This is a genomic window from Caldicoprobacter algeriensis (assembly GCF_023838525.1).
Classification (GTDB): Bacteria; Bacillota; Clostridia; order Caldicoprobacterales; family Caldicoprobacteraceae; genus Caldicoprobacter; species Caldicoprobacter algeriensis.
The window spans coordinates 1-57,671 of the sequence record NZ_JAHUQD010000013.1; the positions used below are offsets into that span (position 1 = coordinate 1).

General features: G+C 40.8%; 38 protein-coding genes, 1 pseudogene and 2 CRISPR repeat arrays (1 of these 41 running past the window's edge). Of the genes and pseudogenes, 3 read left to right on the forward strand and 36 right to left on the reverse strand.

Annotated elements, in window-relative coordinates; genetic code table 11:
* Positions 1 to 380: 380 nt before the first annotated feature.
* Complete coding sequence (locus KVG29_RS08460; RefSeq protein WP_252227832.1) at positions 381 to 734, forward strand: helix-turn-helix domain-containing protein; 354 nt, start codon at positions 381 to 383, stop codon at positions 732 to 734.
* A gap of 173 nt (positions 735 to 907) precedes the next feature.
* On the opposite strand, the pseudogene KVG29_RS08465 reads toward KVG29_RS08460, so the two are convergent.
* The 12 genes and pseudogenes from KVG29_RS08465 to KVG29_RS08520 form a co-directional block, all read right to left on the reverse strand.
* Positions 908 to 2,036 (reverse strand): annotated as a pseudogene (locus KVG29_RS08465) (RNA-guided endonuclease TnpB family protein).
* Positions 2,020 to 2,436, reverse strand: a complete 417-nt coding sequence (gene tnpA, locus KVG29_RS08470; RefSeq protein ID WP_252227912.1) for an IS200/IS605 family transposase — start codon at positions 2,434 to 2,436, stop codon at positions 2,020 to 2,022. Before tnpA ends, KVG29_RS08465 begins: the two are co-directional and overlap by 17 nt.
* Positions 2,437 to 2,594: 158 nt before the next feature.
* Complete coding sequence (gene rpsR / locus KVG29_RS08475; RefSeq protein WP_252227834.1) at positions 2,595 to 2,840, reverse strand: 30S ribosomal protein S18; 246 nt, start codon at positions 2,838 to 2,840, stop codon at positions 2,595 to 2,597.
* Between the two features lie 21 nt (positions 2,841 to 2,861).
* Positions 2,862 to 3,320, reverse strand: coding sequence for a single-stranded DNA-binding protein (locus KVG29_RS08480; protein ID WP_252227836.1), 459 nt, complete (start codon positions 3,318 to 3,320; stop codon positions 2,862 to 2,864).
* 19 nt (positions 3,321 to 3,339) lie between these two features.
* Positions 3,340 to 3,627, reverse strand: coding sequence for a 30S ribosomal protein S6 (gene rpsF / locus KVG29_RS08485; RefSeq protein ID WP_025748564.1), 288 nt, complete (start codon positions 3,625 to 3,627; stop codon positions 3,340 to 3,342).
* Between the two features lie 163 nt (positions 3,628 to 3,790).
* A complete protein-coding gene (locus tag KVG29_RS08490) occupies positions 3,791 to 4,714 on the reverse strand; it encodes an ABC transporter permease (protein ID WP_252227838.1) in 924 nt (307 codons plus the stop codon).
* A gap of 113 nt (positions 4,715 to 4,827) precedes the next feature.
* Entirely contained in the window at positions 4,828 to 5,676 is an 849-nt protein-coding gene (locus KVG29_RS08495; RefSeq protein ID WP_252227842.1) for an ABC transporter permease, read from the reverse strand.
* A gap of 257 nt (positions 5,677 to 5,933) precedes the next feature.
* Positions 5,934 to 7,508: an ABC transporter substrate-binding protein gene (locus tag KVG29_RS08500; RefSeq protein ID WP_252227845.1), complete on the reverse strand. Its 1,575-nt coding sequence runs from the start codon at positions 7,506 to 7,508 to the stop codon at positions 5,934 to 5,936.
* Between the two features lie 84 nt (positions 7,509 to 7,592).
* On the reverse strand, positions 7,593 to 8,558 hold the full coding sequence (locus tag KVG29_RS08505; protein WP_252227848.1) for an ABC transporter ATP-binding protein: 966 nt from the start codon (positions 8,556 to 8,558) through the stop codon (positions 7,593 to 7,595).
* Positions 8,559 to 8,754: 196 nt separating this feature from the next.
* Positions 8,755 to 9,729 carry an ABC transporter ATP-binding protein gene (locus KVG29_RS08510; protein ID WP_420840545.1) on the reverse strand — a complete coding sequence of 325 codons (975 nt, stop codon included), beginning with the start codon at positions 9,727 to 9,729 and terminating at the stop codon, positions 8,755 to 8,757.
* Between the two features lie 517 nt (positions 9,730 to 10,246).
* The gene (locus tag KVG29_RS08515) at positions 10,247 to 10,834 is read right to left on the reverse strand and encodes a chromate transporter (protein ID WP_252227852.1); all 588 of its coding nucleotides are present in this window, start codon (positions 10,832 to 10,834) and stop codon (positions 10,247 to 10,249) included.
* A gap of 3 nt (positions 10,835 to 10,837) precedes the next feature.
* Positions 10,838 to 11,401: a chromate transporter gene (locus KVG29_RS08520; RefSeq protein WP_252227853.1), complete on the reverse strand. Its 564-nt coding sequence runs from the start codon at positions 11,399 to 11,401 to the stop codon at positions 10,838 to 10,840.
* Positions 11,402 to 11,713: 312 nt separating this feature from the next.
* Between KVG29_RS08520 and KVG29_RS08525 the strand changes: the two genes are divergently transcribed.
* Positions 11,714 to 12,985: a sn-glycerol-1-phosphate dehydrogenase gene (locus KVG29_RS08525; RefSeq protein ID WP_252227854.1), complete on the forward strand. Its 1,272-nt coding sequence runs from the start codon at positions 11,714 to 11,716 to the stop codon at positions 12,983 to 12,985.
* 202 nt (positions 12,986 to 13,187) lie between these two features.
* Here the strand turns inward: KVG29_RS08525 and KVG29_RS08530 are convergent, their stop codons facing one another.
* The 12 genes from KVG29_RS08530 to KVG29_RS08585 form a co-directional block, all read right to left on the reverse strand.
* Positions 13,188 to 14,144 (reverse strand): aldo/keto reductase, encoded by a 957-nt coding sequence (locus tag KVG29_RS08530; RefSeq protein WP_252227855.1) that lies wholly within the window; start codon positions 14,142 to 14,144, stop codon positions 13,188 to 13,190.
* A 78-nt stretch (positions 14,145 to 14,222) separates the two neighbouring features.
* Positions 14,223 to 14,822, reverse strand: a complete 600-nt coding sequence (locus tag KVG29_RS08535; RefSeq protein ID WP_252227856.1) for a hypothetical protein — start codon at positions 14,820 to 14,822, stop codon at positions 14,223 to 14,225.
* A 103-nt stretch (positions 14,823 to 14,925) separates the two neighbouring features.
* Positions 14,926 to 15,720, reverse strand: coding sequence for an RAMP superfamily CRISPR-associated protein (locus KVG29_RS08540; RefSeq protein WP_252227857.1), 795 nt, complete (start codon positions 15,718 to 15,720; stop codon positions 14,926 to 14,928).
* Positions 15,721 to 15,733: 13 nt separating this feature from the next.
* Positions 15,734 to 16,567: a type III CRISPR-associated RAMP protein Csx7 gene (csx7, locus tag KVG29_RS08545; protein ID WP_252227858.1), complete on the reverse strand. Its 834-nt coding sequence runs from the start codon at positions 16,565 to 16,567 to the stop codon at positions 15,734 to 15,736.
* The gene (gene csx7 / locus KVG29_RS08550; RefSeq protein ID WP_252227859.1) at positions 16,560 to 17,330 is read right to left on the reverse strand and encodes a type III CRISPR-associated RAMP protein Csx7; all 771 of its coding nucleotides are present in this window, start codon (positions 17,328 to 17,330) and stop codon (positions 16,560 to 16,562) included. Before csx7 (KVG29_RS08550) ends, csx7 (KVG29_RS08545) begins: the two co-directional genes overlap by 8 nt.
* A 15-nt stretch (positions 17,331 to 17,345) precedes the next feature.
* Complete coding sequence (locus KVG29_RS08555; RefSeq protein ID WP_252227860.1) at positions 17,346 to 17,684, reverse strand: hypothetical protein; 339 nt, start codon at positions 17,682 to 17,684, stop codon at positions 17,346 to 17,348.
* The gene (locus tag KVG29_RS08560; protein WP_252227861.1) at positions 17,685 to 18,848 is read right to left on the reverse strand and encodes an RAMP superfamily CRISPR-associated protein; all 1,164 of its coding nucleotides are present in this window, start codon (positions 18,846 to 18,848) and stop codon (positions 17,685 to 17,687) included. It lies immediately after the preceding gene.
* The gene (locus KVG29_RS08565; RefSeq protein ID WP_252227862.1) at positions 18,848 to 19,411 is read right to left on the reverse strand and encodes an RAMP superfamily CRISPR-associated protein; all 564 of its coding nucleotides are present in this window, start codon (positions 19,409 to 19,411) and stop codon (positions 18,848 to 18,850) included. Before KVG29_RS08565 ends, KVG29_RS08560 begins: the two co-directional genes overlap by 1 nt.
* Positions 19,401 to 21,236 carry a Cas10/Cmr2 second palm domain-containing protein gene (locus tag KVG29_RS08570; protein ID WP_252227863.1) on the reverse strand — a complete coding sequence of 612 codons (1,836 nt, stop codon included), beginning with the start codon at positions 21,234 to 21,236 and terminating at the stop codon, positions 19,401 to 19,403. Before KVG29_RS08570 ends, KVG29_RS08565 begins: the two co-directional genes overlap by 11 nt.
* 34 nt (positions 21,237 to 21,270) lie before the next feature.
* Positions 21,271 to 22,992, reverse strand: coding sequence for a CRISPR-associated protein Csx20 (gene csx20, locus KVG29_RS08575; protein WP_252227864.1), 1,722 nt, complete (start codon positions 22,990 to 22,992; stop codon positions 21,271 to 21,273).
* Between the two features lie 56 nt (positions 22,993 to 23,048).
* Positions 23,049 to 24,287 carry a TIGR02221 family CRISPR-associated protein gene (gene csx2 / locus KVG29_RS08580; RefSeq protein WP_252227865.1) on the reverse strand — a complete coding sequence of 413 codons (1,239 nt, stop codon included), beginning with the start codon at positions 24,285 to 24,287 and terminating at the stop codon, positions 23,049 to 23,051.
* Positions 24,288 to 24,386: 99 nt separating this feature from the next.
* Positions 24,387 to 24,968, reverse strand: a complete 582-nt coding sequence (locus KVG29_RS08585) for a hypothetical protein (RefSeq protein WP_252227866.1) — start codon at positions 24,966 to 24,968, stop codon at positions 24,387 to 24,389.
* Between the two features lie 154 nt (positions 24,969 to 25,122).
* On the opposite strand from KVG29_RS08585, the gene KVG29_RS08590 reads away from it, so the two are divergent.
* Positions 25,123 to 26,238: an IS701 family transposase gene (locus KVG29_RS08590; protein WP_338084637.1), complete on the forward strand. Its 1,116-nt coding sequence runs from the start codon at positions 25,123 to 25,125 to the stop codon at positions 26,236 to 26,238.
* 83 nt (positions 26,239 to 26,321) lie between these two features.
* Positions 26,322 to 27,684: a CRISPR direct-repeat array (repeat unit 30 nt; unit sequence GTTTCAATCCCTTATAGGTAGGCTAAAAAC).
* Between the two features lie 104 nt (positions 27,685 to 27,788).
* Positions 27,789 to 46,295: a CRISPR direct-repeat array (repeat unit 30 nt; unit sequence GTTTCAATCCCTTATAGGTAGGCTAAAAAC).
* Between the two features lie 192 nt (positions 46,296 to 46,487).
* Here the strand turns inward: KVG29_RS08590 and cas2 are convergent.
* The 12 genes from cas2 to KVG29_RS08650 form a co-directional block, all read right to left on the reverse strand.
* Positions 46,488 to 46,751 (reverse strand): CRISPR-associated endonuclease Cas2, encoded by a 264-nt coding sequence (gene cas2, locus KVG29_RS08595; protein WP_252227868.1) that lies wholly within the window; start codon positions 46,749 to 46,751, stop codon positions 46,488 to 46,490.
* A gap of 206 nt (positions 46,752 to 46,957) precedes the next feature.
* On the reverse strand, positions 46,958 to 47,950 hold the full coding sequence (gene cas1b, locus KVG29_RS08600; protein ID WP_252227869.1) for a type I-B CRISPR-associated endonuclease Cas1b: 993 nt from the start codon (positions 47,948 to 47,950) through the stop codon (positions 46,958 to 46,960).
* A 14-nt stretch (positions 47,951 to 47,964) separates the two neighbouring features.
* A complete protein-coding gene (cas4, locus tag KVG29_RS08605; protein ID WP_252227870.1) occupies positions 47,965 to 48,459 on the reverse strand; it encodes a CRISPR-associated protein Cas4 in 495 nt (164 codons plus the stop codon).
* Positions 48,453 to 50,822, reverse strand: coding sequence for a CRISPR-associated helicase Cas3' (cas3, locus tag KVG29_RS08610; RefSeq protein WP_252227871.1), 2,370 nt, complete (start codon positions 50,820 to 50,822; stop codon positions 48,453 to 48,455). The genes cas4 and cas3 overlap by 7 nt, the downstream gene beginning before the upstream one ends.
* Positions 50,797 to 51,513, reverse strand: a complete 717-nt coding sequence (gene cas5b / locus KVG29_RS08615) for a type I-B CRISPR-associated protein Cas5b (protein ID WP_252227872.1) — start codon at positions 51,511 to 51,513, stop codon at positions 50,797 to 50,799. Before cas5b ends, cas3 begins: the two co-directional genes overlap by 26 nt.
* Before the next feature lie 12 nt (positions 51,514 to 51,525).
* A complete protein-coding gene (gene cas7b / locus KVG29_RS08620; protein WP_252227873.1) occupies positions 51,526 to 52,434 on the reverse strand; it encodes a type I-B CRISPR-associated protein Cas7/Csh2 in 909 nt (302 codons plus the stop codon).
* A gap of 27 nt (positions 52,435 to 52,461) precedes the next feature.
* Positions 52,462 to 54,243 (reverse strand): TIGR02556 family CRISPR-associated protein, encoded by a 1,782-nt coding sequence (locus KVG29_RS08625; RefSeq protein WP_252227875.1) that lies wholly within the window; start codon positions 54,241 to 54,243, stop codon positions 52,462 to 52,464.
* Between the two features lie 347 nt (positions 54,244 to 54,590).
* Positions 54,591 to 55,346: a CRISPR-associated endoribonuclease Cas6 gene (gene cas6, locus KVG29_RS08630; RefSeq protein WP_252227877.1), complete on the reverse strand. Its 756-nt coding sequence runs from the start codon at positions 55,344 to 55,346 to the stop codon at positions 54,591 to 54,593.
* Positions 55,347 to 55,956: 610 nt separating this feature from the next.
* Entirely contained in the window at positions 55,957 to 56,145 is a 189-nt protein-coding gene (locus KVG29_RS08635) for a ferredoxin (RefSeq protein WP_252227878.1), read from the reverse strand.
* 202 nt (positions 56,146 to 56,347) lie between these two features.
* Entirely contained in the window at positions 56,348 to 56,674 is a 327-nt protein-coding gene (locus KVG29_RS08640) for a cupin domain-containing protein (protein WP_252227880.1), read from the reverse strand.
* 79 nt (positions 56,675 to 56,753) lie between these two features.
* A complete protein-coding gene (locus tag KVG29_RS08645) occupies positions 56,754 to 57,434 on the reverse strand; it encodes a 4Fe-4S binding protein (protein ID WP_252227882.1) in 681 nt (226 codons plus the stop codon).
* A gap of 114 nt (positions 57,435 to 57,548) precedes the next feature.
* Positions 57,549 to 57,671, reverse strand: partial view of a nitroreductase family protein gene (locus KVG29_RS08650; RefSeq protein ID WP_252227884.1) — the 3' end only. The gene runs 408 nt beyond the window's last position; 123 of the gene's 531 nt are visible here — the last part of the coding sequence; its start codon lies off the right edge, out of view; the stop codon is at positions 57,549 to 57,551.

Consider the following 57,671-nt stretch of genomic DNA (forward strand, 5'->3'; position numbering starts at 1 on the left):
AATAGATCCACTCCCTAGCATTTATTTCCCTCCGATTCTTTGTAGGATTAATCAGAGGGATAATTCGCCAGGGGGTGGGTCAATTCCTTTTCGTTGCTCCTGGGTCAATTATACACCGGCGGTGACAAATTGAACTTCTTGGATTTGAGACTCGAATTGAAGTCTATTTTTTGACGTGTACTTTCCTACCATGTAGAGTTCGTATTATAGTTACTTTTTGATGCGTACTTACCAGCTCCATTATGTTTTAAGATATGTTAAACATTTTTATCTTCTATGTATATTTTAGAGAACAATTTGTTCATAGTCAAGTACTTTTTGTTCCAAATTCTGATTACGCAAATCGTTTATGCTATAATCCAAGCAGGTGGTGAAATTAAATGATAGGGAAAAGAATACGAGAACTCAGAGATATGAAACAATTGAGCAGGAAAGACCTAGCAAAAGTTCTTGGGGTAACCGAGAGAACAATAGGTTTCTATGAATCAGAAGAAAGAAATCCGCCTATTGATATATTAAACAAGCTTGCAGACATATTTGATGTATCTGTAGATTATCTATTGGGGAGAACCAACATCCCAAATTTAAATAGACATTATCACAAAACTCAAACATCTGATATGTACTTCACCCTGGAGGAACTAGAAGAATTTATACTAAGCAAACGTAAACATCGACAACAGAGTACAGATAATAACAATCATACCCCAAAAAAGAATGGCAATAAAGAATGACAGCAAGATGCTGTCATTCTATTTTTTTATCAAATTTCTTTTCCAGGTGAACTACCACTCACCTATGGAGGTGGTGGCTTCCTGTTTCATTGACCAGACTTGCTGCGAAAGAAAAAAAACTTCTCCTTTCGCAGTAGAGGCCCAATCTCCACAGGCGTAAATTCGGGTAGTCCCTACCCTATCTCTTTTATCAAAACTGCACCATATCCCCTCAAATTCTTCGCCGCATTCTCGTCTCTGTCATGTACACTTCCACATACAGGGCATTCCCATACCCGCTCCCATAGTTTAAGTCCAACATAATAATGTCCACATCTGCTGCATACCTTAGACGACGGGAATGTCCTTTCTGCAACCACTAACAACCTGTTATACCACTTCGCCTTGTAACATAAATAATCCAAAAACTTCGACCACGAGCTGTCCAATATATACTTCGCAAACTTTGTCCTTGCAAGCCCTTTTATGTTCAAATCCTCAACCACCACGACTTGGTTATCGTCTATGATGGCCTTGGACAATTTATGCAAAAAATCTTCCCTGCTATTCTTTACATGTTCATGCTCCCTAGCAAGCCTCTTTATCGCTTTCTCCCTGTTCCTTGAACCTTTCTCCTTCCTTGACAACTGCCTCTGCAACCTCTTAAGCCTCTTCTCAGCTTTGATAAGATACTTTGGATACTCAACCTTGAATACCCCTACGTCATTTGCAATTGTTGCAAAGTGCTGTAAGCCTAAATCTATTCCACAAACCAAATTACTGGGCTCCTTTATTTCGTTCCTCGGATCCTGTACCTCCACAAGTATACTTACGTAGTACCTTCCTGATTTCGTCTTAACTACTGTAACTGATTTTATCCTCCCTTCAAATCCCCTGTGTAATACCGCTTTTATCCCCTCTTTTATCTTCGGAAGATAAATAAATCCTTCCTCAAAATCCACCCTTATCGTCTCGTTCCCATTTGGAAGTATCTGATTCTTCGTTGTATATGACTGCTTATCTTTCTTCTTCTTGAACTTCGGCATTCCAAAATGCTTTGGATTCTTGAAATAATCTCTAAAAGCTTTTTCTTGATTTAATTGCACGTTGGCAAGGGCAAGGCTATCTACTTCCTTCAAAAAAGGATATTCCTTATTTATATTTCGCCGGTGTTACCCTCGGTATTTTTTTGCCCTGCTCCAAAGCTTCAAGCTTCTCTTCCAGCATCTTGTTCCAAACAAACCTGCAGCATCCAAAAATCTTTTCAAAAAATTCCTTTTGCTTATCTGAAGGATATATCCGACACTTATATGCTTTTAACATAGCTTTTTTCTCCTTGACTTTCAATGTATCTTCTAATTACCTCAACTGGAGCTCCACCGCTTGTCAATAAACAATAGCTTCTTGACCAAAAATATTCCTTCCACAATTTCTCTCTAATTTCAGGAAATTCTTTCTTTATCAGCCTTGACGAAGCACTCTTATAGGCATTTATAAATCTTGAAAGTTGAGTTGTAGGAGTTGCTTTGAATAGGACATGAACATGATCTTTGTCGTAATTCCATTCAACTAAAGTTATGTTGTAGTTTAGTTGAATATACTCAAAGATTTCTCTTAGCCTTCTCGAGATTCTTTCATCTATAACATTTCTTCTGTATTTTGTCACCAAAATCAAGTGATAATATAAAAGAAATACTGAATGTTTATTTGAGTCTAATTTCATTGACATCACCAAATATATTATATACCGAAACTGAGTTTCTATCAACCACAATTCATCTCCATCTTATAGAAGATGGAGACTTCTTACGGCAAAGGTGTTAAAAACAAAAAAGACCGTACCCCATCTCTCAATAGATGAGGACGATCTTTTTTGCATCTTTACTCCACAGTGAAAGGCAACAGCGCCAGGTTGCGCGCTCTTTTAATGGCCACCGTCAACTGCCTTTGATGTTTAGCGCAGTTCCCGGAAATCCTGCGCGGAAGGATTTTACCTCGCTCGGTCATATATTTCCTAAGCCTTTGAATATCCTTGTAGTCTACCTTCTCAATTTTATCTAGACAAAAGCTACAAACTCTCTTCTTATTGCGCCTTCCTCTAGCAGGCTTTACCGCATTCTCAACCATCCACCTTTACCTCCTTCCACTTTAGAATGGAAGCTCATCCTCTTCTCCTTCAATGTATTGGAAACCAGCAGGGGCATCCTCGTACTCTTGCTGCCCTCCGTATTCTTGCTGCGAATGCGACAGGTCATCAAACGGCACCGCACTCCTATCCATCCCAGAACTATCGCGATCCAGAAATACCACTTCATCTGCTACCACTTCAGTCACATAGCGCCGCTGTCCATCGCGCCCCTCGTAGTTGCGGGTCTGAATCCTTCCCGAGACGGCTACCAATCTGCCCTTACTGAGATATTTAGCGCATGTTTCGGCCAAACCCCGCCATACCACAATAGGAATAAAGTCAGCTTCACGCTCCCCTTGCTGGTTGATAAAATTCCTGTTTACCGCCAGGAAAAAAGTCGTTACCGCAACGCCGCTAGGGAGGTACCGAATCTCCGGGTCCTTGGTTAAACGCCCAATCAACACAACCTTGTTTAACAATTTTTACACCCACTTTCTACTATTCGTCCTCCCGGACAATCAAATAGCGGATGACCTCATCTGTGATCTTATACACGCGTTCCAGTTCCTGTGGGACAGAAGGCCCTGCAGTAAAATTCATGAGCACATAATAACCCTCTCTGAAATGGTTGATGGGATAGGCCAGCTTTCTCTTGCCCCACTCGTCCACCTTTTCCACCTGTCCGCCCTGTTCAGCGATGAGATTTGAAAATTTCTGGACAGTCTGTTTAATGGCCTCTTCTTCCAGATCAGGGCGGAGCACATACATGGTCTCGTACTTCCTTATCCTCATCCGTCTTCACCTCCTTTTGGACTTTGGCCCTGCCTCAAAGCAGAGCAAGGATGCAGCATGTATACTGCTTTTCCAATTTTTCATCATTTGCATTATATCACCGTCCGGGGCTAAATGCAACAAAAAAGTTTATCTCCTCCGCATTGTAAAAAATTTACTATGAATTGGGATCCAGAACATCCCTCAGGGCATCGCCAAAAAGGTTAAAACCCAGTACTACCAGCATGATCATAAGCCCTGGAAAAAACGAGATCCACGGCGCCTGATCAAGCAGCCCCTTACCGCTGTCTAAAATAACCCCCCAGCTGGGCTCAGGCGGTTGAGCCCCCAATCCCAAAAAACTTAAGGAAGCTTCTATCACAATGGCCTTGGGCAATTCCAAAGTCGCCATAAAAATCACAGGTGCCAATGCATTGGGAAGCATGTGCCTGAATATTATTCTGGCATCGCTCATGCCAAGGATGCGCGCGGCTTGAACAAATTCCCGCTCCCTTAAAGAGAGGAACTGGCCCCTTACCACTCTGCAGTATCCTGCCCAGCTTGCAAGTGCAATGGCTATTATCACGTTTTCAACCCCTGTCCCCAGGGCAGCAATAAAGGCTATGGCCAAAAGTGTAGTGGGGAACGACCAGGCAATATCGGTTATAGAAGTGATGATATAATCCACAACTCCCCCGTAATATCCGGCCAAGGCCCCCAGCACCGTACCTATCACCAGCGAAATTCCCACCGCCACAAATGCCACCCTTAGCGATATTCGCGCTCCGTAAACTATTCTGCTGAATATATCCCTGCCAAACTCGTCTGTACCAAACAGATGCTCAGCGGAAGGAGGCTGCAGCACAACCGAAATATCAGGCTTATCATACTCGTACGGTGCCAGCCAGGGTGCGAATACCGCCGTACAGACAAACAACAAGATGATCATCGCTCCAAATACAGCTCCTTTATGCTTGAAAAGCTTTGCAACGAAATCGGCAAAGGGCTTCCGTACTTTTTCCTCTCTCACTTCCAAAGCCTGCTGCTCAATCCATTCATTTTCAATGTACACTCCTCCATTTCTGCTCTGAGGCGCAATCATCCCTCATATCACCTTCTTTCGGCAAGATTAACTGTATCTTATCCTGGGGTCCACAATGGCATACAGTATATCTGCCAAAATGTTGGCCAGAATTATTGAGGAAGTCAGCACTATCATAGAGCCCTGGACAACGAGCCCTGGACAACGGGATAGTCCCGCGCCAGTATAGAATCTACCATCAATCGGCCTATCCCTGGAATGCTGAATATGATCTCAAGGGCAACCGACCCGCCAATGATCCATCCCAGCCTAAGACCCATAAGCGTGATAACTGGAATCAGGGCGTTTTTGAGCGCATGCCTATAAATCACCACTTTTTCCAAAAGCCCCTTGCTCCTGGCGGTTCTCACGTAATCCTGCTTCAAAACCTCCAGCATGCTTGACCTTACCATCCTTGCTGTTATGGCCGTATTGGTCAATCCAATGGCAAAGCTGGGAAGTATGAGGTGCCGTATGGTCCCGTAGCCCGAAATGGGGAACCATCTTAACTTATAAGCGAAAAAGTACATGAGCAGCATGCCAAGCCAGAATGTGGGAATGGCTGTCCCCAGCAGAGTGCCTGACATACACAAATAATCCACCATGGTATTCTTCTTTACTGCAGCTATCACCCCTGCCGGAATGGCAATTAAGAAGGTTATCAAAAACCCCAGCAGGCCGATCTCCAGCGTGACAGGCAGTCTTTCTTTAATCATCTCTATTACCGGCCGCTCCTGTAGAATGGAAACGCCTAAATCACCTTCAATCACGCTCTTTATAAACCTCAAATACTGTATAATGAACGGCTGATCTAGACCGTACTTCCGCCTTATGCTCTCATAAACCTCGGGCGTTACGTTGGGCCCAGCAATTTGGGACACCGGATCCCCTGGGGCAAAGTAAAATATCGAAAAAACGATGATAGTCATGACTGTGACTACTGGTATCATCAAAACTATTCTTTTTACAATGTATTTCAGCATAATCTACACTCCCCGGATTTTTTGTTTGATAACAAGCATTAATAGCAATATCATCAGCTGATAGAGCGACTTACTGTACTTTTACACCTTTTCTGCCTCCAACCCGTATTGGGTCTTCACAGTTTGCCTGTCACTATATAAATAAACCAGTAATCCTTTGAGGTCATCAATGTTCATCAAACCATGCCTACTTTTTGATACTTACGAAAGATATGGATTTGGCGAGAATTTGTAGTATGCATTCTCACCAAATCCCCTTACTCTACCTCGATGTCAAATCCATCGTTGTACTGCAGCATCCAAGGATGATATTTGAAGTTTTTCACTTCCTTGCGCACCACGATTATCTGCATGGGCACGTAAATGGGCGCCCACACAGCTTGCTCGATCAAGTAACGCTGTACCTCCTTGTACGCCTTGGCCCTTTCAGCCCAGGTCGGCCTTCTAGCCGCATACATGATGAGCTCATCAGTTTTTGGGTCCCTCCATCTCGAATGGTTTGGATATGGGAAGCGCTCCGAAAGCAAGAACCAGTCAAGTATATCTGCATTTGGCCAGCTGTACTCCCTTATAAACAGTTCCTGTTTGCCTTCCTTAAGCATATCGGTATAGCTAGCAGAGTCGTACAGCTGAATCTTGGTTTCTATACCCACTTCTTTAAGCTGCCGCTGGATAATCTCAGCCAGCTTGCTGCTCTTGGATGAATTGTCGGCCGAAAGGGTTGCCTTGAATCCATTAGGATAACCTGCTTCGGCCAACAGTTGCCTGGCCTTTTCAGGATTATACTCATAAGCCAGTCCACGGCTTTCCTCAAGGTACTCGTCTTTGAGGGCAGGGGGTAGATACCCATACGCCACCTCTCCAATCCCCCTGAACACAAACTTTATAATCTCTTCTCTGTTCAACGCATGATTTATAGCCCTGCGAACCCTCACGTCGTTAAAGGGTTCCTTGTCAGTAGCATAGGCAAGATATCCCAGCTTTGTGGCCGGTTCCTTGTAAACTGTAATATCAGGATTTTTTCCCAGCTTTTCCACATAGGTTTCGGGAACATTCCTGAGTATGTGAATGCCTCCCGTCTCAAGCTCCATGATCCTGGAACTTTCATCGGGTATAACTTTCAAGATTATCTTGTCGATGAGGGCCGGTCCCCTGTTGGACATCCACTCGGGGCCCCAGTTGTAATCCTCGTTTTTGACTAGGACCGTCCTGTCTCCCGGAATCCACTCCTCCAGCTTATAAGGCCCTGTACCTATCACGATCTTTTTACCATAATCGTCGCCGTATTTCTCATACGCATTGGCAGGATGTATGCCGGCAGCGGTGTTGGAGAGATTGAACAAAAGATTGGGAAACGGATAATTCAGGATTATTCTCACCGTGTGGTCGTCAACAACCTCAACTTCCTTTATGGCTTCTAGATCAGCTCTGAAAGGCGAACCCGTTGCAGGGTCTTTTATGGTATCAATAGTCCATTTAACGTCATGGGCCGTAAAATCCGAGCCGTCGTGGAACTTTACGCCCTTTCTCAGATAAAAGGTCCATACCAAACCGTCTTCCGATACCTCCCATCGCTCGGCCAATCCCGGCCGATAGCCAAACTCATAGTCTCTGCTGACAAGCCTGTCATGTATATAAATTAGGGCATCGGAATACCACGCCGTCTTTATAGTATCCAGAAGCTCGGCATCCCTGTCAAATCCAATGACCAGGACCTTCTCGGAAGCTTTGGTATCAGCCTTCTTGGAACACCCTGCCACAGCGCTCAGCAAAAACACGCCCAATAAAAGCAACGCCGCAATTTTCCTCAATGCCTTTTTCACTCTGCTCATCCCTCCTTATTGATTTTTGTGTTATAGAAATTTTTTGTGCTTCCACTCAGTGTGGTTTTGGCAACACTCTACACAAAACGTCTTTTAATAGAGATGACAGGCCACAAAATGCTGGTTGCCTACCAGCTTTATTGGCGGTTCAACCTCACTGCACTGTTTTGTAGCATATTTGCATCTGGTGCTGAACCTGCATCCCGTCGGGGGATTGACCGGATTGGGCACTTCTCCCTCCAGCACCAGCTTTTTTCTCTTTTGACCAGGCTTCAGAACGGGTATGACCGAGAGCAGGGCTTTCGAGTAGGGATGCAGTGGTTCTCTGAACAAATCTTCTGCAGGCGCCATCTCCACAATCTTGCCAAGATACATCACCGCCACACGGTCGCTGATGTGCCTGACCACCCGCAAGTCATGGGATATGAACAAGTAGGCCAGCTTTAAGCGGGCCTTAAGGTCCATGAGGAGGTTTATGATCTGGGCCTGAATGGACACATCAAGGGCTGATACCGGCTCATCGCATATCAGCAGTTTGGGATTGACGGCCAGAGCCCGTGCAATTACCACCCTTTGCCGCTGTCCCCCACTGAATTCGTGAGGATACTTCTCCATATCTTCTTTTCTAAGCCCCACCATATCAAACAGCTCTTCAACCCTCTCTCTTCGCTTAACACCATCTTTCATCCCGTGAACAAGGAGAACCTCATCCACAGCATCACCTACTGCCCTTCTCGGGTTCAAAGATGTAAAGGGATCCTGAAATATGAGCTGCATATGCTTGTATACCTGCCTGAGCTGCTTTTTGTTAAAGCGCGTTATATTTTGCCCTTCGAAAAATATCTCCCCTTCTGTAGGCTCCAGCAACCGCATAATAGTGCGCCCTGTGGTGGATTTACCGCATCCACTTTCTCCAACCAAGCCCAACGTCTCCCCATACCCTATATGAAAATCAACCCCATCCACCGCTCTCACGTATTCCATGGCCTTGCCCAGCAAGCCCTTTTTAAACGGAAAATATTTTTTCAAACCTTTTACTTCTAAAATATTTGCAGTCACGACCATACCTCCATATTTCGCTTAACTTCTCTTCATTTAGCGCAAATAGCCGGTTTTCTCAAGCACAAGCACTTAAAGTAATGTTCTTTATAAAGCAATTAGATTTCTTGTTTAATCTCTAGAGTAGCACCTCTGCCTTCTCTTTATCTATTCTATAGCTTTCTATAGCTGCACATCTGCGCATGGTGCCAAAACTTTACGCGTAATTCCAGCAACGCACAAGGCTGGAACCCACCTGCATCAAGGGCGGCTCATCGACCATGCACTCAGCCCTTACATATTCACATCTGCTTTTAAATCTGCAGCCCACCTTTATCTCATCGGGCAACGGAACCACCCCTTTTATCTCCTTAAGCCTTTGGCCTCTGGGCAAATCTATGTCTGGAATAGCCTCGAGCAAGCCTTGCGTATAGGGATGTTTTGGGTTGTTAAAAATGGAGTGTACGTCTGCCTGCTCGAGGATCCTGCCTGCATACATTACAGCAACCTTGTCGGCTATCTCGGCTACAACCCCCAGGTCATGGGTTATCATGATGACCGATGCCCCAAACCTCTCTTTCAGCTCGTTTATCAGCTCTAGTATCTGCGCCTCAATGGTCACATCCAACGCCGTTGTGGGCTCGTCTGCAATAAGCAGCTCGGGATTGCATGCCAGCGCCATTGCAATCATAACCCTCTGCCTCATACCGCCGCTCAGCTGATGGGGATATTGCTTTATCCGCTTTTCGGGGAGCGGAATTTTAACCATCCTGAGCATTTCTATAGCTCCTTCTAAAGCCTCTTTTTTGGAAACATTTTGGTGCTGCATGATAACTTCAGAGATCTGATAGCCCACAGTGAATACAGGATTCAAAGATGTCATGGGTTCCTGGAATATCATGGATATGTCGTTGTCTCGAATCTTTCTCATCTCTTCATTGGTTTTGTCCAAAAGATTTTCTCCTTTAAACCAAATCTCGCCTCTCACTATTCTAGCCGGGGGACTTGGTAGCAATCTCATAATGGAAAGCGCGGTTACGCTCTTGCCGCATCCCGATTCTCCAACTAAGCCCATCGTCTCCCCTCTTGAAACTGAGAAACTCACCCCATCAACCGCAGGAACTATTCGTATATCCATATAAAAGTGAACGGCTAAATCGTTTATCCTGAGAATTTGCTCATTCAATAACATCCCCCCTTGGCTAAAAAAAATTTATTACAAAATTTACGTAAATTGCTAAGACAGCAAGTAAATTAAGTAAACGAAGCTGACATTAATATAGAACTATTAGAATTTGTATTTTAAACTAAAAATCTATACATAAATAATTTATGTATGAAATAATGAGTTAAAACAGAGAGGTGCGCATTTTAGCTTTGGGAGCGCTCATAAAATAGCACTGCTAATTCATTAAAGTATCGTTACGAGGTTGACAATAACCACTCTTGGAACTTAAAGCGATAAGATATTTAGTGCAGAAAAATTAAAAAGCCATGGGGAGACCCACAGCTTTTAAGTGCAAAAACACTACCGAAGCTATCAATCTCCCCTTACCACGCTTACGGGGTTAGCTGACAGGTTCGGGCCTAAGGGTGTAGCCCTACACCTTTCAGCATAAGCCTTTACGGCTTGCCTATAAGTTGCCTTTTATTGCAAGAAAAAATTTTATTAAATCGGTCGCCAGTACACCGAAATGTAGTCTTTTACTCTATACGGAATACAATATAACTCCCAGCACTCCTGACAGCACAATGAGAAGAATTGGATGAATCTTGTACTTTAAGCTCGCTATTATGGCAACAACGAATATCAGCACAGCCCGCCAGTTGACCACCTTCAAAATATTGCGAGTGTCCGCAAATACACAGGCGCTACCGTTGGGCGTCATAAAAAATGTGGTGCGGGCAATCAAAAAGGCAGCTGATGCTATAAGCCCTATAACCGCAGGCCGCAATCCGTACAGCGCATATTGAAGCAGCGGCTGATCCTTAAAGCGCGCAGAGTACTTGGCCACCAGCGTAACTATTATGAACGACGGCAGCACCACTCCCACGGTAGCAAAAGTAGCACCAGGTATACCGCCAGTTTTCACGCCGAGAAATGTGGCGGCATTGATGGCAAAAGGCCCGGGAGTCATCTCTGATATGGCTATTATATCAATCGTCTCTTTAAATGTGAGCCAGCCATGCCTCACTATTTCCTGCTGAATGAGAGGAATCATGGCATATCCTCCACCAATGGTAAACAGCCCTATTTTGAAGAACGTTACAAGCAGCTCCACATACAGCTTGTACATGCTTCATACTTCCTTTCTCTTCTTTATGTAGCTTATAATTATACCCGCTGCAGCCGATGCTAAAAGTACGTATATGGCACTTATGTTGGTTAAACTCATGATGGCAAACACAACAGCCGCAATTGTCCATCCATAATCATCCTTTATGCTGGGCTTTATAAGCTGAAACAGCGCTGTTATTATAAGCGCCACCACACCAGCGCTGATCCCTTCAAAGGCCCTTGCGACTACCGGTATATTTTTAAAGCTCGAAAATAAAAGCGCTATGGCAGAGATGACAATAAATGAAGGCAGCACAACCCCCACAGCAGAGGCCACCGCACCCCATATGCCGGCTATGCGGTACCCGACAAATATAGCAGAATTCACCGCAATTACCCCCGGGACGGACTGCACCATGGCAAATATATCAACGATTTCCTCTTCTTCAATCCAGTGGTTGCTATCCACAATCTCCCTTTTGATGAAGGGAATCATGGCAAGTCCGCCGCCAAAGGTGAAGGCTCCTATGCGAAAAAACACAAAAAACAGCTTCCGTATCTTTTTCAACTTATCTCCTTTATCCATATTGACCTTAACTCCTTTTGTATATTGTTATTTGTTTATTATAGCAGTGCATATGGTCATTTTCAAGCAAAACGGCATCCTGCTTCTGTCAAAAAATTGAAATGAAAATTGAAAATATTATTAGCTGTCTTCCAGCTTTTAAAAGTTTACTTGTAATTATGCAATATAGTGTTGTAAAATGGATTTGATCTACTAAAAATAAACATCAGAAAGGGCGAATCCAAAATGTCCATACTATCATCCCACAAAGACATGTTTGGCTCTTCATTTTACTGTGAATGCGGCAGACAGCACACAGTACCTCTAAAACATGTGGTCATAAAACAAAACGCTGGAAAAGAGATTCCTCCAATTCTCGGTAGAGAAAATCTGGGAAAGCGCGGCCTGATGGTGTGCGACGACAATACCTGGGAATTGGCAGGCAGGCACATAGCCCAAACACTGTCCTATTACGGGTACTCTGTAAAAGCATGCATACTTACTCAAAAGCCCATAGTAAAACCCGACGAAAAAGCCATCACGCAAATACTGCTGGAATTTGAGCCCTCAATGGATTTTTTGATAGCAGTAGGCTCCGGCACCATCAACGACTTAACGCGCTTCATAAGCCACCGCACCAGCAAGCCCTATATAATATATGCCACCGCCCCCTCAATGGACGGTTACGCTTCCACCGTGTCCCCCCTGCTAATAAACGGATTCAAGCGTACATATATCACCGTTCATCCACTTGCAATAATAGCTGACATAGATATGCTGTGTTCGGCACCGAATGATATGATACTGGCTGGGTTTGGCGACATACTGGGCAAGGTCACCTCCCTGGCTGATTGGCAGCTGGGCGTCATCCTGGCACAGGAAAGACTTTGTCCTACGGCTAAAAACATGGTGCAAAAAGCCCTGGAGGAAGTCATCTCCAGAGCGTCCCAAATAGGTCAAAGGAAGCCCGAAGGCATACAGTCCCTGATGGAAGCCCTCATCGTATCGGGCATAGCCATGATGCTGGTGAGCAACTCCCGGCCAGCTTCTGGCAGCGAACACCACATATCCCACTATATTGAGATGAAATATTTTATGGAAGAGCGCCAGCCGCTTCTACACGGCACAAAGGTAGGCCTGGCCGCGCTTTATACGGTGGCATTATACAACGAAATAGCATCCCTGGATCCCAAAAACATAGACATTCAACAATTAGTAAAAACGAGAATCTCCTACGAAGAATGGTGCCAGAAGATAAAAGGAGTATTCGGCCCTATTGCACAAGAGGTAATAGGCTCAAATAACAGGCAAAACTGGGATTCAGTTGTTTATGAACACAGGCTACACAACATTAAAGAAAAATGGGAAACCCACCTTAAGCCATTGCTCTCATCGGTACCCCGGCTTAATACAGTAAAGGAATGGCTACACAAGGCAGGGGCCAATTTTACCCCTCAGGCCCTGGGCATAGAACAAAATTTGATGGAGGAAGCCTTGCTTTATGCCAAAGAAATCCGCCCGCACTACACCATCCTTCGCCTAGCAGATGATCTGGGCATTTTGGAAGAGAAAGTAAAAAAGATAATAAACCTTGTATGTGTATAAAAGGTATTGTAAGTTACTAATCACCTTAGAAAATGGTAGTTTCAAGAATTGGAATCTTTTTGCATATTTTTTCGATAAAAGAGGAGAGCACCCACGATAACCAGTGAGTGCTCTCCTCTAACCTTAAATCGGCCAAGCCAACGGCCCTGTTTATCTCTTTTAATACAATAACGTTGTTTTCCTTAATATTTATAGTACCCATTTAATTAGCATCATCAGCACCAAAAATCTTCCTATAAGCCTCCTCAATCCGTTTCAGCTGCTCTTCAGACAGTTCCCATTCACCTGCTCCTGCATTTTGCTCGGCTTGCTCAGGGGTTTTAGCTCCCACCAGCGCCGTCGTCACACCATCCTGCTGATTTACCCAGTTGATGGCCACATGTGCTACAGGCTTGCCCACCTCTTCAGCAACCTCCCTCAGCACGCCTACCAGCTGCATGGCCTTACTCCATAAAGGTTCACGGAAAAACGGATAAAACTTATCCCTGTTGTCGCTTTGTTCGAACTTGGGCTTTTCTTTAAATTTACCGGTCAGTATGCCTCCTCCCAGTGAACCGTATGTGAGGATGCCAATCCCTTTTTCTCGACAGAAAGGAAGCACATCCTTTTCTATACTTCTCTCCAGCAAAGAATACTGCGGCTGCAGGCTAACAACCTCGGTCATGGATGTAATTTCTTCCATAAGCTTCCTGTCAAAATTGGAAACCCCGAGATATCTGAACTTGCCAGCCTGTTTTAGCTTAACCAGCTCATTCACTGTATCTTCCAGAGGAGTATTTTTGTCAGGCCAGTGGATCTGGTACAAGTCTATTACATCAACGCCCAAACGTTTTAGAGACTCGTCAATCTCTTTTCTTATGGATTCAGGCTTTAAATTGCGTATAAAGCGTGGCCCTTCACGGACGATGCCGCACTTGGTGGCAATGATTACTTTATCACGCCTTCCCTTTATGGCTTCACCTACAATGCGTTCAGCATGGCCATTCCCATACGCTGGCGCCGTGTCTATAAGATTTATACCACAATCTATGGCCTTCTGTATGGTTTCAATGGAAAGCCTATCATCCACACTGCCCCAGAAATCTCCTCCAATGGCCCAGGTTCCCAGGCCTACCACCGAGACGACAAGATCGCTGTTGCCAAGTTTTTTATATCGCATCTCTTTGCCTCCTTTTTTGCTTTTCTTACACGATTCTTGAATCTTAAAAAGCGATTATTTCGTTTATATCTAGATTTTTTATCCCTTGAATTTTTTCAACTGCTCCTGCATCTGAGTATTAAACATACCGTTATCTCCCTGTGTATCTCTACCATGCCTCCTAGACGACTGTGGAACATCGGCAGAACTCCTCTCAAACCCCCTTTGTTGTCTGGCACCGCCAACGCTTCCCCTGTGGCCCATTGATGGCAGAATATCATGTATATTTCTATTATCTTCACGATTGTTATGCCTTTTAGGTTGTTGAGCTTTCACCAAACGCCTAACCCAGCCAAAAACATAATACAGCTCGTTTAAGTTTAATTCCCTAAATTCTTCATTATTCATTTCATATTTATTAGGTGGGGACTTCTTCGATATTTTCAAGAAGCCATCGATAAAACCGCTATAGGCTTCTTTAAGGCTTCGTCCCCCTCCTAGTATCTCCAAATTAGAATTCCGCACATCATAAAGCACCTTATAAAAGCCTTGAAGCTTTTCCGCCTCAGCCTCTTTCCTTTCTCGCATCGCATTTATCATATCCAGTATAAAGCTCACAAAACCAATGCTACCCGACTTTATTATATAATCGGCAGCATGTTCGGCGCAAATTAATAACTCCTCTTTACTCTTGGACACTTTGATCACCTCTTGTATATTGGCCTCTTATATAGCGCTGAGCACATCATGAAGCTTTCCTCCGTTAACCCATCAAGATAATATTCCGCCAGATAATTGCCATTCATCCCTCATATGACTTCAACGCGTTGCTGTAGTTTAATATTCTTATAAGGGCACTTATGTTTTTCTTGACTTCATCGTCGCATTCATTAACGTATTCCCGTGCCTTATCAGCCCACTCAGGCTGTGAATTTATTTCAATGCTGCCGTAAAAATAGGGCTTCCCATAGCCAATTTTAGGCTGAATGTCACCACTTAAACCCAATGCAAAGCACAAAAGCCTTACCTGTTCATCGGTTAAGCCTCTATATATAACCTCTCCTTCAAACTCTGACCCTGCATTTACAAACTCACACAAGATGGGGCCCGATGGTTGAATTCCATTTATTCCATGTTTGTAAAACTTATATCCCTTATACTTGCCATTCTCCATATAATAATTACTCTCCGGGTGAGGCCGAAAACTCCTGGGTATACCCCTCACCTCGGTTTTGTAGTTCACAGCCATAAGGTCATTGAACTGCACCTTACTCTTATTACCCATACTCCCAAACATGTCACATATTATACACTTTTGTTGCCCCCCATGCCACTTATTTTCAGGCATCCTTCCATCCCGCGAAGAGTTTTGCAAACAGCTGTAAGATAAGCTCTCTGCGATGGCTCTGACACATCCCTTAAAGCTTGTACCCGGGATAACAGGTCTACCGTTTATTTTTATAAACTCCCTGTAGATTTTTCCATTATCCTGCACCCTGAAATGGCCTGAAAATATATGGATAGGCGTCAAAACTTTCACTTTAATGGGAATGCGCCCCTCTAGATTACCGCTTTCATGGTAAACTTTACACTTCAAAAAAGGTACAAAATCATAAGATTTTATCATATTCAAGATCACATCCTTGTAATACGTTATGGTCATTAATGGACACATCTTTAAGCAAAGCCAATACCGTTTCGCGGCCTTCTATCCGCTTTTCTTTATAAAACCCCTTATCGAGATAATCTTTTGCCTCAATAGCCTTGCCATAGTACCGCACCATCATGTCCAAATTCTGAACCTTCATCCGTCCAAATCCTTTGGAAGTAAGTCCGCCAAAAACCACCAACCCCTGGTCAATTCTGTCGAATATTTCAAACAGCAGCTTGATATGCCATCTGAAGAAATTTTTAAGGGATATGCTGCATTTAAATACAGCATCCTCTACATATTCAAATTCGTAGAGTGCCCCTCCTCTTGCTGCCCCCGTTATGCGGTCTATTGCCACCGATGCACGAGAGCCTATCCGGTAATCCCCCACGGGGTAAGCATCGTCAAAATATATGCGGCTTTTCAAGACAGTTGAGCCAAACAGTTTACATGCTGGGCAGCTGAGTTTATATCGTTCCTTCCCTATAGAGAACTCTGCTCCTTGCTGTCGTTGACTTGCGCTGCGTTCTTCTTGCCTGATTCTTTGAGCACAGGGAGCTCTAAATATATCACAGCTGCCTGGCAACAGTTGTTCAGCGCAGCTTCTGAAAACCCCTTTCAGAGACGAACCCGGCATGACCGGCACCAGCTTTCCATTCCTATACATGGTAATAAATGTATTATCGGCTGCTGTAGGATCAAGCTGGTCCTCGCGTCCTGACCTGATAAACAGCGGGCTTACAGTTTTTAGCTCAAATGATATTATAGCTTCATTGTATAAATTTCTAAACATACTGCCACCTCATTTCTTCTTTCAAGCCTTGCATGAGATAGCTTTTGAGGTTGTGCTGTTCTATTTTGTATACCCTGGTTTCGATTAGCCTCACGCGACCCAAACCTACAGAGGTTTTACCTCCCACCCTTAACTGTCCGCTCTCCAGCACATTTAATATAAGCTTTAAAATATCCTCATATTCTGGCTCCAAATTGTCCACTGCCATGTAAAACTCAAACCGAGCTCCAGCATCCACCTGCTCAAAGTCATATTTCTTCTTATCAGCAGCTGTTCCCGTGTCCCTGTCTATCCCCACGCCATCTCGTATGCTAAGGTGGGCATCTCCTTTAAGCAGGCAATCGTTCACCGTAAGCTTGGAAGCAAAGTAGGGATTACCAAAAATCTTGCACACAGTACACAGCCGCTTGTATATCTCTTCTGCAATTATGCGATCAGCATCCTGTTTGGCTTTAACCGACTCTTGTATATTCTTTATCTCATCAAGCTGCTCTTTCTTGCCTAGGCATGGGTCATTGACTATCAGGCAAGCGTTAAACCTTTCATCTATTCCACTTGATAGTAGCGTTTCAAGGCAACTCCTCAGCACACCTTTCAGGGAACTACCAGGGATATAGGGTTTGCCATTGCTGTCCCTTATGATCGAGTTATCTACCTGCACCGGATCAAAACTCTCACCACTGGCACCTATATGTATAGGCGTCTCAGCCAGCAAAGTACCTTTTATGATGTATTTATTATAAAACCTATCAAGAAGCGTCACAAGCCTCATCCCCCTTCATCTTTTCAGTGCTCTCAGCTTCCAATATAGATAGCCGAAAAATCTGCTGATTTCTTTCAAAGCCTCCTTGTCATCCTTATTGCATTTTTCATATATTTTATCCATATATTCCGTTACCACATCCGCAAGCGCTTTATTATTGGAAAAAGGTTTCTCCCAGCCATTGCCCTTGCCTTTTTTGTATTCCATAAACAGCTTAAACTCCTTGTAACAGCTGGCATTAGCAGCCATAGTGGCCAACTTTCTTATATTATTACTACCTATTTCGCTATTCTTTTGCCAGAAACTCGTATTTTTCCCCAACTCCTCTACAAAACTCAATAACATCTCGGTCATTTAACATACACCTCCAAAGTGGTAGTCAAACTTCCCAAATCCGTCATTGGTATCTTGTCCAAATCCCTCTAGAGAGTCGAAATAGTCGATAACCTTATCAAATGCAAGATGTGTCTTAAAAACTATCACGCTACCCTTCTCAACCATGTGAACTGGCTGTTCACGCTTGTCCTCTCCTACTTTTGACGTATCATACCCTCTGAAGTTAAAGACTTCTGCATACACTTTTTCTACTTGTACATCCAAATTGATGCCAAGGGCTTTTAACCACACCGCTTTGTATTGGTCGGTAGACATATATTCATTTACATCGGCAAAACCAAAATCCAATTTAACATCCGATATAAATTTGATAGCAAAATATCTGCAGCCGTCATCATTTATACCGTTGTTTCTTTTATACTGGGCATCAAATTCCCTTAATGACTGGATAACCTTACTTACATCAGGGGTATTCACTTTTTCACCTATCACCGTAACATTGCATCTGCCCAAGCCTACTGATGTGTATTTCCCAATCCTCAGTTCATCTATGATACTCAACTCCTGCGGCATCAATCCTAAAATTTGACCTTCAAAGACGTTCTCCTCATATCCCGTGTTTTGGTCTTGCAAAGTGGCTGAAACAGCTAGCAGCGAATAAAGTGAACCATCCTTTGCAGTGCCGGTATACCTGTTTATAGCCGTTCTGGTAACAAAGCTTTTGACCACGTTGTATTTTTTACCATCTTTAAACAACCCCGACACGAATTCTACTCTGCCTCTACCCCCTTCACATTTGGGGCATTTAGGCTGCTCTATAAGCCTGTCCACAAAACCGTGTTGTGGATTTGCCTTGCACATCATCAAAGTAGATGGAATGACTCTTGTGTCTTTAGGATAGAAAAATGAAATTTTTATGTCGCCCAGCTTTTGGCAAAGGGTTTTCAACTTACAATCGCTGCACCGAGGTTTGTCTTTAAAGTACACCCAGTTTTTCTTCTGTACACCGTCTACCGTGACCACTTCATCAGGGTCATAGTAATAGCAATTGTTGAGTATGTATCTAGCAAGGGCTGCCCTTATTACATTTCCGGGTATGTAATCTATGCTTTCAATGTAATTTGATACCAGTTTTATGCCACCCACTACAAAAGGTGAGATAAAATTTATCCTAACTTTCATCAAGTCACCTCCTCCAGATAAACCTTAACCCTGCCGTAGCCCCTGCTTCTACCATTGCCTACGCTGTCTATCATTTTTATAGCCAGTTCTAAGTCTTGTTTGTACCTCAAAGTATCCTCATCAAAGTATACCGTTATAGTGCCAGTAAAAACAGCAGGCTTTACCATTTCTGTAATAAACAGCGCTTCATGTTTGGCAGTTTTTTTATATCTATCAATGGCATTACCTACCTTTATAAAAACTGGGGCCTTCTTTTCCCGGCATTGGCCTTCATCCTTCGCCGTATCATTCAGCACGAAATCATCAACATAAATACGAGAGGGCTTGTATCCCTGCCCACCAAATATATTGCACACCGGGCAGTCACACATGCCATCGATATGGTTGGCCAAAGTTAATTTGTAAAAATTGCTACGTACTTTGCCTTTTATGGTACTACCGGGAATGTAAGGTTCCCCCTTAAGCCGTACTGTCCTTTTGTGTATATAGCCATCAGCCTCACCTGATGCTATATTAAAGGGCGTTTTAACCTCTATACTTACGTTGTATTTTTTAAGAAACACTGCCTTCACCCCCTCCAACGCAATCCCAAAGCATTACTATGTCTTCCCAGGGTGACACAAATGATTTGCCTTTATTGGCATTTGGGTTTTCAATAAGGCCGCTGAACCGCCTGGGGTCTATGCCGAAAATCTCTGCTATAAACTTGTTATAATCCTGTGACAGCCTGGCCATCTGATATGCATAAAAAAGCTGGAATTCGTAAGGCTTTAGCTCTCTGGCCGCATACCGGAGTTTATAAAGCTGCGAACGATTTATTCCTTCAGTACTCTTCATGCGCTTAATTACCTCTATAAACTTGGCTAACTTTAAACTGTCAGCGGGAAACAGCGCCCATCTCGACTTTGATAGGTCTACGCTTATATTGCTCTCTATTACCTCTACATCCACCGTTCCATATTTTGACATAGATTCCCTGGCCAAAGCCTTGGCACTCTTTAACTTGGCTTGGGCCACCTGAAACATACTTTGTAATGGTGTATTGTGTTTGGCTATGCAAATCCCTGCTGACATGGTAACCTCATAGTTAAAACTTTGATCAAATCCTTTTATTATCTCGCTGGTAACTTCTAGGCTGACATTGCCTGGTACGATGATAAACACGTCATCGCCGCCCAAAGCAATTGCTTCAAACCTTGTATTATCCCCCATTACTTTGCGTATAGCGCTATATACACATCGTTTGGTGGTATAATCCACCTTTCGGCTAAAATACATATTTTGAAGGGGATTACTTATGTTCATCACCACATTGCCCATGTTGTTGCCATCAGCATAAATCACAGCTACATGGCCATGACTATCCTTCAAGTCAGATATGCTGGCTACATCCCATTTAGGTGAACAACCAATAACTCTTTGATATTCTTCATAAAATATAGCTTTGTCTTTGCCAACCATATTCTTTCTCATGCACGAGGGACAAGCCGGCATCCTGCCTTCCGGCGTTACAACAATGTACTTGGCATCCCTTACATTACAAAGTCCGCACACTTCACCCAGAGAATTTGTGCGCTCAACATGAGTAAAATCTATTTTCTTACCATCTATAACGATTTCTTTCAAATCGCTGTCAGGATTGATGAGATATACCTTGGTTTTCTTCCTTTCCTCCATGCGTTCATGCAAGGTCCTCATCTTTTGACTGTAATTATTAAAAAGTTCATTGATAGTACAGGGTATAAACTCAAACGCAACCTTTGCGGTTAAAGAAACCTTAGCAAAGCATTCCTCAAGCTGCCTACATGCCTCACTGCCTTGTCCTCCGGGTAAAAGCATCAAAACGTTGCCACCACCGCAATATAAGGCGCATTCCTCTATATAACGTTGGGATAAAAACTCCCTTGTCAATTCTTCGTTCATATACTTGATTATGGTGCTGGCACCGCGAATATCCTTTATCCGGTTATTTTCTAAAAAATACTTCTTTATTTTGTAAATCGATCCTAATACCAGGTCCACTGGTACGTCACTTTCAAGTTTCGCTGGCTTTTGTGCAACAATGTCGGCTATAAACTCCTTTACCTTGTCATGCCCGCCTTCAAAAAATTGCCTGTAAAACTTTGCGGTATCAAAAGGCATGCCAGGCTTACCATACAACAGGTAATTGAGCAACACATAAAGGTGAGCTGCATCCCTGACAGACGGCCAGCATTTCCTGTCTTGACCATCGGTAAAATAATAAGGAATATCCCAGTAAACTTCCAGCAAAGTCCTAATGCCATTACCCGCACCCTTTATATTGCCTTTGAGTTCTTCCTTCAATTTTTTAAATTCCGAAAAAGAGATAGGTTTGGGGCTCAAAATATTCATCAAACCTTCAGACATTGGCACTACCTCTCCTTGTTATTTGATTTTTTGATTAAAATAACCTGTACTCCCTGAAATCTACATGCTCAAATTCTCTTTGGCTCACCACCTTGTCCCCCCGTTTTTCCTCCTTCACCACCCTATGGGTGGTGGCATATACCGGCTTTAAATTGCGTTTTATGCAGTGTGATACCACCATCATGGTAGCACCATAATCACCTTGAACCAAGACATAATCGCCTCCCCGGGCATTATCGTCGATCCAATTCAGAATATCTGCTAAGTAATCATCAAGTTTATCAAGGTCAGGTGGAATATTGCTCCATTTCTCAAGGAGTACAGGACTTAATGGAATGAATTGAGTTATCCCCAATTTCTCTCTTGCCTGAAGCTTTTGAGACTCCGTTAGGTCATGAGAGAATACCAATAGCATTTGCTTTTCGGACACGCTGGAATATATGAGTTTTTCGGCTTTCGTTAAGAATTCTTCTAGCTTCTCTTTGAATGTTGAAGACTTAACAGGATGCTTGGTCCAACCGGCATGGTTTATATCGTTGCGGATATAACACACATCATACAGCAGTTCGTAAAACTCCTTGGTAGCATTAAAATCCTTTTCAATAAACAAACTCTTAACGAGATTGACATCCGTATTATTATGTATTTTGTGAGCATATCTATTTATCTCTTCCCTTATCTCCTTATCCTTTTTGTCCAATCCGTATGTATCACAAGCAAAGCTTATGAGCCCCTCTTCTAATATGGTAAGCCCCTGCTGGTACATATTGTTTTCAAGGCACCATCTCACAGCTTCTAGCATATTTACATGCTCATCCTGTCCGAATCTGTCAAAACGATTTTTGAGCAGGTCCATTATTTGTGCCAGTGGTTTTATATGCTCATAAGCTTTAGTTTCCACAACCTCATTTATAGCTCTCTTTAGCTCCAAAGCTTTTATTGATAAATCCTGGCCCCTGCAAGCAAAAACTGCACTGCTAAACTGCATCATTGCATCCGACAATCTTCGCAACAGTCGAGGTTCTCTAAACAGAGTAGCAGCATCCACAGGCAATTCGCTTTGTGAGATATCCTCCCTTATGCGTTTTGAGAGCTTGCTGCTCTCTTCACCGGTTAACTGATTGATGATTGATGCATCACCCGTCTTAAGATAGCGTTCAACGCCTATTACCCAGTCAAATAAAACCACAAACGGGGTTAGATCAAATACGGGAGCATTGCGTTCAGATACGGGCACATCTTTTACTTTTTCTAATCCTCCCAGCACATCAAATGCACCGTAGTATACGCCTTTTATTTCGCATTTTTTGATAATCCTGGCAAAACACAGAACGATAAAGGTTAACATGGGCAAAAAGCGGAATGAATGGGTAATGTCTAGTACTATTTCATCCCCATCTTCAATGTTGGCCATAAATATATCAAACAGTTGCCACAATTCTTTTTCACTATTGCCACAAGGAATGAATATATTCTTAACACACTGTGGGTCATGCTGGAAAATTTCTTTTAGCGCTTTTTCAAGGCCAGACCTTTGTTCGTTATTTTTACTGCTATACTCATTATTGATCCAATTCTTTTTATAAGCTGCTTCGGTTGTAAAAATCAATACCGAGTCGAATCTCAATCCCTTATTGGTCAACAATCTAATAAGGGCTTCTTGAATATAACAGCAATTCTCAACTTTTTCATTGTCCAATACGTAATTGCAGGGCCAATATGCGTTTGTACCCAAAAGAGAAACAAACTTAAGCATAACTTGCCCCCTCGTTATATTATCGAATTGCTTTGGTCGTTGATTATACTATTCTTTTATCCACTGATTATGTCTTCATACAGTTTAAGTGCTTCTTTAAAGAGCTGCTCAAAAGTATTAAGTTGTTCTACGGTGTCTTGAGTGCCTCTAGCCTGGGAACCGTGTACAGCAGCATTTCGAGTGTATTCCAGCTTGTAATAAATTTCCTTTTGAGTATCGGTAAATAGAGAATAGTCGTTATCTTTAATAAACTTTCTGATACCCTCTCGCGCGTCATAATGTAAATAATCGCCAAAGCCGTATTTTCTGCCTATACCGATTATAATACCTTCATATAGCAATATAATCGCCTTTAAATATTGTTTTTTACTGAAGAAGAGTTTAGCTCTTTCCACCATTCTTCCATCCAATGTGGGACTCAACAAAGGCTTTAATTGTTTATTTAAATAACCCGCAATTGAGGCCTTATAGTCATTTCCTCCAGAAAGGCTTTGTAATTCCTTTGTTATCTGTACAAGCTGGCTACGCGGCTGCCTATTCATTTCAAGCCAGAAATAGGTTCTTTCGGTACCTTCTATACCTAAAAGGCTTAACAGGTCCACAAAATACCCTGAATTGTTAAAAGTGGCCAGACTCTCTGCCATCGAAACCAATTCTGCTATTAAATCGATTTTGAGCACAGGCACTGAATCAGCTGGTATATCGTCCACAAACTTTCCCATATCCAATGCTCCATAATATACGGTTACACCAGAAATGTTTTTTACATACTTTAGCACCATCATCGAAAAGGCTATTATGACCGGCATATGCCTGTAAGCATGGGTAATATCAAGAACGACCCTGCATCTTTCATCTGTAAATTCTTTTAATAAAGTATTTATGTATATCTCATAGTCAAGAGGGTCAACCGTTAAAAGCCTTACCCCTGGAATTTTATTGGAAAGCAAGGCCTCCCATCTATACAAAATATCATCTGAAATTCCTTTTTGTTCTTCTTCGTACACCTTTAAATACCATTCAATTAAACTATCTGCTTCTCCAGCATTTTCACCATTCATTTCTAAAGCGCTTATAAGCTCAGACCAGTTAGAGTGTCTCGTACCAAAGATCAACCATTGATTTATCTTATAACCAAGCTTTTTTAATACTTTATATAGTGCTGCACCAAAAAAAGATGTATGTACAACCTCATCGGTTTCTTTAAAATAGTAACCCGCTTTCCTATAACCGTTCTCTTCAATTTTCCCCTTTCCGATTAAAGAAATTAAAACAACATTTTCTTGTGTGCTCACAAAACATCATCCACCTTAAGACATGCAAAATACCATATTTTACATTTTTGATAATATATTTCTACATCAAACGATAAAATCCTTCTCGTTTGCCCAAAATTATTTTAAATTTAAAACTTCTTTAGCAGAAGCCTTGTCCCCTTCGAGGGTGACAGTAACCCCCCAGTAATTCCTTGAACCACCGCTTACTGTTTTATAGTTGAAAACCCAATAATCAAGGTCGTGAACAATACGATGTGCCAGCAGCAATAGGTCAATGTCCTTTTTCTCGTATGCCTTTTCAAAAGCCAATGCAAACGCTTCTAGGTCTTGTTTTAAAGTCTCGGAATCAATTTTAGCTATAATATCATAAACGCGATCAACAATGCTATTTTCACCTGCCAAATAAGAAGCGACAGTTTCCCACCCTGACCCGCTTTTATCTTTATACTTTCCAAGCTGTCCCCAACCAGTGAGGTTATTCATTATAAGATGAAGTTGGTGTACTTCCTCTTTAATGGGAGACAATTCTTGCAAATTGATATTGCTAAGTTCTTTCTGAGCTTCTTCCACCTTTTCTTCTTCAGGAGGTTTTATTCCACCCTTTTCTTCAACCAACGGCGCACCAAAGCAACTACTTAAAAATGACAGCATGACAATACAGACCATGATTGTGAAAAATCTTTTTAACCGTATCATCACGAGCCTCTCCCCTTTTTGGCATAATGTACTATGAAAATTTGCAGACTTAAGTCCGCAACTTGTCGTATGAGTTTTTCCTTTTGGGCAACATATTCATTTTAATTTTTAATACTATGAATGAGCAAAATCACAGGAATAAATTACCACTCCTCAGATTAAACATGTTATAGCTTTCATATGTGCCATGATGCTAAAAGGCTATAATGGCAAGGTTTCTGATGTATCAGAGCTTGCTTTTCACAGGCATCGGACCTGCATAGGGAAATTCCTAAGCAATAGCCCGTGGGAAGAGGAGTTGGTTTTAAAATCCCTAAAGGAACATGTTATCGATCGCATATGGAAACTATCCGAAGCCACAGGTGAGCCGATTTATGTAATTATTGACGACACTATCTGTGAAAAGACTGTGCCCTCGTCAAAGGCAAAGCAACCAACAGAGAAGTGTGGGTTTCATAAATCTCACCTTGAAAACAAGACCGTTTACGGGCATCAGCTAGTTACGGTAATGCTAAGGTGTGGCACCGTAGTTTTACCATATGCAATAGTTATATATGATAAGGCTAGAATGAGTAAAATCAAAATAGCCGAAGAAATTATTTATACCTTACCACGCCCTGTTTCTAAAGGCTTTGTCCTGTGTGATAGCTGGTACAGTTGTAAAAAACTTTTTGATGCCTCTAGGGAACGAGGATATACCTATATAGGAGCTTTAAGGACTAATAGGGTTATATATCCAAAAGGTCATGGAAGCCTTGGAATTAAAGTTCATGCTTTTGCTAAGACACTTACAGCAAAAGATGTCAGCCTAGTCAAAGCTGGTGGTCATGAATATTATATTTACACATACCAAGGCAAGCTCAATGATGTTAAGATGGCAACCATAGTTCTCAGCTGGCCTAAGAATGCCCTTTTCAATGAGAAAGCATTGAAAGCATTTATAAGTCTTGATCCTAATATAGATGCCCAAAGCTTGCTAAATCATTACGTTCACAGGTGGCCAATAGAGACATTTTTTAGAGAAAGCAAGAGGTACCTGGGGTTTGATGATTACCAGGTAAGAAGCGAGAGAAGCATAAGGAGATATTTTGTACTACTCATGCTTACCTATGTTTATTGTGAACTTGAAGTAAGCAGTGATGTACTCAATTTTTCTAAGCGACTTAAGCTCTCTCGCAAGGAGATTAAACAAAACCAAATAGCCTGGATTTATAAGCAAGCTCAGGCGGGAACCCCCTTAGATCAGATTTTCCAATTACTAAAGATTGCATAAGGGTATACTAGCTTCTTGTAATGGTAAATATTTCTAGCAAATTTGCTCATTTATAGGTATTACCTATTTGTTTCCAATTTTTGGCTTCAATCCCTTATAGGTAGGCTAAAAACTTGCGAATAAAGCGTTATAGAACCATGTTCACTTGCGCGTTTCAATCCCTTATAGGTAGGCTAAAAACGCAATTTTATCTTTTGTCGACCGGTTATGTCCATTCCGGTTTCAATCCCTTATAGGTAGGCTAAAAACTCCGCCATATCCGCCAACCTTGGCACGGTTACGGCGTTTCAATCCCTTATAGGTAGGCTAAAAACGTAGAGTCCATGGCGGAAGAGGCGAGAAAAGAACGCTAGTTTCAATCCCTTACAGGTAGGCTAAAAACATATCATCCTCGAGGGGACGTTCTCCCCCGAGGAGTAGTTTCAATTCCTTATAGGTAGGCTAAAAACTGTGTTTCACCTCCCTAATCGTAGTATGAATAAAAGGTTTCAATCCCTTATAGGTAGGCTAAAAACTGCCCGGCAGAAGAAGGAAACCATGGATTGCCCGTAGTTTCAATCCCTTATAGGTAGGCTAAAAACTGATGTTCAGACGGCACTACCTCAGGGCTACTCTCAGTTTCAATCCCTTATAGGTAGGCTAAAAACCTCAAACTCACCATCTGCTAGCATCTTGAGAATCCTAGTTTCAATCCCTTATAGGTAGGCTAAAAACAGGTTAACCCTACGGTGAGTTTCCCGCCTATATCTGCGTTTCAATCCCTTATAGGTAGGCTAAAAACTTTGCATTTCAGTATGATGCTACAGCGGTTGCAGAGTTTCAATCCCTTATAGGTAGGCTAAAAACTATACCAAACAAAATTCGACTCAACCGACAACACCCATGTTTCAATCCCTTATAGGTAGGCTAAAAACAATCTAGCAATATCATGAAATCCTGTGGTTGTTCTAGTTTCAATCCCTTATAGGTAGGCTAAAAACTCCAATTCGCAGTTCCATTTGCAAAATTACCATTTTGTTTCAATCCCTTATAGGTAGGCTAAAAACTATGGACGAGGTAAAGGCGAGCAGATAGAAGAAGGACAGTTTCAATCCCTTATAGGTAGGCTAAAAACAGGAAATAGACCCAAAGAAAATCGCAGTAAAAATCCAGTTTCAATCCCTTATAGGTAGGCTAAAAACACGCATTTAGCACTAATGGATTAGCATCTGGTATATGTTTCAATCCCTTATAGGTAGGCTAAAAACTGGGAAAATAATCCTGATTGGTCTTTGAAGGATGAGTTTCAATCCCTTATAGGTAGGCTAAAAACTGTCTGGAATGGTATAAAAACAATAGCATCTTCTGTAGTTTCAATCCCTTATAGGTAGGCTAAAAACTAATGCAGAAAGAAAAAACGAAACAGATCTTGAGAGGTTTCAATCCCTTATAGGTAGGCTAAAAACTAATCCCAGCCAGACCTACAATGCATGACAAACCCATGTTTCAATCCCTTATAAGGTAGGCTAAAAACTTTAATGATTTTCTCAAAAAAACGGGGATGAAGCATAGTTTCAATCCCTTATAGGTAGGCTAAAAACGGGCCACGGAAAGCCCAAATCGATGGAGGGCAGTAAGGTTTCAATCCCTTATAGGTAGGCTAAAAACAAGGCTAACTTGGGAAGAGTTTGTTGCTGGTGTACCGTTTCAATCCCTTATAGGTAGGCTAAAAACATGATGAAACGGAGCAGCATCTGATATTGCCAGTCAGGAGTTTCAATCCCTTATAGGTAGGCTAAAAACCCAGCACAGTCCTGCCGCAGCTGCAACATTCGCAGCTGGTTTCAATCCCTTATAGGTAGGCTAAAAACCGGAAACCAAAACAGGCCAAGCCAGAGGATTTTTTGGAGTTTCAATCCCTTATAGGTAGGCTAAAAACTACAGCTCCCACCTTCCCCGCTATTGCCATATCAAAGTTTCAATCCCTTATAGGTAGGCTAAAAACTCGAAAACTACAACACCGCCTGCTCGTTCAAGAGTAGTTTCAATCCCTTATAGGTAGGCTAAAAACCTTATTTCCGAATGAGGCGAGAACTTGTTATAACGGGTTTCAATCCCTTATAGGTAGGCTAAAAACCGATTTCGTTTATGCGCCTCAGTCAGCGCTAAATGGTTTCAATCCCTTATAGGTAGGCTAAAAACAGTTTATCGTAAGTTTCCAGCATTAGTAAAATCCTGGTTTCAATCCCTTATAGGTAGGCTAAAAACGCCAACGCTTTATATAGACCAGGAGCAAAGAAGTATATGTTTCAATCCCTTATAGGTAGGCTAAAAACCTAAACCAAATCCTCTTAAGCCTCTTCTACGATAAAAGTTTCAATCCCTTATAGGTAGGCTAAAAACGAAATTATTGCAAGCCGCAATCGAACTATAAACGAACGTTTCAATCCCTTATAGGTAGGCTAAAAACTATGTCAACTTAACACCTAAAAGAGGGCCAGCAAGGGGGTTTCAATCCCTTATAGGTAGGCTAAAAACTCGCATTCTTAATGGAAATGGGGACAGGCAAGAGTCGTTTCAATCCCTTATAGGTAGGCTAAAAACTCGGGAGAAGCCAGAACGGTGCCTTTGTCTGATGCAAGTTTCAATCCCTTATAGGTAGGCTAAAAACCGGCCGAAACCCTCACCATACCAACGACGGGGGTGTGTTTCAATCCCTTATAGGTAGGCTAAAAACCGTCTCTCATATCACATTGCAGTGCGATTTCCCCATGTTTCAATCCCTTATAGGTAGGCTAAAAACTTATTATTATTTTTTCTTATACCTATTGTTTGCTGCAGTTTCAATCCCTTATAGGTAGGCTAAAAACGTTTAATTTTAAGAGTGCTATCTCTAGCACTCTTTTTGTTTCAATCCCTTATAGGTAGGCTAAAAACTTGTATGGTCGTTTATCTTCAATAAAGTCATCGATGTTTCAATCCCTTATAGGTAGGCTAAAAACGTTTATGCCCCGGGGCGGGGCGGTTTAGCGAAGGATGTTTCAATCCCTTATAGGTAGGCTAAAAACTAGGGATAATTCAGAGTTATCTGTTTCCTTTCTTATGTTTCAATCCCTTATAGGTAGGCTAAAAACCGCTTGGTTCGACCCAACGCATGGCGAATGTTCTATGTTTCAATCCCTTATAGGTAGGCTAAAAACTGCGATTTCGTGGAGACACCTAAAAAGAGTAAAGACTTGTTTCAATCCCTTATAGGTAGGCTAAAAACTCAACTTTTACATTGAACATTTCCATGACCACAACTGTTTCAATCCCTTATAGGTAGGCTAAAAACGTTTTCGGATACTACAATTAAGTGGTTGATTGAAAAGTTTCAATCCCTTATAGGTAGGCTAAAAACAAGCGTGTCGGCTGTGGGGGATAAGCCCATCAGATCCAGTTTCAATCCCTTATAGGTAGGCTAAAAACTGGCGAGAAAACGCTTTATCACAAGCGATATGAGTATGTTTCAATCCCTTATAGGTAGGCTAAAAACGAGAGGTGTTAGCGATGGGGCGAAAGGCAAAGCCGAGTTTCAATCCCTTATAGGTAGGCTAAAAACTAATAAATTCGTTTCCTTTGGGTTTTTCCATTTCAAGTTTCAATCCCTTATAGGTAGGCTAAAAACTATGATGAACCACATCAGCAGTTCTTATTATCCCTTTGTTTCAATCCCTTATAGGTAGGCTAAAAACTAGATATTGCCAATCACTATTATGTGTTTTACTACCTGTTTCAATCCCTTATAGGTAGGCTAAAAACGAAGATATCCGTTAAAAATATCGATATTAAAGAGGGGTTTCAATCCCTTATAGGTAGGCTAAAAACAAACGTCATATTATTAAGCAGCGTATTGAAAATGGGTTTCAATCCCTTATAGGTAGGCTAAAAACACCAAGAAGTAAAACACTATCAAACGGACTTAAACTAGTTTCAATCCCTTATAGGTAGGCTAAAAACGCATATGCACAAAGTGTGTTATTTGCTGTGTATACAGTGTGTTTCAATCCCTTATAGGTAGGCTAAAAACTGCGAACAAGTCCCTGCCGAAAACAGTGCAGTAAAATGTTTCAATCCCTTATAGGTAGGCTAAAAACACAATGTAAAAAGACTTAAAAAAATGTTCCAGATAGCAGTTTCAATCCCTTATAGGTAGGCTAAAAACCTGATAAAGAGATTATTAAGAAAATGCAAGTTATATTCGTTTCAATCCCTTATAGGTAGGCTAAAAACAAAGCATATCTTACGGACTTTTCGTTGGAGGCTCCTTAGTTTCAATCCCTTATAGGTAGGCTAAAAACTATTTTTACCTTACTGAAGAAGCCGGAGGGAAGAAATGTTTCAATCCCTTATAGGTAGGCTAAAAACAAGGCAGGCTTGTCTATTGAAGATACGTTTGCAGCAGTGTTTCAATCCCTTATAGGTAGGCTAAAAACCTCTGCTACTGCGCCAGGGCAATCGCATTGTTCCAAGGTTTCAATCCCTTATAGGTAGGCTAAAAACTCAAGCGCAGGAAGAAGGGCCTAACAACCATAAAGAAGGTTTCAATCCCTTATAGGTAGGCTAAAAACTTACTAAAAGACGGTAAGGAATATGTCCTTACCGTCTGTTTCAATCCCTTATAGGTAGGCTAAAAACTCTCGGAGGCTGCCGAGGGGCGGCTTCTCTATCTTGGTTTCAATCCCTTATAGGTAGGCTAAAAACTTGATTTTGTGTTTTTCCTCATCGCTTGCAGCTACAGTTTCAATCCCTTATAGGTAGGCTAAAAACCTATTGCTACGACCACAGCTGCGAATGTTGCAGCTGGTTTCAATCCCTTATAGGTAGGCTAAAAACTATTCTGCCGGTTTTGTGATGCAAGCCTGCGGGGCGTGTTTCAATCCCTTATAGGTAGGCTAAAAACCTTGGACGAGAGACGGCTATATTACAGCAACAGAGGGGTTTCAATCCCTTATAGGTAGGCTAAAAACGACGTAACATTTTTGATGCTCTCAAACGTAGTATTTGTTTCAATCCCTTATAGGTAGGCTAAAAACGGTTACAAAGTCGAGCGGTAAGCGTTTCGCTTCGCAGGTTTCAATCCCTTATAGGTAGGCTAAAAACTGCTGCCTCCTCCGATTGCATTGCTTTGTATTTACTGGTTTCAATCCCTTATAGGTAGGCTAAAAACCGAAAATGGATTGATGCTTACCACACGGCAGGCACATAGTTTCAATCCCTTATAGGTAGGCTAAAAACGTTGAGCCGATTGAACCTATGCCACTAAAACCACACATGTTTCAATCCCTTATAGGTAGGCTAAAAACGAAGGGGAACCGCCGAAGGCCCTGGATCGCAAGAAAAACGAGTTTCAATCCCTTATAGGTAGGCTAAAAACTGGCCATGCAGGCCCACGCTTCATTAAGCGGCTAGTGTTTCAATCCCTTATAGGTAGGCTAAAAACGGTTCAATGCAGGAACGCAGAAAGACGCTCAAACAGTGTTTCAATCCCTTATAGGTAGGCTAAAAACATTATGTTCATTTCTGCTCACGCTCCATTCTTTTCAGTTTCAATCCCTTATAGGTAGGCTAAAAACACACAAAATTCATTAGTATTGCAAGGAGGCACAATTCGGTTTCAATCCCTTATAGGTAGGCTAAAAACTGCGAGGAAGAATGCAAAATCCCAAAGCCTTGCATGTGGTTTCAATCCCTTATAGGTAGGCTAAAAACATCAAAGCAAGTCTCAGTTAAGCAGGGAAAAGATTAGTTTCAATCCCTTATAGGTAGGCTAAAAACCTATCTTCTTTGGGTCTATCTCCTGCGCTGCGGCCAGTTTCAATCCCTTATAGGTAGGCTAAAAACAGATTTTTGAGTGATTTGTTTTTCTTTTCTTTTATCTCGTTTCAATCCCTTATAGGTAGGCTAAAAACGCTCGAAACAACAGAGGCAGAACTGGCACAGATGATGATGTTTCAATCCCTTATAGGTAGGCTAAAAACAGATGAATCTGGCGCAGTTATAAGCACTCGCCAACGCTAGTTTCAATCCCTTATAGGTAGGCTAAAAACGGGAGCAGGGATACATTGTATTGGTCGAAGGAGAAAGGTTTCAATCCCTTATAGGTAGGCTAAAAACTTAAGAATTGTGGTGTAACCCCCATTATCTGAGCTGCCGTTTCAATCCCTTATAGGTAGGCTAAAAACAATAATCATATTGTCTATGCCTACGTTAAATTTTGTGTTTCAATCCCTTATAGGTAGGCTAAAAACCAGTTCGCCAAGAGTAATGTTACTTCTTTCATTTGTGTTTCAATCCCTTATAGGTAGGCTAAAAACTGAAATAGACGTAACACTCCAAAGGAGGGGTTTGGAGTTTCAATCCCTTATAGGTAGGCTAAAAACCCCACCCGATGGAGGTGGAAGCATGAGCGAAGATAAAGTTTCAATCCCTTATAGGTAGGCTAAAAACGTACCATGCTCAAGCTGCAGTACAGCAAACGAGTGCCGTTTCAATCCCTTATAGGTAGGCTAAAAACGGTACCCCGCCCAGGCGCACGCCAAACGCTGGCCGGGGTTTCAATCCCTTATAGGTAGGCTAAAAACCTGGGAGAGTGCAGAAAAAGGAGGTGGTCAATACCGTGTTTCAATCCCTTATAGGTAGGCTAAAAACGCGGTATATACGGATGGTTATGATTATGAAATTATTTAGTTTCAATCCCTTATAGGTAGGCTAAAAACGTTTAGGCTATGTCAAAAATCCTTCGCCAGTGCAACGTTTCAATCCCTTATAGGTAGGCTAAAAACAAAATGCCTTGTTAGATGCTTTACTGAAAGGACCAATGTTTCAATCCCTTATAGGTAGGCTAAAAACGTTTCGTTGTTAGTCAAGTAGAGCATATTTGGGCTTGTTTCAATCCCTTATAGGTAGGCTAAAAACGATGTGGACTCCAAGCTGTTGCGTTTTCGCCTTCTTCGTTTCAATCCCTTATAGGTAGGCTAAAAACGCAAAAAGCGCTTATTGTGTATCCGTCACGCAAAATGGTTTCAATCCCTTATAGGTAGGCTAAAAACCGTTTGAGACATGCTGCTGGATACCTGCATCCGTATGTTTCAATCCCTTATAGGTAGGCTAAAAACTGAGGCCAAGATTATAGATTTTTATCTGGTGTTGATAGTTTCAATCCCTTATAGGTAGGCTAAAAACTTACTGGGCCGAGGGTTTCGGCCGTATGTGTGATATGTTTCAATCCCTTATAGGTAGGCTAAAAACCGAATATAAAGACGAATCCGGCGCTGTTGTAAGCACCAGGGTTTCAATCCCTTATAGGTAGGCTAAAAACTTTTTCATGCTTTCGCAAAAACACCAAAAACACATGCGTTTCAATCCCTTATAGGTAGGCTAAAAACTGGTCCGGGTACCCCGCCCCGACGCACGCCAAACGCGTTTCAATCCCTTATAGGTAGGCTAAAAACTTTCTCTTTAGCGACCAAACCTTCCGAAGAAAATCAGTTTCAATCCCTTATAGGTAGGCTAAAAACGCGGTGTATCCTTGCCCTGGCCTGGCTGTAATTAGCGGTTTCAATCCCTTATAGGTAGGCTAAAAACTCAAGCAATAACAAGAAAAATCTAGTATAACAGCAAGTTTCAATCCCTTATAGGTAGGCTAAAAACCACCACGCCTTGGTGTTGTCCCTGTTGCAGTTATATGGTTTCAATCCCTTATAGGTAGGCTAAAAACTGTAATGCAATAGGCGATGACGAAGCATCAGAGATTGGTTTCAATCCCTTATAGGTAGGCTAAAAACGATTTAATGAAAATGGGATATTTTATACGCAAGATGGGTTTCAATCCCTTATAGGTAGGCTAAAAACAAATTAAAAACTTTGCTACAAAAATAGAAAAAGAATAGTTTCAATCCCTTATAGGTAGGCTAAAAACTTTTTCATGCTTTCGCAAAAGCGCCAAAAACACATCCGTTTCAATCCCTTATAGGTAGGCTAAAAACACATTAAATCAGTGGACATATGAACAAGAAAATAAAGGTTTCAATCCCTTATAGGTAGGCTAAAAACAATCAACATGAGATTTCATCATTTTAAATCCCTCCATAGTTTCAATCCCTTATAGGTAGGCTAAAAACTTAAAAGCAACCCCAAAATAAAGCGGAGGTGGTAAATGTTTCAATCCCTTATAGGTAGGCTAAAAACCTTGATCTTCCAATAAAACTCATGCAAGCCTAATTGCGTTTCAATCCCTTATAGGTAGGCTAAAAACCTGTATGCAGGATACATCCTTTCGGATGTATCCATTGGTTTCAATCCCTTATAGGTAGGCTAAAAACTTTATTGGAAGATCAAGGTCGATGGTTATCCAATGTAGTTTCAATCCCTTATAGGTAGGCTAAAAACGCAACAACAAACCGATCAGGAACAGCACTAATCTTCCGGTTTCAATCCCTTATAGGTAGGCTAAAAACTACAAAAAAGGTTTATAGGGATTTTTCAGTATTTTAGTTTCAATCCCTTATAGGTAGGCTAAAAACGTATTGTTTTGATATTTTCGTTTTGTTTTTATTTATAGTTTCAATCCCTTATAGGTAGGCTAAAAACATGGATCTGGCCAAAAATTCTAAAAATGGTAGAAATGTTTCAATCCCTTATAGGTAGGCTAAAAACAGAGAATGTTCATACTTTCGGTTACTATCAAGACTTGTTTCAATCCCTTATAGGTAGGCTAAAAACAGAATATACCTGCTAAGCGATTGGGCCCACCAGTTCCAAGTTTCAATCCCTTATAGGTAGGCTAAAAACTGTAATGTGAACTTTATTGGTGACCCTGCGCTACAGGCGTTTCAATCCCTTATAGGTAGGCTAAAAACGTTTTGGTGGTAGCTGATATCGCTCAGCTACCGAAGGTTTCAATCCCTTATAGGTAGGCTAAAAACTTCATCCAGCCATTTGTTTAATGCGTCTATATCATGTTTCAATCCCTTATAGGTAGGCTAAAAACTGTGCCACTTCAGTTAGTTCAACGCCGTTTTTATCATAGTTTCAATCCCTTATAGGTAGGCTAAAAACAAATTAGAGGACATTCAGGCATGTCTAGCTGGTGCAAGTTTCAATCCCTTATAGGTAGGCTAAAAACTAAACCTCATAAGCAGCCTAAACCATTGCCAGAAATTTGTTTCAATCCCTTATAGGTAGGCTAAAAACAATTACCAAGATCGCAACAGAAAAGAAAAAGGAAAGAGTTTCAATCCCTTATAGGTAGGCTAAAAACCTCGATGGTCGGCGGTTCCCCGAGTTTGACGAGCCGAGTTTCAATCCCTTATAGGTAGGCTAAAAACTGTTGTGTCTTATTGTGCTGCCCATTCTTTCATCCAAGTTTCAATCCCTTATAGGTAGGCTAAAAACCATCGATACTTTTCTTTGTACAACCTGCAGTACGCTGTTTCAATCCCTTATAGGTAGGCTAAAAACCTGAAGCACTTGAGCATTGGCTTGCTCCTCCGCTCTTTGTTTCAATCCCTTATAGGTAGGCTAAAAACTAATAAAGCCCCCGAATGTGCCCAGCATAGCAACAAGTTTCAATCCCTTATAGGTAGGCTAAAAACTTGCTAGGCGATATAAAATCAGAAAAACCAGAACATAGTTTCAATCCCTTATAGGTAGGCTAAAAACGTATGGATACTCCGTTTTTGTACATCAACTCGTATATAGTTTCAATCCCTTATAGGTAGGCTAAAAACTGTTGGGACGGCTATTTCGAGTATTTGGAACGGTATGTTTCAATCCCTTATAGGTAGGCTAAAAACTAGTCGGCACTATTACGCTCAAGGATGGTACGGTTATGTTTCAATCCCTTATAGGTAGGCTAAAAACGGTTTTTATGCAGTATGCCGTTATTCAAGAGAGAATGTTTCAATCCCTTATAGGTAGGCTAAAAACATCGTTCGCCCATCCTCGCTGTACACTGGGTCGCCGAGTTTCAATCCCTTATAGGTAGGCTAAAAACTTTGGAAAGGCTTGTTTGGGTTGACCACGTTGTCGAGTTTCAATCCCTTATAGGTAGGCTAAAAACTTGAGCAAAAGGTAGAAGGTATATACTCATGGCTGATGTTTCAATCCCTTATAGGTAGGCTAAAAACTGTACCACGTTTTGCCGCAGTTCGGGCAGGTCTTTTGTTTCAATCCCTTATAGGTAGGCTAAAAACGTCTAACGGTGTTCTCTCCGCCAAGGTGGACACCGTGTTTCAATCCCTTATAGGTAGGCTAAAAACGTAATTGTAAATTCTCTCTTTTCCCTCTTTAATTCTCCGTTTCAATCCCTTATAGGTAGGCTAAAAACTTTCTGCAAATTCCCATTTCCTTATCTGTCCAAATCCTGTTTCAATCCCTTATAGGTAGGCTAAAAACCCGCTTTATTTTGGGGTTGCTTTTAAAAAGGTTTAAGTTTCAATCCCTTATAGGTAGGCTAAAAACTCTTGGGCCCAAATATGCCGTCTACAGTGCCACAATGTTTCAATCCCTTATAGGTAGGCTAAAAACCTCTACTAAGGAGAAGGCATTAGCCTTTATAGAGAGCCGTTTCAATCCCTTATAGGTAGGCTAAAAACCCTGGAAGAAAATAAAGAGGAAATGAGGCAATGGATGTTTCAATCCCTTATAGGTAGGCTAAAAACGTAGTCTCGTTCTTACGGATGAGCACATACCCTGTTAGTTTCAATCCCTTATAGGTAGGCTAAAAACAGCATAGCTTTGAAGCAGGCAAAAGCAAAGGCGCCGGGTTTCAATCCCTTATAGGTAGGCTAAAAACACAAGGCAAGGTTGGAGTGAAGAAGAGATATGTGAGGTTTCAATCCCTTATAGGTAGGCTAAAAACGCTGCACCTGAAGCCGTAGAATTGCTTCGTGAAGAAAGTTTCAATCCCTTATAGGTAGGCTAAAAACATTGCTATTCCAGCACCTGTAATGCCTCCATGTTTTGTTTCAATCCCTTATAGGTAGGCTAAAAACCCGACTAAACTTCCTCCCGTGAAGAGTGTATAATAGTTTCAATCCCTTATAGGTAGGCTAAAAACTGGCTTGGACCAATTTAGAGCCTTAGAGCCAGAAACTGTTTCAATCCCTTATAGGTAGGCTAAAAACATTTACCGCCTATATATGGTACTTCTTTCATTTTCTGTTTCAATCCCTTATAGGTAGGCTAAAAACTGAGAGAGCATCCTGCCAGCAAGGTTTACAATTCGAGTTTCAATCCCTTATAGGTAGGCTAAAAACAAAGTCAATAGGGGGATTATAGATTTTACAATTTATTTGTTTCAATCCCTTATAGGTAGGCTAAAAACTTTTCTAATACTGTGCTGGCTAATAATGCCCTTTCTAGTTTCAATCCCTTATAGGTAGGCTAAAAACTTCATATGTCTTGGTTAGTTCTTCACAGATTTGTTTAGTTTCAATCCCTTATAGGTAGGCTAAAAACCTGTTGAGAGAGTTGCTTGACCGCCTTCCCAATATCGAGTTTCAATCCCTTATAGGTAGGCTAAAAACGGTTATACTTGTAAGGCTGATGGACAAGTTAGAACGGCGTTTCAATCCCTTATAGGTAGGCTAAAAACTCTTCATACCTGGTTCCACCGACTAAACTTCCTCCCGGTTTCAATCCCTTATAGGTAGGCTAAAAACTGGCTGAAAATGTATTATCCGGAATTATTCAACAAACGTTTCAATCCCTTATAGGTAGGCTAAAAACGTAGATAAGCCTAATGCAACATGTAAGAAGTGCGGTGTTTCAATCCCTTATAGGTAGGCTAAAAACGCCTGTATTGTGTATACCAGCACGTTTTCGTTATCGATGGTTTCAATCCCTTATAGGTAGGCTAAAAACACCATTCTTGCTAGAAGTTTATATATCTGCTCATTCAGTTTCAATCCCTTATAGGTAGGCTAAAAACGGGTAAGAGACATGCCTAAATATGATTATGTTATTAAGTTTCAATCCCTTATAGGTAGGCTAAAAACGATACCAGTAGTGGAATGTAAGGAAGAAATAGAAAGAAGTTTCAATCCCTTATAGGTAGGCTAAAAACCCGACGCTTCGCTGGCATCTGCGTGATGAAGAATAATGGTTTCAATCCCTTATAGGTAGGCTAAAAACGGCGGGTTGACAGTGAATGGTTGTATTTTTGAGAACCGTTTCAATCCCTTATAGGTAGGCTAAAAACGCTCGAATCTGAATTACAAGCCGCAAATGCAAGAGTATGTTTCAATCCCTTATAGGTAGGCTAAAAACTTACCTTCAAAAACGAAATCCGCAAATATGTATGCACGTTTCAATCCCTTATAGGTAGGCTAAAAACGGCTCACGAATTGGAATGGGTAGGGACAGAAACAAAGGTTTCAATCCCTTATAGGTAGGCTAAAAACGGAGCAATATTGCGGTTCATGAAGGGGTATTGGGATTGTTTCAATCCCTTATAGGTAGGCTAAAAACCTCTTATACTACATCTACGCACCTCGATACGCCCATGTTTCAATCCCTTATAGGTAGGCTAAAAACCTCGGCAGTTGAGCGGTAATCAGCTGCCACCACACCAGTTTCAATCCCTTATAGGTAGGCTAAAAACTTTTGAGATTGTTTCGATATTCTTCCGATACGAGTAGTTTCAATCCCTTATAGGTAGGCTAAAAACTTGTACTCTTTTCTTTGCACTTTTGTTTCTATGTTGTTTCAATCCCTTATAGGTAGGCTAAAAACTATATTGTGCGCCACGATTTCGTCATAGACGGACGGGTTTCAATCCCTTATAGGTAGGCTAAAAACCTACATTAAGCCACTTTTCAGGCCCTATTCTTACCTGTTTCAATCCCTTATAGGTAGGCTAAAAACTTTTTGGCGCCAAAAACGAGGAATCGCCCAGCAATGCGTTTCAATCCCTTATAGGTAGGCTAAAAACGGAAACTCCCGAGGGGGCACAAGACAAAGCGGATACCGCGTTTCAATCCCTTATAGGTAGGCTAAAAACTAATCTAGCATACAGGGATTATTGCAATGCAAAAAAGTTTCAATCCCTTATAGGTAGGCTAAAAACTGTTGTCACCTCGTTTTTATATTTTTAATGTTTATGTTTCAATCCCTTATAGGTAGGCTAAAAACCTGGGCTATCCTCCCCTTGTAGGTAGACTAAAATTTGTTTCAATCCCTTATAGGTAGGCTAAAAACTTTCATTACCCCGAAATTCCTTTTCTACCGATTTTAGTTTCAATCCCTTATAGGTAGGCTAAAAACTGCTGTTCAAGAATAAACTCATTAAACTCGGGTAAATGTTTCAATCCCTTATAGGTAGGCTAAAAACGAAAATAATGCCAAAACGTATGCGGACGGTATAAAAAAGTTTCAATCCCTTATAGGTAGGCTAAAAACAGTACTGCACCAAGCAATCCAACAACTGGTCAACTCGTTTCAATCCCTTATAGGTAGGCTAAAAACTTTAGCTGCTTCTCTTTTTACTTTATTTATCTGACTCTGTTTCAATCCCTTATAGGTAGGCTAAAAACAATGGCAACAAAAAATCCTGCACAAGGCAGGATGAAAAGTTTCAATCCCTTATAGGTAGGCTAAAAACTACGCCGATTTAGCACTAGCTAAATTTGTTTTTGCTGGTTTCAATCCCTTATAGGTAGGCTAAAAACATGCAGTTGGCTGGTTTGTAGAAATAAATACACTAGAGTTTCAATCCCTTATAGGTAGGCTAAAAACCCCTCGCATAAAGGGCATCCATGTACCCCATATGCGTGTTTCAATCCCTTATAGGTAGGCTAAAAACAAGTAATAAACCATTTGGCGTTATCCCCCAATCCATTGTTTCAATCCCTTATAGGTAGGCTAAAAACCTCCTGAAATGAAGCTGTTGTATAAATCCATCAAATGTTTCAATCCCTTATAGGTAGGCTAAAAACGATGTGGACTCCAAGCTGTTGCGTTTTCGCCTTCTTCGTTTCAATCCCTTATAGGTAGGCTAAAAACATAGCAGTCTTCGCACAAGACATGGCCGTCCTCTGTAGTTTCAATCCCTTATAGGTAGGCTAAAAACAAGACGGCCGTGTAGAACGACAAAAGTTTGAGTTACGTTTCAATCCCTTATAGGTAGGCTAAAAACCTATGCGGACTCGTACGCCCACTGCGTCGAGTGCGGGTTTCAATCCCTTATAGGTAGGCTAAAAACGCAAAAATAAAGCAGCCTTTAATTCGGCTGCCTAGATGAGTTTCAATCCCTTATAGGTAGGCTAAAAACACGAGCGCAATATACGTTATGTTGCCAGAGATAACCCGTTTCAATCCCTTATAGGTAGGCTAAAAACCTTGTAGGAGATGGGGCTACCATGACCAATGCAGAATAGTTTCAATCCCTTATAGGTAGGCTAAAAACTAATCCATTTATTAGGATTATTAGTATCAACAGCTGTGTTTCAATCCCTTATAGGTAGGCTAAAAACCTTCAACGTCAGCATTCTCATATTCTACTTTGTGCTGTTTCAATCCCTTATAGGTAGGCTAAAAACAATTCTATATATACCATCTTGCATCTCGTACAGCACATGTTTCAATCCCTTATAGGTAGGCTAAAAACCTTTCAATCCGGCGGTATTTGTAATCGCCCCGCCGGGTTTCAATCCCTTATAGGTAGGCTAAAAACGCGTTGTTACACTAGTCTCAACAGACTCAACACGGGTAGGTTTCAATCCCTTATAGGTAGGCTAAAAACAAATATAAATTCTGCGTATTCTTTCTGTTTTGCAAGTTGTTTCAATCCCTTATAGGTAGGCTAAAAACTTACCAAAAGTATCAAAAAACACGGGGTAAATACTTTGTTTCAATCCCTTATAGGTAGGCTAAAAACCGTTGCAACGGATGCAGCACCCTTCTAGCACTCTTTTTGTTTCAATCCCTTATAGGTAGGCTAAAAACCGTTTGGCGTGCGTCGGGGCGGGGTACCCGGACCAAGTTTCAATCCCTTATAGGTAGGCTAAAAACAAGCGATCAAAAATTTATACTTAAACAGGATATATATTCGTTTCAATCCCTTATAGGTAGGCTAAAAACCCAGGAGCTTGAACAGCAGCTTGCAAGGCTGCAAGGGTTTCAATCCCTTATAGGTAGGCTAAAAACTAGAAAATATTTGTACTATCCCACACTAGAAAAGGCGTTTCAATCCCTTATAGGTAGGCTAAAAACTCGTTCATAATTGGGGAGATAGCCGCAGCGGAAAGAGTTTCAATCCCTTATAGGTAGGCTAAAAACTCTTATATCTACCTCTAAAGCATCAGCTATTTTTTGGTTTCAATCCCTTATAGGTAGGCTAAAAACTTGGTCCGGGTACCCCGCCCCGACGCACGCCAAACGCGTTTCAATCCCTTATAGGTAGGCTAAAAACTTTTATGGTATGCGCTTCATCAAATGCTATTTAAACCGTTTCAATCCCTTATAGGTAGGCTAAAAACATGTCAGGACTGTTATGATGAATACTACACCACATGGTTTCAATCCCTTATAGGTAGGCTAAAAACCCTAGCACATTCGATAGCTTCCTGTTTAGCTTCCTTGGTTTCAATCCCTTATAGGTAGGCTAAAAACGAATACGGAAACTGTTGTGCAGTCTACAGTCGAATTGGTTTCAATCCCTTATAGGTAGGCTAAAAACAAGATTTTACTATTGCATTGTATGTATCGGTATGCTAGTTTCAATCCCTTATAGGTAGGCTAAAAACTGGTAGTATAATACCTGCTATTTTGGCATATCAAACGTTTCAATCCCTTATAGGTAGGCTAAAAACAATGATGTTATAGGTGCTGAACGGCATAGAGAAGCAGGTTTCAATCCCTTATAGGTAGGCTAAAAACAAAGAGTATGATGACGAAAGAGTACCGATTCACGAATAGTTTCAATCCCTTATAGGTAGGCTAAAAACTTGTAATACGATTCAAAAACTCTTTCTTTCGGTTTCGTTTCAATCCCTTATAGGTAGGCTAAAAACCCGCATGTGCCGAATGCGGCGACGAGTTCCGTATCGAGTTTCAATCCCTTATAGGTAGGCTAAAAACTTTAACGGAGCAAAATCTTCATCCGTGTATCTAGTTTGTTTCAATCCCTTATAGGTAGGCTAAAAACTTTGCCCAGCAATATTACATATGGGCTACCAGAAGGTGTTTCAATCCCTTATAGGTAGGCTAAAAACCGGCATTTGCTGGAGAAAGGAGGAAGACTCCGCAAAAGTTTCAATCCCTTATAGGTAGGCTAAAAACACTTTGCACCGAGCTCGATTGCAGCATCTCGCAGCTTCGTTTCAATCCCTTATAGGTAGGCTAAAAACTCGCCCCTATGTTTTGCAGCCTTTCTCCTACGCTCCTGTTTCAATCCCTTATAGGTAGGCTAAAAACTAACAACAGCAAGAGAAATGGCAGAGGAATACACCAGTTTCAATCCCTTATAGGTAGGCTAAAAACCCTTGACGGTAATATGGAACCTTGCGCAATTGTGGAGTTTCAATCCCTTATAGGTAGGCTAAAAACATTGTTCTTGTAGAGTCTTAACGCAATATTTATCTTCGTTTCAATCCCTTATAGGTAGGCTAAAAACACAGCTGCGAATGTGTAGCTTGTGGTCGAACTGTGCGTTTCAATCCCTTATAGGTAGGCTAAAAACCTGCTGCTATCCCGAGGGCGGCGTTTTGTATCTCGGGGGTTTCAATCCCTTATAGGTAGGCTAAAAACTCGGTTGCTTTACCGAAAGGAAACCAAAATAAGTTGGTTTCAATCCCTTATAGGTAGGCTAAAAACATACACTTCTTATTCTTATGCAATATCCACATGCTAGTTTCAATCCCTTATAGGTAGGCTAAAAACTGACAACCGGTGTCACATACGGCCTAGAGACCGGCCCGTTTCAATCCCTTATAGGTAGGCTAAAAACTGGGGGAGACCAGGAGGGAGACACCGTTTCGGTGTATTGTTTCAATCCCTTATAGGTAGGCTAAAAACCGACGATATGCTCCAGGCCGGGGCATATCAAACCGAAGGGCGTTTCAATCCCTTATAGGTAGGCTAAAAACGCAGAGGCGAAATAAAGCCTCTGCCTTTTTAAGTTTGTTTCAATCCCTTATAGGTAGGCTAAAAACATGGATTTGGCCAAAAATGCTAAAAATGGTAGGAATGTTTCAATCCCTTATAGGTAGGCTAAAAACGTGTTGTACCGTGTGCGGTACTTCCAGCTTGCTATACCGGTTTCAATCCCTTATAGGTAGGCTAAAAACAAACGAGCTGAACAAATACAAAAGCATTGTAGATAATGGTTTCAATCCCTTATAGGTAGGCTAAAAACTTACTGGAGGTTGATTGGTATGTCCAAAAAGTTTAATTGTTTCAATCCCTTATAGGTAGGCTAAAAACTACGAACGACAATCATCATAGCCCATATGTAGTGTGGTTTCAATCCCTTATAGGTAGGCTAAAAACGCTAAAAATCAGCAATTTTAAGACTTTAAAAATATACGTTTCAATCCCTTATAGGTAGGCTAAAAACTCAACCAGCTGCGTCCACCATGCCGATGCCTGGATGGTTTCAATCCCTTATAGGTAGGCTAAAAACTTATGCGGGAAGGTCCAAAAAATAGTTCGGCAATTGTGTTTCAATCCCTTATAGGTAGGCTAAAAACTTGCTCTTTGGAATGCAGATATATTATATTTTTCATTCGTTTCAATCCCTTATAGGTAGGCTAAAAACTGTTGTGGTTTTAATGTTGTTAGTCAATGGAAATTAGTTTCAATCCCTTATAGGTAGGCTAAAAACGACGAATATTCGGATATAACAACTGTATTGCAAGCCAGTTTCAATCCCTTATAGGTAGGCTAAAAACGGATGAGTATGAGCGAAACGGCCAAGCGGGTACTGGGTTTCAATCCCTTATAGGTAGGCTAAAAACTATAGGCAAGAATACGAACCCGTATATCCCGAGGGCGTTTCAATCCCTTATAGGTAGGCTAAAAACTATAGGCAAGAATACGAACCCGTATATCCCGAGGGCGTTTCAATCCCTTATAGGTAGGCTAAAAACCATATTTGAACGTTGCACGCAATACTTCGTCTATATGTTTCAATCCCTTATAGGTAGGCTAAAAACATAAAGGAGGATAAAATGAAAAAGGTTTTTAAGGATTCTTTGTTTCAATCCCTTATAGGTAGGCTAAAAACTGTAAAAGTAATATTTTTAATAGTCTTTGCTAATTCAGTTTCAATCCCTTATAGGTAGGCTAAAAACTTTAAAATTGAATTTTGTTGTTTTAGCGGGCACTGGGGTTTCAATCCCTTATAGGTAGGCTAAAAACGCGCAATGCCCGAGCCCCGCCAGAATACATGCATGGGTTTCAATCCCTTATAGGTAGGCTAAAAACTTGCTACGAGCACTATTACACATTTTGCCAGCGCTGGTTTCAATCCCTTATAGGTAGGCTAAAAACGCTTGAACATGGTGAAGCACCGCAAATTGAAGAATTCCAGTTTCAATCCCTTATAGGTAGGCTAAAAACATACAGGCGATTGCACATCCTTACAAGCATAGACAACAGTTTCAATCCCTTATAGGTAGGCTAAAAACTGGTAAACGCCCCGCAGATGAAGGAACTTCGAGATGGTTTCAATCCCTTATAGGTAGGCTAAAAACGGAGGAAATACATTACTTACAGCTATACGAGTATGGGCGTTTCAATCCCTTATAGGTAGGCTAAAAACACTGTGCTAGAGCAGGTTTGCCTGTGCCAGAAAAACTGTTTCAATCCCTTATAGGTAGGCTAAAAACACTGGGTCGTGCTGGGGAACAGAGTAATTCCTCCATTGTTTCAATCCCTTATAGGTAGGCTAAAAACACATAATTACCGGGGTAAATGGCGAACAATATCCATGGTTTCAATCCCTTATAGGTAGGCTAAAAACGGGTTACAACTGGGAAATAAGTTACAAAGGCGAGAACCGTTTCAATCCCTTATAGGTAGGCTAAAAACTGTTTTAGAATGTGTTTTTCTAGATAGCTAATAAAGGTTTCAATCCCTTATAGGTAGGCTAAAAACTTGAAAACAATTTCAGTACCTGGCGGTACAACAGCCAAGTTTCAATCCCTTATAGGTAGGCTAAAAACCTTACTTTCCAGGTTATACAGGCACCTTTGGGTAGAGAGGTTTCAATCCCTTATAGGTAGGCTAAAAACACAACAGAGCAAATTACAGCACAAGAAACAGCCATGTTTCAATCCCTTATAGGTAGGCTAAAAACCGGTACGGACTACGGCAATTTAATTGCATTAGCATGGTTTCAATCCCTTATAGGTAGGCTAAAAACACATTGAAGCAGCTATAACTTTCTTGTTTGGGGGTAGTTTCAATCCCTTATAGGTAGGCTAAAAACTTTTGAAGTGGATTCGAGAGAATCAAGACGCTTTTCCGTTTCAATCCCTTATAGGTAGGCTAAAAACGCAAAAAGGAAGTAGATAACGACATAACGCAGGATAGTTTCAATCCCTTATAGGTAGGCTAAAAACTTTCGTATTTGTTTCTTCCCTTTCTGCCTTTTGCAAAAGTTTCAATCCCTTATAGGTAGGCTAAAAACTTATGCACAAGTGCGCAGAAAAGCACAGATTACGAGAAGTTTCAATCCCTTATAGGTAGGCTAAAAACTTTAATTGTCTATGGTGCACTACTTCACCAGTTGTACGTTTCAATCCCTTATAGGTAGGCTAAAAACCAGCGTCAAATCGTAGGCCCACACTGGATACCCTGCGGTTTCAATCCCTTATAGGTAGGCTAAAAACCAGAATCACCAAGTTTCCCTACACTTTTGCTCGCTTCGTTTCAATCCCTTATAGGTAGGCTAAAAACGTGTGCTCTTATCGGCCTTGCTTTGGCTCTTTGGGGATGTTTCAATCCCTTATAGGTAGGCTAAAAACCAACTGATATAGGCATAAATAAGAAATTGGGTGCTAAAAGCAATCCCTTATAGGTAGGCTAAAAACCAACCCATTAAGTTATAGCAATATTAACATTTGTTATTTATTGTAAATTCAATCCACCATATTTATCGATTATCATTATATCACTCTTTTCCCCAAAAATAAAGGTTTTTGAAAAAGAAAGGAACAAAAAAATTGTCGTCGATCTCCAGGGGTTTTTGCACTACTGGAGGTCGACGACAAATATAATAAAAATCATATGAAAATATCATCGCCACCCTTTTTTATACCCATAGTTTCACGTTCTGAATATTTCATTGTCCTCAATATATAGAAAATGACCGAATCCTCCTCTTCGTTTATTACTTTCTTAAGCTCCAGCTTCAGCTTTTTGAAATTTGCCTCTGATATCTCTCCCTCTAATACTGAGTTTTGTACCCAGTTTAAATATTTCCTACAAATTTTCAGTACCTTGCTTACTCTTTTTTCCCCTACATCATAAACCAGTATTAAAAACATTCCGGCCTCCGCTTAGCTACTTTATTCAAGGGTACATCAATAAAATCGGATTTATAGTTGAACTTGTATAATAATTGTAGCTCTTAATAAACCGAGAGACATTACTTATTCACTTTTTATTTTAACGGTAAGTAAATAAAAACATCTTTTAGCATACCCATTAGCTGCACGAGCTTCTGGTATACTAATCTTATACGGATATCCGCTTACCAATACATGACAAAAGCCTTATATTCCTCCTCTCCTATCAAATGTTTTTCCAGCTTATATAGTTCCAGCCTTATTAGGCGCCTGTAGGATACGTTACGTCCAAGATGCCTGTGATTAAAAGTAGTCTTTAATTTGTTTTCCATCTCTTCTACAAACACCTTTTGTGCTTTTTCCTTTAAAATCAACCCCTCCATACCTTTCTCAAAATCATCTTTGGTAATCATATTCTTACCCACAACCGTAAAAATCACTCTATCTACAATTATCGGCTTAAATATTTCAGCTATATCTAAATTGAGGGTAAATCTTCTAAAATTGGTAGTATGTAAAAAACCAATGCGGGGATCGAGGTGAGTTTTATAAATTTCACTCAATACAATAGTATATAATAACGAGTTGCCAAAGCTGATTAAAGTATTCAGATAATTTTTAGGAGGCCTTTTTGTACGCTGTTCAAAAGCAAAGTCAGCTTTGCCTAAAATCAAATCAAACGCTCTATAATAATGTTCTCTTATATTGCCTTCAATGGCCATAAGTTGATCTATATCCCTGCAATCCCCCAGCCTTTCTTCTAAGCCCTTTATATTTTCCTCTACCACCCCTAGATCTTTGCCTCTGTTTATGTAGTATTTTAGTACTTGCCTTATGTTTTTGGATGCACCGCTTACAAACTCCAAGGCTATATTAAACCTTTTCTCAAAATCAAGATAGTGTTCCGCCTGTTTCAATATCATATATCCTGAATTCAAATGTCCCCTAGGATAAAATGTCCCTACATAATATCCGTAATGATTAAAAAAGTGCATTATTATTTCAGCCTGCGTCAAAAATTCAAGAAACCTCTTGTTTATATCTACCTCACCAAATACATAAATTTCGCTTGTGCCCTCAACAGGTATAAATTTTTGCCCCTCTTCATTCTCAAAGTATATGGTATTGTCCTTTCTTTTTAACTCGCCACTTGAAAATATATAAATTGCTTTCTTCAATGTAAATCCCCTCTTCATGACCAGCAAAATTCCCTATACCCGCAATTCTTACAATAGCCTATTTTTTGTGGGGGCGGTGGCATATTCATCGAAACCACAAAATTTATGCCTTTAAATATGTCCTCCAGTTCCTGCTCTAAAACGGGAGTAAGCTCCACAGGCACCCTTTTTCTCTCCTCAGGAAACAGCAAAAGCCCTTTGGCATCAATCCCACTCTGTTTTAGCTTATACAGATAAAAAGCAAGCTGCAATTTTGCGCTTTCCTGCGCTTTAGAGCTCTTTTTTACCTCTCCCACTACTATGTCCCCTTCATCTGACCTTATTATGTCAATCACAACATTCTCAAAGCTTATTTTCTTCTTGTCCCGGCTATACGTTTCTTCGTCAAGCAATCGCCCTATCTCTATATACGGATGGTCCTGGTCAGGAACTATTTGATGAGCCATAAGCCATGTCTGCCTTTTACATATATTGTAACTCTGTACCAAAGTACCTGTTATGGCTACCATATTGCAGTCACTCCTTTAGTGATAAAGCCAGTATCCTTGTCGTAATATTCACTCAACGTATTGTTAGAAACATACAAGAAACCTTTAACTTCTGGTGGAATATTATCCATTTTCAACGGCACCGATACGGTATACTTATAAAAATCTGCTTTAATGTGGCTAAAGTGCAATCTCCTTTCAAACAAGTCTTTTATTTCCTTTATCTGTATATATCTCTGCCAAATCTGCTTTGCTTCTTCATTCAATTCAACAAATACGTCAACCTTGGGGTAATCCTCTTCAATCAGCTTAAAATCCGCTATACATCTAGTACCATCTACGCTTTCATACTTCATCTTGTAAACAGCTTCTAAAAGTTCTCTCGACAGGTCATTAGATTTTTTGGCTTGTACTTGAACGTAATATTCTTCGATTATGTTTAAAAAGTCCCTTTCGGCCACAAGATCTCTCCCCTGCAGTATCTTTCTAGTTATATCTAAAAGCACAGAATCGTAAACATAAGAAGCGTATGACCTTCTTTCATCTTTAAGCGAGACCACTATAACTTCCCCTTTTCTCATGCCATTCCGGTTACAGCGGCCCGCTGCCTGGTTTATTGAATCAAGAGGGGCTAAATCTCTATATACTACGTCAAAATCGATATCCACACCTGCCTCCACCACCTGCGTAGTAACTGCAAGCCTTACCTTTCCAGCCTTCATGAGTTTTATGCGTTCAAGCCTTTCATAAGGCACCACGTGAGTCGACAAATACGCTATTTCTTCCCCTGTTTTTTCTTTTAAAAGCTCGTATAAGGTTTTTGCCGAGTTGATTGTATTTAAAATAAACAAATAGCTTTTATCATTTTGCAATTCAATTCTTTCCACAAATTCCTCCAGCGTTAAACTCTCCTCTAACCTTGGTACGATAGTCACCCTATCCATGCTGTTAAAGTAAAACTCCCTGTTTACCAAACAGCTTACCTCATTCCGGGAAAAAATTAAGGGCTCAGTAGCAGTTACAAATATTACATAAATATCAAGTTCCTGGATTAACTTTTTAAAAAGTTCTCCGATAAGCAACCAATAACGAGTAGGGATAGACTGCACTTCATCCAGTATGATTATGCTGCCGCTTAAACGGTGAAATTTGCGCAGGTCATGATTTTTATTTGACAGCAAAGTGTGAAAAAGCTGAACAAAAGTGGTAACCACTATCTCAGAATTCCATCCCTCTATCAATATCTTAGCGTCATCAATTTCAAATTCTTCCTGTTCTTTTCTATAACGCACCTCTGCTAAATGATGATGTTTTAACAATAGGCTGTGATCAACATTAAACCCATTAGCGGCTAATACCTTTTCAATTATCTCTGCATTTTGCTCAATGATGCTTAAAAATGGAAGCGAGTATATAATGCGCGGGGTATATCCTTTTGTCAACTGAATTTGTTTCCTCAACTTAAAAGCAAAAACCAGGGAGGTCAAAGTCTTGCCTAAACCCGTGGGAAGATTTATTGACATAATTTTGGCATTCAAATCCAGCGGGGCAGATAAGACCTCATGATATGCTTGTTGTCTTAAGCTATTGAGCCAACTATCTCTTATATCCATAGTGGTTTTATATTTATCCACGACATATTCTCCCAAATCAACATTTGGCCGCTCAACATTTTTGCCTATAGTAACCTCACTTTTATCAGCATCTATCAACAGGGAAAACACAAAATTAGTCAGTATATACGGTTCAACATCCCGAGCCTTTTCTAGCTTGCGCAGTCTCATTCTCAGACGCCTCAGTTCATCCGAAAAAGATATAACCCATTCTCTTAGTCTTGCAACAGTTATATCTACCCTTAATCCCGCTTGACGGAGACTTTTATTGACAACGGCCAATTTCAAATCATCTATGCTCTCCACCTGTCTTAACAAAATGCTTTTTTCTCTTTCGCTCAATATTGCCTCATTCATCACATCCACAAAGTTACCATGGTGGCGACGAACAGCCAAAAAAGCGATGAAGGGCAAAAAAATCCCTTCATCGTTTTTAAATGTATCGCCTTGAAACTCTGCTTTAGCAGCAAAATATGCTGCTATCGCAGATAACAATCCGTGATGGGTTTCTTCTTTCCCCTTAAGCTTATTTTTAATACTCTCTGAAGCAAATAAATACTCCTGGAAATACGAAGTTGCTTTGCCAATATCGTGGCATAGAGCACAAACTTTAACTAACCTAAATAATATGTCTTTGCCGTAATGTTTAAAAATATCATCGGGTGCACCATATAAATTCTGTACAGCTATATTTGCAACGTTTATCAGGTGTTCTTCCAAAACCTTATCCTCATGAGAATACAGCTCAGAAGAATACAATGCGTTCTCCATTTTCAACCTCCCAGTATACCATTGTCTGTGCATAAATCGATTTACCCTGGGCTTCAAATAATACGTCTTCATAACGCTCTACTATACGACCCTGCTTCATATCAACAGCCATCTTTTCTTTGAAATACCTCTTACCTTCTTCAAAACGTATTCCGTACTCTTTTACTATATTCATAGGTATTACAGTAGCAATTTCACACTCTCCCATGTGATATTCCTCTGCTTCCCATACCCCCACGTATTTAAAATCGGCCAAAAGCTCGCTTAAACCCATGGAAAGGGTATAAACCGTCTTGTGCATCATAACATATTCTGATAATTTATCAAAAATGCTTCTATCATTGTGATATACGTATATTCTATAAGCCGGGTTTTTCAAAAACTCGGTCCTAATTTGAGTGCGAGCTTCATGGTTCTTCTTTTTAAGGGGAATCCAGTAGTTGCCCTTGGTGTTAATATGATTTATCCCCATTCTAATCTTTTTTACCGGCGAAAGAATCCTTATAGCAATCTTGCAGTTATTGGATGAGAACACATTTAAATATTCGCTCTTATCCACTCCTACTATGGCACCTAACATCCCCTTCACGGTAGGCGGGGGAGGGAAAGAAAAGGTAAGAGGCGACGAAGTAGTATAAAATTTCTTAAAATGTCCAAAATCGCCAAATATGTCAAACACCAACACTTTCATGTCCCATACCCCTTAAAACGGAAGTTCGCTTAAATTAAAGCCCGCCAAAGCATCCTTTATTGATACCTCTACCCCATCAGACATCAAAATCACACGCTCGTTCACCTTATAATTGATCTTTTCAATAGTGTCCTTATGATTCTTCAGAGCATTTACCAGCTCAGTGATATCCAACTTACCATCTTTTATATCTCGGATCTCCTCATCGTTTTTATCGCTCACAAATTTTACCCTCTTATCCAATTCCCCTAAATGGAAATTCTTTTCCTTATGTACAACTTGTAGCAACAATCTTGGCATCTGCCCAGCTTTTGAAGTGGATATAAGGTTCTTTGTCCCGTTCCACAGCCCTTCTAACAAATACATGACATCCTGCTCTGTCAAGTCAATCCCCTGGCTCGCTGCTGCATTTTCATTTACAATGCCGTAGAATGCTATCAGAGAGTAAGGAAGTATATACTTCTCTGTAAATGTACCCTGCTTTTTGTCCTGCTGTGAAGGCATCACCGTAGTTCCCTTAATATACATCATATTCACTCTATGTAATGACCTACCGAACTTGAACTGTACCGGCCCCGTCAACGTCATGGTTTTATCCTTAACCGCAATAGTAGCCCCAAAAAGCCTTACGTCAATGCATTTTTTCACAATATCAGCATTATCTTTAAAATCAGCTATTCTTTCCTCTTTAGTTTTTAAATTGCCGTTTGAATCTCGTATTTCGAGCACAAAAACGTCCAACCCTTTATAGTAATGCAAATAATCCCTCACAGTCCTCTTTAGCCTTACATCTGTCACTATATTGACCCCTGTTTCCTCATCGATCCTGGGTTTATTTTCATCCACAGGGTCACCATTGGGATTGGCATCAGTCACATCATAAAGAAAAAGTATTTCAGACCTGTTTTTTATAGCAGACATCTTACATACCTCCTCATTCATATGGTTTTATTCTTGAATTTGAATTTCTTCAGGCTTTTCATCAGGATAAATTATTCTAGCCACTTCATCCACCATGTTCATACCCGCTGCAAAATAGAAGTTGAGCTCATCGAGCGGCATTTGCCACTTGTCTTGAGCTAACAATAAATAATTAGCTGCTTCCCTTGCTAAAATCCTCTTCCCTTTATCAAAAGCATTGTATTCTTCCAGCTTGTTTTGTATTTTAGGCAGGAGTCCTTTAAAGTCACTTTCGTTCATCTTCAAGCTCTTTAAATTTTTCATAAACGGCTTTGCGCCTCTTTCTTTGTACTGCTTCCTCAGCAGCAGCTCAGTAAGAGCTCCCATGAGAAACAAGCCCCTTTTCAGAGGTGTCTCAAATGCCGGCCCATATTTTGCAAATAGCCCGTCAAAAACCCTTTCTTCCATAACCTCCTCCTCCATTTCTATTAATCCTAACGTTTGCAAGAAGTATATTGTCATCAAGCCATCTTTAACGGCCTGATAAAAGTAGCCATCATTTATAAACTCATGCCTTACTTTTTTCATGATGAATTTCAGCAAGAAATGATAGCTAACTGGCCTGCCTTTAAATACCCTGTCCACTATGTCAAGGAAATATCCGTCTAGGTCATACTCTCTCTTATTGGGATCGGATTTGGCAAAGAAACTTCTTATGGAGCCAAATGTAAAAGTGTTTGAAAAAACTGCATCGGTTTTGTATTTTGCATCGAATATTCTCCGGATGCGAGAAGGGAATACGTCTTCTATCAATAAAAGGATCCTTTCAGCAGCATTCGTTTTATTAATGAAGAGGAAGTTAAGAGCTATAACATCTTTAATGTCTTTCAAATAGTATAAAATATCGTCTTCGTCGGTTGTAATCCTGTCTATAGCTTCCTGCTTAAGCGAAACCAATTTAGAGGTATTAGCAAATATATCAAGAACTTCTTCAGGAATCATTTCAGCCCCCATGATGAATTTAGGGATGAGATTGTATTTTATTCCACAAAACTTAAAAGTCAAATGATTTTCGATATATTTTTTACCTTCGTCCAGCGCAAACTTACACTCCCTGCATACAGGAAAATTCTTCCATGCATCTTTTTCTTTAAAACCGCTAGTTATATAGCCGATTTTATCTAGAGTGTAAAATGCATAGGTATCTAGATTCCCAATCACCAAATCCTTTTTTTGACCACATATAGAACAAACTTTGTTTTTTGCCGCACATCTTTGGTTCTTTTCATCATGCTGGTATAAAAGCAGTTGCTTAAAAACAGAAAAATCACCTACATACTTTTCTTCGGACTTTTGCCTAAATTTAAGTGTTACCAATATACCTATTTTATTTGGGGTCTCCTCTCTTATTTGAATGACTTTGTTTCTTATGTAGTCGGCGTTTTTACTCAACGCTTCTTTGATTTGATTCAAAAACTCCCTTTCCTCTTTTGATATGGGTAAATCTCTTTCTTTAAGAATATCAAACCAGCCTAGTATCTTGTTGTCAAACGTCACGCTAGGCTTACCGCTTACCCTTGCTGTAGGCGTAAAATCTGCCCCATTGGCAGCACCACTTTTATATAGGTACCTCATAACCTTTGCTTTGTCATACTCTTCAAGCCCTACTTCTTTGAAATCCCATGCTCCATCTGCTCTTTGTTCCAAAACAACAGCTATTACTTTCTTATAACTGCCATTTGAATCAGGGTCTTCCACCAGTACCTCTAAAGGGTCCAGCTCTTCTTGCTTGATCCTAAGCTGCCCTATCTCCTTGACAGCTACCAACACAGCTTACTCCCCCTTTTTGTTTGATTGTACGCCCTTAAAGTCTAAGAGCTTTACTTATGTATGTTTCAAAGTTTAGCTTTTCAATTTCACCTCTCAATCTCCTATGACATCTCCATCTAAATTTCCAGGTCTTTCTGTATGCTTCACAATTACTTTTCGAGATCATTCTTGATAAATAGGCAAATACCTACTAAATAGCTTTTTACCTATAAACATAACAGTTTAAATTTTAGCTGCTAAATAATCCCCCTTCTCAACACCTTAATCCCATTATACCACCTAATCAGACATTATTTTTGTCCTATAAAATTTTTGGCGTAAACTTTGTGAAAATTGCACAAAAATCTCTATTTCCTTAACCCCTTTATAACCTCAAAACACCCAAAACCTTGGGAGTTCTTGCTGCCCAACCCGGCCTCGTATGCAACCTTTATAAGCCTTCTATCTCCTCTTAACCTGTATATCCCATTCCAGCCTTTTATCACAGTATCCTTGTACTGCAGTACCTTGCAGTATCGGTCATCTTTGGGCCCCAGAGGTTCTATCCTGATATCGCTGCCCTCTAGCTTTTGACCGTATATAAGCTGGTACTTCCGCTCAAGGTTTATCCTTACAAGTTCAGAAAACCACTCATCCCACGGAGAAAAATAGACAGTTCGCGAGCTGTTGCCTTTTTTAACGGTGTTGTATGCCACAACCGGCGAGAGCATCTTTATAGTTACCTCTTCGCTGAAATCCACGTCCTCAAACCCCGGAAATACCGCTACACTCGTAAGCATCACTCGCTGTCCATATATGGTCAGGTTATCATTTCTCAGCATACCCTCTGCCAGCTCGCGCAGGAACCTTTCAACCGGTGAAGCCACAACAAGGCTGATGGGCGGCACAAATTCTATCATTTTATCCCTTATTGTGAAACGCCCCTGCAGCCGTGAAAATGTAAACAGCTTAAACTGCCTGCCGTTTATGATAAATCCATGATCATGGAGAAAATCCGAGAGCTCCTTTGAAATGTTGTTGTATATCATAGCCTGTACAAGATAATTATACTGCACCGGTATAACTATATTTTTCTCAGCATGAAAGGTAAGCTTTATTCTCATAAGTTCTTACACCTCTTTGTCTTACTTTGTTCAGTTTATACAAACAACATTGTGGTAGTATCTATAATTTATCGTTTGAACATCCCTATGCCCAACAAGCTGTATTTAAAGAAATCTGCTTGACATCCTGGTTTTTAATCGCCAAGTTTAAAGTGAACGCAGTTTCACGACGGTATCCAACAGTCCACCCGTTAAAAAACAAGTCTTATTAATTAATTCTACATTGCTTCGACGATTCCTTCTTTGATCGGACAATATATGCAAAAAATCCCACGAATTATCCTCTCCCCAATAAAAATAAATTTTTTAAGTAAATAGTTTTACCCAATACTGAAGTGGTTAGGAGTAGCTCAATTTCACGCATCACAAAAGCGTTATAAATTACCCCCTAACAACATTGACCTTCACGTTGATTTTTTTACTATTCATTATTATTTTCATTAACGTAAAAAAAGAGGGCCGCACCGGGATTAATCTCCCTACACATAGCCCTCTTTTCCCTTTTACGCTTATTGAAAAATTAAATTTGATTTTGGTACTCCTTGTAACTGTTCCGTTGCTACCTTTAACTCTTTGTCAATCACAACTCTCTTTGAAAATGCCCTTTCCACTATTCGATGCTTATAGCTCCGCTTGGGCACTGTTCCTTAGCATCCTTTGCGCAGTCTACAGCATCCTCTGGAATCTCTCCGTCTATAGCTACTGCAAACCCGTCATCGTCCATGCTAAAAACCTCAGGGCATACATCCGCGCAAAGCCCGCATCCAATGCATGTATCCTTATCCACATATGCTTTCATACAATGTCCTCTCCCTTCATTATAATCTCAGCAGATAATGCTGCCTTTGCTGTAAAGTTAATGTGCGCGATAAAGTAATGCTTTACTTAATTTATCATATATGGAAACTGAAGGCTTTTTTGGCTCAAAGCTAAACGCTCTGCTTTAGTCAGCAACATTGCCTTTTCTCGCCAGAATCAATTTAGCTCCTCAGTAAAGGCTTCTACTGCCTGCCATAAAACCTGGGACTGGGCACTTTCACCACAAAGAATTCCAATACCTCATCATGCTGGTTGTACACATTCATCTTAGTGTTATAAGGAATATTCAATATGGTCCCGGCAGGATAAACATGTGGGTCTTGATCATCCAGCTTCACCGTGATATTCCCCCTTACCACAATCATATACACATTTGAATTGGAATAGTGTTGTGGCAAGGCATCGCCCTTTTTAAGTATCATATGGTTTATATTCACATTCTCATCGTCCACTATCTTTTCTATAACCTTATCGTCCACCTGTTGAAACACAAATTTTTTCTCTATCATAAAATCACTTCCTTCCTTATATGTCACTTACCCAATATTATATGCTACTATTATATGCTACCTACCCAGACATAGCAGTTCATCGATATACGATAGCGTTTTTAGGACACCTATCAGCGCATGTACCACACAAAAGACATTCCTCTTTGTCTATGCCGTATGTTTTTTTGTGTAAATTCTTGTCCCCTATTGAAAAATTCTTGGTTTCATCGCTACCCCCCGAGGATAAAGGTGATGTTTCCCTAACAGCATCGGCCGGACATACCCTGCTGCATATGCCACAGGATATGCAAGCCTGCTCAATGACCTGATAGCTTCTTCTTGACAACTTACCCATCATGCTCAAAATGGTGCCGTACGGACATAAATATCTGTGCCACAATTTTTCAGTGAAAAATAAGGTGAGGAGCACTCCCACAGTCAGCAATCCCGGCAAAACAGGAAGCTTTTTACCGCTTACCATCACAAATGTAAACAGGAGAATAAAAGTAAAAAGAACCAAATAGCGGTAAACCGGCTTTCTCAGGGATTCAGGCACAGCTAAATCCTTAACATGAAACCTCTGCTTAATCCGAGTCACAATGTTCATAACAGTGTTTATTGGGCACAGCCATCCGCAGTAAAACCTTCCTAAAAATGGCGTCAAAATCACGCTCAAAATAAATATGCCCATCCATAGATGAATCCTTCCCAAATCAACGAGCATAAAAAATAAGACCACAAACACCCATTGAGAGAAGACCTGCACAGCCTTTGCCATCTTACCCACCCCTCATTCCATTTTACACATCCATTGTATGACATATGGATGCAAAATTCGGTATCTGATGTTACCGTTTTCAAGGGGTGGAAAAAACATGGGGGCCTATTCCCATCAGGCTCCCTTAAAGCCATTCCAGCACACTATAGCATCAAGGCTCTTGCGCTGCACTGCGTGCCTATCCGGGTTCCCTTTATCAGCAGGATAACCTATCGGTAAAAGAACCACCGGTTCAAT

Coding starts and splice junctions, on each gene's coding strand:
- KVG29_RS08500 (WP_252227845.1), bottom strand. CDS start 7,508: ATGAGCAGAGTGAAAAAGGCATTGAGGAAAATTGCGGCGTTGCTTTTA.
- KVG29_RS08515 (WP_252227852.1), bottom strand. CDS start 10,834: ATGTACAAGCTGTATGTGGAGCTGCTTGTAACGTTCTTCAAAATAGGG.
- KVG29_RS08530 (WP_252227855.1), bottom strand. CDS start 14,144: ATGCGATATAAAAAACTTGGCAACAGCGATCTTGTCGTCTCGGTGGTA.
- KVG29_RS08520 (WP_252227853.1), bottom strand. CDS start 11,401: ATGGATAAAGGAGATAAGTTGAAAAAGATACGGAAGCTGTTTTTTGTG.
- KVG29_RS08495 (WP_252227842.1), bottom strand. CDS start 5,676: ATGCTGAAATACATTGTAAAAAGAATAGTTTTGATGATACCAGTAGTC.
- cas7b (WP_252227873.1), bottom strand. CDS start 52,434: ATGTCTGCTATAAAAAACAGGTCTGAAATACTTTTTCTTTATGATGTG.
- cas5b (WP_252227872.1), bottom strand. CDS start 51,513: ATGAAAGTGTTGGTGTTTGACATATTTGGCGATTTTGGACATTTTAAG.
- KVG29_RS08640 (WP_252227880.1), bottom strand. CDS start 56,674: ATGATAGAGAAAAAATTTGTGTTTCAACAGGTGGACGATAAGGTTATA.
- cas3 (WP_252227871.1), bottom strand. CDS start 50,822: ATGGAGAACGCATTGTATTCTTCTGAGCTGTATTCTCATGAGGATAAG.
- KVG29_RS08490 (WP_252227838.1), bottom strand. CDS start 4,714: ATGATTGCGCCTCAGAGCAGAAATGGAGGAGTGTACATTGAAAATGAA.
- cas4 (WP_252227870.1), bottom strand. CDS start 48,459: ATGGTAGCCATAACAGGTACTTTGGTACAGAGTTACAATATATGTAAA.
- csx20 (WP_252227864.1), bottom strand. CDS start 22,992: ATGCTTAAGTTTGTTTCTCTTTTGGGTACAAACGCATATTGGCCCTGC.
- cas6 (WP_252227877.1), bottom strand. CDS start 55,346: ATGAGAATAAAGCTTACCTTTCATGCTGAGAAAAATATAGTTATACCG.
- KVG29_RS08460 (WP_252227832.1), top strand. CDS start 381: ATGATAGGGAAAAGAATACGAGAACTCAGAGATATGAAACAATTGAGC.
- tnpA (WP_252227912.1), bottom strand. CDS start 2,436: ATGAAATTAGACTCAAATAAACATTCAGTATTTCTTTTATATTATCAC.
- csx7 (WP_252227858.1), bottom strand. CDS start 16,567: ATGTTTAGAAATTTATACAATGAAGCTATAATATCATTTGAGCTAAAA.
- KVG29_RS08635 (WP_252227878.1), bottom strand. CDS start 56,145: ATGAAAGCATATGTGGATAAGGATACATGCATTGGATGCGGGCTTTGC.
- KVG29_RS08560 (WP_252227861.1), bottom strand. CDS start 18,848: ATGAAAGTTAGGATAAATTTTATCTCACCTTTTGTAGTGGGTGGCATA.
- KVG29_RS08570 (WP_252227863.1), bottom strand. CDS start 21,236: ATGTCTGAAGGTTTGATGAATATTTTGAGCCCCAAACCTATCTCTTTT.
- KVG29_RS08555 (WP_252227860.1), bottom strand. CDS start 17,684: ATGACCGAGATGTTATTGAGTTTTGTAGAGGAGTTGGGGAAAAATACG.
- KVG29_RS08510 (WP_420840545.1), bottom strand. CDS start 9,729: ATGTTATTGAATGAGCAAATTCTCAGGATAAACGATTTAGCCGTTCAC.
- KVG29_RS08645 (WP_252227882.1), bottom strand. CDS start 57,434: ATGGCAAAGGCTGTGCAGGTCTTCTCTCAATGGGTGTTTGTGGTCTTA.
- rpsR (WP_252227834.1), bottom strand. CDS start 2,840: ATGGTTGAGAATGCGGTAAAGCCTGCTAGAGGAAGGCGCAATAAGAAG.
- cas2 (WP_252227868.1), bottom strand. CDS start 46,751: ATGTTTTTAATACTGGTTTATGATGTAGGGGAAAAAAGAGTAAGCAAG.